General features: G+C 44.0%; 53 protein-coding genes and 1 riboswitch (1 of these 54 cut by a window edge). Of the genes, 40 read left to right on the top strand and 13 right to left on the bottom strand.

Going from position 1 to position 57,671, the window contains the following annotated elements; all coding sequences use genetic code 11:
* Positions 1–126 precede the first annotated feature (126 nt).
* Both luxO and luxU read left to right on the top strand, forming a co-directional pair.
* The gene (gene luxO, locus AC3CIA_RS10955; RefSeq protein ID WP_488518119.1) at positions 127–1,515 is read left to right on the top strand and encodes a quorum-sensing sigma-54 dependent transcriptional regulator LuxO; all 1,389 of its coding nucleotides are present in this window, start codon (positions 127–129) and stop codon (positions 1,513–1,515) included.
* 24 nt (positions 1,516–1,539) lie between these two features.
* On the top strand, positions 1,540–1,884 hold the full coding sequence (gene luxU, locus AC3CIA_RS10950) for a quorum-sensing phosphorelay protein LuxU (protein WP_017063462.1): 345 nt from the start codon (positions 1,540–1,542) through the stop codon (positions 1,882–1,884).
* Between the two features lie 90 nt (positions 1,885–1,974).
* Here luxU and AC3CIA_RS10945 read toward each other — a convergent pair whose 3' ends face one another.
* The gene (locus AC3CIA_RS10945; RefSeq protein ID WP_017063463.1) at positions 1,975–2,862 is read right to left on the bottom strand and encodes a YvcK family protein; all 888 of its coding nucleotides are present in this window, start codon (positions 2,860–2,862) and stop codon (positions 1,975–1,977) included.
* A 194-nt stretch (positions 2,863–3,056) separates the two neighbouring features.
* Positions 3,057–3,209, top strand: a riboswitch (molybdenum cofactor riboswitch).
* Here AC3CIA_RS10945 and moaA point away from each other — a divergent pair.
* The 11 genes from moaA to AC3CIA_RS10890 all read left to right on the top strand — a co-directional run bounded on the left by moaA (position 3,198) and on the right by AC3CIA_RS10890 (position 13,644).
* Entirely contained in the window at positions 3,198–4,187 is a 990-nt protein-coding gene (moaA, locus tag AC3CIA_RS10940) for a GTP 3',8-cyclase MoaA (RefSeq protein ID WP_280612490.1), read from the top strand. (Overlaps the previous riboswitch by 12 nt.)
* A 357-nt stretch (positions 4,188–4,544) precedes the next feature.
* Entirely contained in the window at positions 4,545–5,057 is a 513-nt protein-coding gene (gene moaB / locus AC3CIA_RS10935) for a molybdenum cofactor biosynthesis protein B (RefSeq protein ID WP_010437177.1), read from the top strand.
* 12 nt (positions 5,058–5,069) lie between these two features.
* Entirely contained in the window at positions 5,070–5,549 is a 480-nt protein-coding gene (moaC, locus tag AC3CIA_RS10930) for a cyclic pyranopterin monophosphate synthase MoaC (protein ID WP_004734026.1), read from the top strand.
* Positions 5,546–5,791, top strand: coding sequence for a molybdopterin synthase sulfur carrier subunit (gene moaD / locus AC3CIA_RS10925; RefSeq protein ID WP_488518118.1), 246 nt, complete (start codon positions 5,546–5,548; stop codon positions 5,789–5,791). The genes moaC and moaD overlap by 4 nt, the downstream gene beginning before the upstream one ends.
* A 2-nt stretch (positions 5,792–5,793) precedes the next feature.
* On the top strand, positions 5,794–6,267 hold the full coding sequence (gene moaE, locus AC3CIA_RS10920; RefSeq protein WP_065204944.1) for a molybdopterin synthase catalytic subunit MoaE: 474 nt from the start codon (positions 5,794–5,796) through the stop codon (positions 6,265–6,267).
* Positions 6,268–6,930: 663 nt separating this feature from the next.
* Positions 6,931–8,562, top strand: coding sequence for an ABC transporter substrate-binding protein (locus AC3CIA_RS10915; RefSeq protein ID WP_065204943.1), 1,632 nt, complete (start codon positions 6,931–6,933; stop codon positions 8,560–8,562).
* A 114-nt stretch (positions 8,563–8,676) separates the two neighbouring features.
* Entirely contained in the window at positions 8,677–9,597 is a 921-nt protein-coding gene (gene oppB / locus AC3CIA_RS10910) for an oligopeptide ABC transporter permease OppB (protein WP_004734022.1), read from the top strand.
* Between the two features lie 15 nt (positions 9,598–9,612).
* Positions 9,613–10,515, top strand: a complete 903-nt coding sequence (gene oppC / locus AC3CIA_RS10905) for an oligopeptide ABC transporter permease OppC (protein ID WP_054547243.1) — start codon at positions 9,613–9,615, stop codon at positions 10,513–10,515.
* A gap of 42 nt (positions 10,516–10,557) precedes the next feature.
* Positions 10,558–11,529, top strand: coding sequence for an ABC transporter ATP-binding protein (gene oppD / locus AC3CIA_RS10900; protein WP_017107310.1), 972 nt, complete (start codon positions 10,558–10,560; stop codon positions 11,527–11,529).
* Entirely contained in the window at positions 11,526–12,512 is a 987-nt protein-coding gene (oppF, locus tag AC3CIA_RS10895) for a murein tripeptide/oligopeptide ABC transporter ATP binding protein OppF (protein ID WP_004734019.1), read from the top strand. The genes oppD and oppF overlap by 4 nt, the downstream gene beginning before the upstream one ends.
* Before the next feature lie 193 nt (positions 12,513–12,705).
* Complete coding sequence (locus tag AC3CIA_RS10890) at positions 12,706–13,644, top strand: glutathione S-transferase family protein (protein WP_488518117.1); 939 nt, start codon at positions 12,706–12,708, stop codon at positions 13,642–13,644.
* 92 nt (positions 13,645–13,736) lie between these two features.
* On the opposite strand, the gene pta is transcribed toward AC3CIA_RS10890, so the two are convergent.
* Together pta and AC3CIA_RS10880 are read right to left on the bottom strand one after the other, a co-directional pair.
* Complete coding sequence (gene pta, locus AC3CIA_RS10885; RefSeq protein WP_171327850.1) at positions 13,737–15,902, bottom strand: phosphate acetyltransferase; 2,166 nt, start codon at positions 15,900–15,902, stop codon at positions 13,737–13,739.
* A gap of 147 nt (positions 15,903–16,049) precedes the next feature.
* Positions 16,050–17,246 carry an acetate kinase gene (locus AC3CIA_RS10880; protein ID WP_004734016.1) on the bottom strand — a complete coding sequence of 399 codons (1,197 nt, stop codon included), beginning with the start codon at positions 17,244–17,246 and terminating at the stop codon, positions 16,050–16,052.
* 344 nt (positions 17,247–17,590) lie between these two features.
* On the opposite strand from AC3CIA_RS10880, the gene yfbV reads away from it, so the two are divergent.
* The 3 genes from yfbV (at position 17,591) to AC3CIA_RS10865 (ending at position 21,071) form a co-directional block, all read left to right on the top strand.
* Positions 17,591–18,043: a terminus macrodomain insulation protein YfbV gene (gene yfbV / locus AC3CIA_RS10875; RefSeq protein ID WP_017084030.1), complete on the top strand. Its 453-nt coding sequence runs from the start codon at positions 17,591–17,593 to the stop codon at positions 18,041–18,043.
* 345 nt (positions 18,044–18,388) lie between these two features.
* On the top strand, positions 18,389–19,354 hold the full coding sequence (locus AC3CIA_RS10870; RefSeq protein ID WP_488518116.1) for an ABC transporter substrate binding protein: 966 nt from the start codon (positions 18,389–18,391) through the stop codon (positions 19,352–19,354).
* 250 nt (positions 19,355–19,604) lie between these two features.
* Positions 19,605–21,071: a GGDEF domain-containing protein gene (locus tag AC3CIA_RS10865; RefSeq protein WP_488518115.1), complete on the top strand. Its 1,467-nt coding sequence runs from the start codon at positions 19,605–19,607 to the stop codon at positions 21,069–21,071.
* Between the two features lie 41 nt (positions 21,072–21,112).
* Here AC3CIA_RS10865 and dusC read toward each other — a convergent pair whose 3' ends face one another.
* Positions 21,113–22,069 (bottom strand): tRNA dihydrouridine(16) synthase DusC, encoded by a 957-nt coding sequence (gene dusC / locus AC3CIA_RS10860; RefSeq protein ID WP_108161181.1) that lies wholly within the window; start codon positions 22,067–22,069, stop codon positions 21,113–21,115.
* Positions 22,070–22,266: 197 nt separating this feature from the next.
* Between dusC and AC3CIA_RS10855 the strand changes: the two genes are divergently transcribed.
* The gene (locus tag AC3CIA_RS10855; protein WP_017091557.1) at positions 22,267–22,887 is read left to right on the top strand and encodes a YecA family protein; all 621 of its coding nucleotides are present in this window, start codon (positions 22,267–22,269) and stop codon (positions 22,885–22,887) included.
* Positions 22,888–23,010: 123 nt separating this feature from the next.
* Here AC3CIA_RS10855 and dsbB read toward each other — a convergent pair whose 3' ends face one another.
* Positions 23,011–23,520, bottom strand: coding sequence for a disulfide bond formation protein DsbB (gene dsbB, locus AC3CIA_RS10850; RefSeq protein ID WP_488518896.1), 510 nt, complete (start codon positions 23,518–23,520; stop codon positions 23,011–23,013).
* A gap of 147 nt (positions 23,521–23,667) precedes the next feature.
* Positions 23,668–25,260: a Na(+)/H(+) antiporter NhaB gene (gene nhaB / locus AC3CIA_RS10845; RefSeq protein WP_488518114.1), complete on the bottom strand. Its 1,593-nt coding sequence runs from the start codon at positions 25,258–25,260 to the stop codon at positions 23,668–23,670.
* A gap of 639 nt (positions 25,261–25,899) precedes the next feature.
* Between nhaB and fadR the strand changes: the two genes are divergently transcribed.
* The gene (gene fadR, locus AC3CIA_RS10840; protein ID WP_017084025.1) at positions 25,900–26,739 is read left to right on the top strand and encodes a fatty acid metabolism transcriptional regulator FadR; all 840 of its coding nucleotides are present in this window, start codon (positions 25,900–25,902) and stop codon (positions 26,737–26,739) included.
* 199 nt (positions 26,740–26,938) lie between these two features.
* On the opposite strand, the gene AC3CIA_RS10835 is transcribed toward fadR, so the two are convergent.
* Together AC3CIA_RS10835 and metG are read right to left on the bottom strand one after the other, a co-directional pair.
* Positions 26,939–27,418, bottom strand: coding sequence for a YehS family protein (locus AC3CIA_RS10835; RefSeq protein WP_017084024.1), 480 nt, complete (start codon positions 27,416–27,418; stop codon positions 26,939–26,941).
* 221 nt (positions 27,419–27,639) lie between these two features.
* Entirely contained in the window at positions 27,640–29,700 is a 2,061-nt protein-coding gene (gene metG, locus AC3CIA_RS10830; RefSeq protein ID WP_237300083.1) for a methionine--tRNA ligase, read from the bottom strand.
* Positions 29,701–29,858: 158 nt separating this feature from the next.
* Here metG and apbC point away from each other — a divergent pair, with 158 nt between their 5' ends.
* The 3 genes from apbC (at position 29,859) to AC3CIA_RS10815 (ending at position 34,068) form a co-directional block, all read left to right on the top strand.
* Complete coding sequence (gene apbC / locus AC3CIA_RS10825; protein ID WP_054547250.1) at positions 29,859–30,935, top strand: iron-sulfur cluster carrier protein ApbC; 1,077 nt, start codon at positions 29,859–29,861, stop codon at positions 30,933–30,935.
* Between the two features lie 258 nt (positions 30,936–31,193).
* Entirely contained in the window at positions 31,194–31,835 is a 642-nt protein-coding gene (gene udk, locus AC3CIA_RS10820) for a uridine kinase (RefSeq protein ID WP_004734002.1), read from the top strand.
* A gap of 106 nt (positions 31,836–31,941) precedes the next feature.
* Positions 31,942–34,068 (top strand): AsmA family protein, encoded by a 2,127-nt coding sequence (locus tag AC3CIA_RS10815; RefSeq protein ID WP_488518113.1) that lies wholly within the window; start codon positions 31,942–31,944, stop codon positions 34,066–34,068.
* A 234-nt stretch (positions 34,069–34,302) separates the two neighbouring features.
* Here AC3CIA_RS10815 and cobO read toward each other — a convergent pair whose 3' ends face one another.
* Complete coding sequence (gene cobO, locus AC3CIA_RS10810) at positions 34,303–34,908, bottom strand: cob(I)yrinic acid a,c-diamide adenosyltransferase (RefSeq protein ID WP_428783288.1); 606 nt, start codon at positions 34,906–34,908, stop codon at positions 34,303–34,305.
* 84 nt (positions 34,909–34,992) lie between these two features.
* On the opposite strand from cobO, the gene AC3CIA_RS10805 reads away from it, so the two are divergent.
* On the top strand, positions 34,993–35,442 hold the full coding sequence (locus AC3CIA_RS10805; protein ID WP_428783287.1) for a low molecular weight protein-tyrosine-phosphatase: 450 nt from the start codon (positions 34,993–34,995) through the stop codon (positions 35,440–35,442).
* Between the two features lie 111 nt (positions 35,443–35,553).
* On the opposite strand, the gene AC3CIA_RS10800 is transcribed toward AC3CIA_RS10805, so the two are convergent.
* Positions 35,554–37,101, bottom strand: a complete 1,548-nt coding sequence (locus tag AC3CIA_RS10800) for a SulP family inorganic anion transporter (RefSeq protein ID WP_004733998.1) — start codon at positions 37,099–37,101, stop codon at positions 35,554–35,556.
* 258 nt (positions 37,102–37,359) lie between these two features.
* Positions 37,360–40,542 (bottom strand): ribonuclease E, encoded by a 3,183-nt coding sequence (rne, locus tag AC3CIA_RS10795; RefSeq protein ID WP_488518112.1) that lies wholly within the window; start codon positions 40,540–40,542, stop codon positions 37,360–37,362.
* 618 nt (positions 40,543–41,160) lie between these two features.
* On the opposite strand from rne, the gene rluC reads away from it, so the two are divergent.
* Positions 41,161–42,105, top strand: coding sequence for a 23S rRNA pseudouridine(955/2504/2580) synthase RluC (rluC, locus tag AC3CIA_RS10790; protein WP_017078123.1), 945 nt, complete (start codon positions 41,161–41,163; stop codon positions 42,103–42,105).
* Positions 42,106–42,357: 252 nt separating this feature from the next.
* Here the strand turns inward: rluC and AC3CIA_RS10785 are convergent, their stop codons facing one another.
* Entirely contained in the window at positions 42,358–42,939 is a 582-nt protein-coding gene (locus AC3CIA_RS10785) for a Maf family protein (protein ID WP_488518111.1), read from the bottom strand.
* A 149-nt stretch (positions 42,940–43,088) separates the two neighbouring features.
* Here AC3CIA_RS10785 and yceD point away from each other — a divergent pair, with 149 nt between their 5' ends.
* The 15 genes from yceD (at position 43,089) to AC3CIA_RS10710 (ending at position 56,206) form a co-directional block, all read left to right on the top strand.
* Entirely contained in the window at positions 43,089–43,616 is a 528-nt protein-coding gene (gene yceD / locus AC3CIA_RS10780) for a 23S rRNA accumulation protein YceD (protein WP_004733994.1), read from the top strand.
* 44 nt (positions 43,617–43,660) lie between these two features.
* Positions 43,661–43,831 carry a 50S ribosomal protein L32 gene (gene rpmF / locus AC3CIA_RS10775; protein WP_004737376.1) on the top strand — a complete coding sequence of 57 codons (171 nt, stop codon included), beginning with the start codon at positions 43,661–43,663 and terminating at the stop codon, positions 43,829–43,831.
* 9 nt (positions 43,832–43,840) lie between these two features.
* The gene (plsX, locus tag AC3CIA_RS10770; RefSeq protein WP_017062152.1) at positions 43,841–44,866 is read left to right on the top strand and encodes a phosphate acyltransferase PlsX; all 1,026 of its coding nucleotides are present in this window, start codon (positions 43,841–43,843) and stop codon (positions 44,864–44,866) included.
* A gap of 5 nt (positions 44,867–44,871) precedes the next feature.
* Positions 44,872–45,822, top strand: coding sequence for a beta-ketoacyl-ACP synthase III (locus AC3CIA_RS10765; protein WP_010437276.1), 951 nt, complete (start codon positions 44,872–44,874; stop codon positions 45,820–45,822).
* Positions 45,823–45,902: 80 nt separating this feature from the next.
* Positions 45,903–46,826 (top strand): ACP S-malonyltransferase, encoded by a 924-nt coding sequence (fabD, locus tag AC3CIA_RS10760; protein ID WP_017078125.1) that lies wholly within the window; start codon positions 45,903–45,905, stop codon positions 46,824–46,826.
* 25 nt (positions 46,827–46,851) lie between these two features.
* Entirely contained in the window at positions 46,852–47,586 is a 735-nt protein-coding gene (fabG, locus tag AC3CIA_RS10755; protein ID WP_010437280.1) for a 3-oxoacyl-ACP reductase FabG, read from the top strand.
* Between the two features lie 166 nt (positions 47,587–47,752).
* Entirely contained in the window at positions 47,753–47,986 is a 234-nt protein-coding gene (acpP, locus tag AC3CIA_RS10750) for an acyl carrier protein (RefSeq protein ID WP_012603569.1), read from the top strand.
* A gap of 93 nt (positions 47,987–48,079) precedes the next feature.
* Positions 48,080–49,324 carry a beta-ketoacyl-ACP synthase II gene (gene fabF / locus AC3CIA_RS10745; RefSeq protein ID WP_004736554.1) on the top strand — a complete coding sequence of 415 codons (1,245 nt, stop codon included), beginning with the start codon at positions 48,080–48,082 and terminating at the stop codon, positions 49,322–49,324.
* Between the two features lie 104 nt (positions 49,325–49,428).
* Positions 49,429–50,307 (top strand): aminodeoxychorismate lyase, encoded by an 879-nt coding sequence (gene pabC, locus AC3CIA_RS10740; protein WP_488518110.1) that lies wholly within the window; start codon positions 49,429–49,431, stop codon positions 50,305–50,307.
* Positions 50,304–51,332, top strand: coding sequence for an endolytic transglycosylase MltG (mltG, locus tag AC3CIA_RS10735; protein WP_488518109.1), 1,029 nt, complete (start codon positions 50,304–50,306; stop codon positions 51,330–51,332). The genes pabC and mltG overlap by 4 nt, the downstream gene beginning before the upstream one ends.
* Positions 51,333–51,334: 2 nt before the next feature.
* The gene (gene tmk / locus AC3CIA_RS10730; protein ID WP_054547257.1) at positions 51,335–51,967 is read left to right on the top strand and encodes a dTMP kinase; all 633 of its coding nucleotides are present in this window, start codon (positions 51,335–51,337) and stop codon (positions 51,965–51,967) included.
* Between the two features lie 6 nt (positions 51,968–51,973).
* A complete protein-coding gene (locus AC3CIA_RS10725; protein WP_146455947.1) occupies positions 51,974–52,939 on the top strand; it encodes a DNA polymerase III subunit delta' in 966 nt (321 codons plus the stop codon).
* On the top strand, positions 52,930–53,697 hold the full coding sequence (locus tag AC3CIA_RS10720; protein WP_017093784.1) for a TatD family hydrolase: 768 nt from the start codon (positions 52,930–52,932) through the stop codon (positions 53,695–53,697). The genes AC3CIA_RS10725 and AC3CIA_RS10720 overlap by 10 nt, the downstream gene beginning before the upstream one ends.
* Positions 53,698–54,141: 444 nt before the next feature.
* Positions 54,142–55,572 (top strand): PTS glucose transporter subunit IIBC, encoded by a 1,431-nt coding sequence (gene ptsG / locus AC3CIA_RS10715; RefSeq protein ID WP_004736562.1) that lies wholly within the window; start codon positions 54,142–54,144, stop codon positions 55,570–55,572.
* 229 nt (positions 55,573–55,801) lie between these two features.
* Entirely contained in the window at positions 55,802–56,206 is a 405-nt protein-coding gene (locus tag AC3CIA_RS10710) for a hypothetical protein (protein ID WP_488518108.1), read from the top strand.
* A 111-nt stretch (positions 56,207–56,317) separates the two neighbouring features.
* On the opposite strand, the gene AC3CIA_RS10705 is transcribed toward AC3CIA_RS10710, so the two are convergent.
* On the bottom strand, positions 56,318–56,911 hold the full coding sequence (locus tag AC3CIA_RS10705) for a porin family protein (protein ID WP_488518107.1): 594 nt from the start codon (positions 56,909–56,911) through the stop codon (positions 56,318–56,320).
* Between the two features lie 145 nt (positions 56,912–57,056).
* On the opposite strand from AC3CIA_RS10705, the gene cydH reads away from it, so the two are divergent.
* Both cydH and AC3CIA_RS10695 read left to right on the top strand, forming a co-directional pair.
* Entirely contained in the window at positions 57,057–57,146 is a 90-nt protein-coding gene (gene cydH, locus AC3CIA_RS10700) for a cytochrome bd-I oxidase subunit CydH (RefSeq protein ID WP_114633799.1), read from the top strand.
* 41 nt (positions 57,147–57,187) lie between these two features.
* Positions 57,188–57,671, top strand: the 5' portion of a protein-coding gene (locus AC3CIA_RS10695; protein WP_488518106.1) for a patatin-like phospholipase family protein. Its footprint extends 713 nt past the window's final position; the window shows 484 of its 1,197 coding nt (coding positions 1–484); the start codon lies at positions 57,188–57,190; its stop codon lies off the right edge, out of view.

Below are 57,671 nucleotides of genomic sequence, written 5' to 3'. Positions count from 1 at the left end.
CTGATAGATAAAACATTGATTGTTTGAAGTAAGTAAAAAAACACACTACAAATGTTGTGGCTAATTTGCATAATGCAAAGCGGAATGCGACTATAATAAGAAATGCAAATTATAAATGGCTAGGATATGCAATCAAAAACGCTAGATAACAAATCGAAGTATTTGTTGATGGTAGAGGATACCGCTTCGGTAGCAGCTTTATATCGCTCGTATCTTACACCGCTCGAAATTGATATCAACATTGTCGGCACTGGCCGCGATGCAATCGAGAGTTTGAATCATCGAATCCCAGACCTTATTTTATTAGATCTACGTCTGCCTGATATGACGGGTATGGACGTGCTATTTGCTGTAAAACAAAAGTACCCTGAAGTTCCGGTTATCTTCATGACGGCTCACGGCTCTATCGATACCGCCGTAGAAGCGATGCGTCATGGTTCTCAAGATTTCCTTATCAAACCGTGTGAAGCCGACCGACTCCGTATTACGGTGAACAACGCGATCCGCAAAGCCACCAAGCTTAAAAACAGCTCGGAACACCCGGGAAACCAAAATTACCAAGGCTTTATCGGCAGCAGCCAAACCATGCAGCAGGTTTACCGAACTATCGACTCTGCCGCATCGAGCAAAGCCAGTATTTTCATCACGGGTGAGAGTGGTACGGGTAAAGAGGTATGTGCAGAAGCTATTCATGCGGCGAGTAAACGTGGCGATAAGCCTTTCATCGCAATCAACTGTGCGGCTATCCCTAAAGATCTGATTGAAAGTGAGCTGTTTGGTCACGTTAAAGGCGCCTTTACCGGTGCCGCAACTGATCGTCAAGGTGCCGCTGAACTCGCTGATGGCGGAACACTATTCCTTGATGAATTGTGCGAGATGGACTTAGAGCTGCAAACTAAGCTGCTGCGCTTTATCCAAACCGGTACTTTTCAAAAAGTTGGCTCTTCGAAGATGAAGAGTGTCGATGTTCGTTTCGTATGTGCAACCAACCGTGCCCCTTGGAAAGAAGTACAAGAAGGTCGCTTTAGAGAAGATTTATACTATCGTTTATACGTGATTCCATTGCACCTGCCGCCATTGCGCGAGCGCGGTGAAGATGTCATCGAGATTGCGTACTCGTTACTAGGCTACATGTCGGTTGAGGAAGGTAAGGCGTTTGTGCGTTTTGCTCAGGAAGTGCTTGATCGCTTTAATCAATATGAGTGGCCGGGTAACGTTCGTCAGTTACAAAACGTATTACGGAACGTGGTGGTATTGAATAACGGCAAAGAGATTACTCTCAACATGCTTCCACCACCATTGAACCAACCGATTGAAAACAGCCTGCGCTTGAAAGAGAAGCAGAACGAAGACATCACGGTAAAAGATATTTTCCCATTGTGGATCACTGAGAAGACGGCTATCGAACAGGCCATAAAAGCGTGTGACGGCAACATTCCCCGCGCGGCCGGTTTCTTAGATGTCAGTCCATCTACGATATACCGTAAGTTGCAAACGTGGAATGCGAAGCAGTAATCACCAAACAATAAGAAAATCATAATGACGAAAGTATTAAATCAGCAAAAAGTTGATGAACTTGCCGGTGAAATCGGGCAAGAAAATGTACCAGTTTTGCTGGAAATCTTCTTAGGTGAGTTGAAAGGCTACTACGAACATCTAGAGATAAATAAAGCATCGGATACATCTAAGTACTTGGCTGATATAAGCCATGCACTTAAGAGTAGCGCTGCGAGCTTTGGCGCAGATTCTTTGTGTAGTTTTGCGATTAGCTTAGACGCAAAAGTGAAGCAAGCATTGCCTGTAACCGAGATTGATTTCCAAGATATGCAAGAGCTACTGTTATCAACGTACACTGAATATCAGCAGTTGATGACGGATCTCTAAAGCGGCTAGTTATTAAAGAGACTAAAAAAGGAGCATGATGCTCCTTTTTTGTTTTTACTGGTCTCTGTCGTCTAGCCTAAGCTACAAGCATTAAGCTAGTTGATCCCTAATCGCTTGTTGGAGTTTTAAACGGTCGTGTCGCCAATCTCGGTTAGGAGAGGCAAGATCAGTGGTCACACAATTCCATTGCCCTTCTAATTCAGGGTGTGGTTCATTGCCTAGTACAATGTCTATCTTTCTTGCCTTACAGGTACGTTCACACCACTCCAATTGTTCTTGAAGCGTCATTTTTCCTGCAGGGCCGTGTTCTGGCGAAAGGTTTTCAACAAAGATAACTTTTGCCTTGGTATTTTCCGCGATTGCTTTGCCAATTTCTGGCAGTAGCAGCGGGGGCATCACACTGGTTAAAAAGCTTCCTGGTCCAAGGACAATGCAGTCTGCTTGCTCAACGGCAGCAACAGCTTCTTTGGTTGCCGGTACTTCTGGAGATAAGTCCATCATGCGCAGCTTTTCTGTCATGTCGTCAACGTTAGTTTCGCCAGTTACCCAACGACCGTCCATTGATAGAGCCGTTAGATCAGAAGGGTGCTCGGTCATTGGGACGATATTGACATCGACCTTGAGCATATTTCGAATTAGGTTAATTGCTTCCAATGGGCGAACGGAAAGGTTGTCTAACGCCGTTAGCATTAGGTTACCTAAGTTGTGACCATCGAGTTCACCTTGACCGCGAAAGCGATATTCAAACATCATCGAACTGATCGAAGGTTCTGTGATTAATTGGTTGATACAGTTACGAGTATCTCCCCAAGCAATACCACCTTGGCAGTCTCGAATTCTTCCGGTGGAACCACCATTATCTGTCGTCGCAACAATGCCAGTTGCGTTGTTACCAAAGTCTTTTAATGCAGCTAGCATGCGACCTAAGCCATGGCCCCCACCGATTGCTACGACTTTCTTTGAAGAGTAAATATTCATTTTTTGTTCTTGTTAGATTATTACCAACTATAATTTAGGTTAAATGCTTCTCGTCAGATACTCAACAAGAGTTATTTTGAGGGTTTGATACGTTTTTTTTGCCGATGTGACCCGTTTTTTGTCATCAGAGCTAGATTCACGTACAAATATTAAGTATTTTATTACTCAGCTACTGCGCGTGTGAATATAACGTGCAGTTGCCATAACTCCGAGCTCTCGCATGCTAAGTCGCACAGTGGTATTTGCTGTACCGATACGCATCAAGAGCCAGTGACATGTTGTCACAAGGGCTTAATTGGAAATGATTATGCCTCCCGTGTTTGGAAAGGTGTTCCGTGGCGCAACAATTCGAAGATAGATTCCATCGCAAGTTTTATTACTTGCGCTTGTCGGTTACAGACGTCTGTAACTTTAAATGTACTTACTGCTTGCCAGATGGTTATAAACCGTCAGGGCAAAAAAACTCGTCTTTTTTAAGTGTTCCCGAGATCAAACGTATTGTTAAAGCGTTTGCAGATTGTGGTACCTCTAAGATCCGCATTACTGGCGGAGAGCCGAGCCTGCGTAAAGACTTTCCTGAAATCATACATACTGTTGCTTCTACTCTAGGCATCGAAAAAGTAGCCACGACAACGAATGGCTACCGCATGGAGAAACAAGTAGGGCAATGGCGCGATGCTGGTTTAACCCATATAAACGTGAGCGTGGATAGCTTAGATTCGCGCATGTTCCATCAGATCACTGGTGAGAATAAGTTTACAGAGGTTATGCGAGGCATTGATAAAGCGTTTGAGGTTGGCTTTGAACAAGTCAAAGTCAACGTCGTATTGATGAAAGACCTCAACAGTCAGGAATTACCAGCCTTCCTTAATTGGATCAAAGACAAACCTATTCAATTACGTTTTATCGAGCTGATGAAAACCGGCGAGATGGACGAGTTGTTCGATAAACATCATGTATCTGGCGTTGCGATTCGCAATCAGCTTATTGCTAACGGTTGGCTGTTAAAAGTCAAAGCTGTTAACGATGGCCCAGCACAAGTGTTTGTCCACCCAGACTACAAGGGTGAAATTGGTTTGATCATGCCTTACGAGAAAGACTTCTGTGAGAGTTGTAACCGACTGCGTGTTTCTGCGACCGGTAAACTTCACCTATGTCTGTTTGGCGACCACGGTGTTGAACTGAGAGATCTGATTCAAGAAGATCAACAAGAGCAAGAGCTCATTGATCGAATTCAGGCTCAGCTTCAAACCAAGTCCGTTAGCCACTTCTTGCATGATGGCAACAGCGGCATGACTCCAAACTTGGCGTCAATCGGCGGTTAACTCGCCATATACTCTAAAGCATTTTATCGCTCAGCTTCTTTAAGCTGGGCGAATAAGTCTAGGGCGTGTTGCTCTTTCGAGCTGATTTTTGCAGCGAGTTGCTGGGTATTTCTACAAGGCAGAGGCTTTGATGTGTAGCTAGCCTACATGAGAAGCCGATAACGTAGTAGAAATGACCAGCAAACGCTGCCCGAAGGGTTCGGCTAAAAGCGTTTTACTCTTTGTTGAGGGAGATTTGCTTAGAATGACTAGGCTACTTCCCCCTCGCCGCGATTAAAACGCTTTTATCTCGAACAAAATTTAATCACGAAAGGTCAACACGCCCTAATAATTGAAAAATTTTAAATAGGTGAACAAATGGGTCACGCAGAAAGCAAATTTCAAGCAGCAAACATTGCAGTACTAACCGTTTCAGATACTCGTACAGAAGAAAACGATACGTCAGGTGGTTACCTAGCGGAGCATGCTAAAGAAGCTGGCCACAATGTGGTTGATAAGCAAATCGTTATCGATGACATGTATAAGATCCGCGCTATCGTATCTCAGTGGATTGCTGATGACAGCGTACAAGCGATCATGATCACTGGCGGTACAGGCTTTACATCTCGTGACAGTACACCTGAAGCACTTAAGCCACTCTTCGACAAAGAAGTTGAAGGCTTTGGTGAGCTTTTCCGCCAAGTGTCTTACGAAGAGATTGGTACATCGACGATTCAATCTCGTGCGATTGCGGGTTTTGCTAACCACACGGTTATCTTTGCGATGCCTGGCTCTACAGGCGCATGCCGCACCGGTTGGACTAAGATCATCAAGCAACAGATGGATGCTAGCCACCGTCCTTGTAACTTCATGCCACATCTTTCTGTATAAGGTGGTTTGAGTATGAGCCAATTTACACACATTAACGCGTCTGGCGAAGCGAACATGGTCGATGTATCGGCTAAAGCTGAGACAGTACGTGAGGCGAGAGCAGAAGCTTTTGTTCAAATGTCAGCAGAGACGCTAGAGCTGATTGTTTCTGGCAGCCACCATAAAGGTGATGTTTTCGCAACGGCACGTATTGCTGGTATCCAAGCGGCGAAGAAGACGTGGGACTTGATTCCACTGTGTCACCCTTTACTACTGACTAAAGTAGAAGTACAACTTGAAGCCATTGAGTCTGAAAACAAGGTTCGTATCGAATCGGTATGTAAGCTTGCAGGTAAGACAGGTGTAGAAATGGAAGCGCTAACGGCCGCTTCTGTTGCCGCGCTAACGATTTACGATATGTGTAAAGCTGTTCAGAAAGACATTGTTATCGAGAACGTACGCCTGTTAGAGAAGACGGGTGGTAAATCAGGTCACTTCAAGGTGGAATCATGATTACGGTACTTTTCTTTGCACAAACTCGTGAACTTGTCGGTGTTGATAGCCTAGAGATCGATGTGCAATACAATACTATTGAAGCGATTCGCAGCCACCTTGTAACAAAAGAAGGCAAATGGGATATCGCATTGGAAGAGGGCAAGCTGCTGGCAGCACTCAACCAATCAATCGTACCTTTGACGACTGAAGTGAAAGACGGCGACGAAGTGGCTTTCTTCCCACCAGTTACTGGAGGTTAACCATGAATGACTCTCGAGTTATTGATCCAAGAGTATTGGTTACTGCTGAAGACTTTTCTGTGGGTGGCGAATACGATTATCTAGCTCAAGGTACGGCTGCGGGAGCGGTTGTGACGTTTGTTGGTAAAGTTCGCGACATGAACCTTGGTGACAATGTGATAGGTTTGTCTCTAGAGCATTATCCGGGTATGACAGAGAAGTCTCTGAGTGAGATCTGTGATCAAGCTGAAGCGCGCTGGCCTATCCAGAAGATGCGAGTGATTCACCGCGTTGGTGACCTAGATATCGGTGACCAGATTGTTTACGTTGGTGTATCCAGTGCACATCGTGGCGCTGCCTTCGAAGCGTGTGAGTTTGTTATGGACTTTCTGAAAACCAAAGCGCCGTTTTGGAAAAAAGAACGTACTACTGAGGCGGCTCGTTGGGTTGACTCTCGAGACTCCGACGCGAAAGCAGCGGAGCGTTGGAAGAAGTAATCCACTCCATAGCGTGTTTCGATCTTAACGTGAAAGCGTATTTCAGATTGGGACGTAGATAGTAAGAAAGCCGACGTTTGACGTCGGTTTTTTTGTGCGTGCTACAAAGTGATTTATAAATAAAAGGTTCTTTAATAAATGGTTAATCAGTCAAGTTGCATATGAATTCAACGCGTGATTTAGTCTGTCTTGGTGCATTTCCAAATCTGTTTTGGTGCAGTGCTTTATGCTGTTTTGTATAAAGTGATAATCCTCACAAATAGTGCAGTCTATTTAGGGGATATGTGATGTGCAATTAGATTTCATGTGGCATTAATGTTAATTTGCCGACAGTGTTCTAGCATAAGATGCTAAATAAAAGTATCAATTCAGATACATCAACACTAAAGGCTGTTTTTTAATTAATTCCTATGTGTAATTAACTATTCATTAGGTTTTTATTAGAGATTTACACTGTGACCTTGAGTAATTCGGAGAATTATCCGATTTTTTGCGACTTGTTTATGGCAAATTACTTCAATGGTTGATAGTGTGTGCCTCAATCTTTGTAAGGTTTTAGATTTTTATGCTTAAATTTTGAGCTAAATAAATCTAAATCACTGCCGTTCAGTGAACTTAGCAAAGAAGTCATGGATGCAATACGTAAAACTTGGAGTTTATTAAATGTACAAGAATAAAATCACTCAGGCCCTTCTTCTAGGTGCTGGTTTGGCAGTGGCTGCCACTTCTACTCTTTCTATCGCTGCTGAAGTTCCAGCAGGCACAGAACTAGCAAAAGTTCAGGAACTTGTTCGCGGTAACGGTACTGAAGTTGCGACTATCGACCCACACAAATCTCAAGGTGTACCAGAATCTCACGTAATTCGTGATCTTCTAGAAGGTCTAGTGAACCAAGATGGCGAAGGTAATACAATCCCAGGTGTAGCCGAAAGCTGGGAAACGACGGACAACAAAACATTCACTTTCCACCTACGTAAAGATGCAAAATGGTCTAACGGCGATCCTGTAACAGCTGAAGATTTCGTTTACAGCTGGCAACGTGCAGTCGATCCTGCCACTGCTTCTCCATATGCTTGGTACATGGAATATACCAAGATGGTGAATGCGAAAGACATCGTAGCGGGTAAGAAAGACAAGAGTGAGCTAGGTGTTAAAGCTGTAGATGCAAACACGCTTGTTGTTGAACTAGATACAGCGGTACCATATTTCGTAATGATGATGGGCCACACAACAATGAAGCCAGTACATCAGGCGACTGTTGAAAAATTCGGTGACCAATGGACTAAGCCTGACCACTTCGTTGGTAACGGTGCATTCTCTGTTGATAAATGGGTTGTGAACGAGCGTTTAGTTCTAAAGCGTAACGACCAATACTGGAATAACGATAAGACGGTTCTTAATAAAGTAACGTTCCTACCAATCGAAAACCAAGTTGCGGAAATGAACCGTTTCCTATCTGGTGAAATCGACTTTACAAATGAACTTCCAACTGAGCACTTCAAGCGCCTTAAGAAAGAGTATGCGGAAGATGTATCTGTAGCGGGTAACCTATGTACTTACTACTACATCTTTAACACTAAGAAAGCACCATTTGATGATGTTCGTGTACGTAAGGCTATCTCTTACGCAATTGACCGTAATATCGTAAGTGACGCAATCCTAGCACAAGGTCAAAAACCAGCTTACTTCCTAACGCCTGAAATCACAGCTGGCTTTAACCCTGAACTTCCTGCTTACGGCAAGATGTCTCAAAAAGAACGTAATGAAGAAGCTGCTCGTCTTCTTGAAGAAGCGGGTTACGGTAAAGACAATCCACTTAACTTCAACCTACTTTACAACACTTCTGAAAACCATAAGAAGATTGCTGTAGCGCTGGGTTCTATGTGGAAGAAAACTCTAGGTCTTAAAGTAACGCTTGAAAACCAAGAGTGGAAAACTTACCTATCTTCTAAAGATTCAGGTGATTTCGAAGTAGCACGTGCTGGTTGGTGTGGTGACTACAACGAAGCGTCGTCATTCCTAACGCTAATGAAGAGTAACAACACTACCGGTGGTGTTCACTACGATAGTGCTGAGTACGACCAAATCATTGATAAAGCACTTAACTCTACATCAGCAGAAGAGCGTGAAGCACTTTACCTAGAAGCTGAGGCGTTAATGGCTAAAGACATGCCTATCGCACCTATCTACCAATACGTGAAATCACGTCTACTAAATCCGCACGTTGGTGGTTTCCCTATCAACAACGCGGAAGATAAGATCTTCTCGAAAGACTTATACATCAAAGCTCAATAATAAGCTTCGATTCTAAAAAGTTAATATAACTATAACGATACAGACACTACATGCGCAGAGCGCGCATGTAGCGTCTTTCTAATTTTAATTGTCACAGACTGAAAGAGTGAGTTTATGCTTAAATTCATTATGAAAAGGATATTTGAAGCGATTCCAACCATGTTGGTGTTGATCACTATATCTTTCTTTCTCATGCGTTTCGCTCCGGGTAACCCGTTTTCAAGCGAACGTCCATTACCGCCAGAAGTTATGGCTAACATCGAAGCTAAATACGGCTTAGATAAACCTGTATTTGAACAGTACACCACGTACTTGACCAACATCCTTCAGGGTGACTTTGGTCCATCTTTTAAATACCAAGATTACACAGTAAATGAGCTGATCGCGGTTGCGCTTCCAGTATCTGCGAAGGTAGGTTTTGTTGCCTTTATCTTCACATTATTGATGGGGGTAACAGTCGGAACCATTGCCGCCTTGAAGCACAACACCTGGATCGACTACACCATAATGTCGACCGCCATGCTCGGGGTGGTGATGCCATCCTTCGTGTTGGCTCCAGCGCTTATCTACCTATTCTCTCTACACTGGCATATATTTCCAGCAGGTGGTTGGCACGGTGGTACGTACATGTACATCGTCCTACCCGTTATCGCGATGTCTCTTTTATACGTAGCAACCTTTGCTCGTATCACTCGCGGTAGCATGATTGAAACCCTAAACAGTAACTTTATCCGTACAGCTCGAGCTAAAGGTCTAAGTTACCGTTATATCGTTCTTAAACATGCGCTTAAGCCAGCAATGCTACCTGTTGTTTCATACATGGGGCCTGCGTTTGTAGGTATCATTACAGGTTCAGTTGTTGTTGAAACCATCTTCGGCCTACCGGGTATTGGTAAGCTGTTTGTTAATGCCGCGTTTAACCGTGATTATTCGTTAGTAATGGGTGTAACCATTTTGATTGGTTTCCTATTCATCTTGTTCAACGCAATCGTTGATATTTTACTAGCGCTTATTGACCCGAAAATTCGCTACTAGCAGGGACGCATGGTTATGTTGAAGAAAAAAGAAAACTTAGAAGCGATCGAAAAATTCTCTGAGAGTTTGGAAATTGAAGGTCGTAGCTTGTGGCAGGATGCGCGTATTCGTTTTATGCGCAACAAAGCCGCAATGATCAGTCTGTTCATTCTAATTGTTATGGTGCTATCGGTAATCTTCTTACCTATGTTGGCACAGCATGCTTACGATGATACTGACTGGTACGCAATGCACGTAGGCCCAAGTGCTGATCACTGGTTTGGTACCGACAGTTTAGGTCGTGACCTATATGTTCGTACGATGATTGGTGGCCGTATTTCTCTTATGGTTGGTGTGATGGGCGCATTCGTAGCCGTACTGATAGGTACGCTTTACGGTGCGGCTTCAGGTTTCATTGGCGGTCGTACTGACCGAGTGATGATGCGTATCCTTGAGATCTTATACGCGGTTCCTTTCATGTTCCTCGTGATCGTACTGGTGACATTCTTTGGTCGTAATATCGTACTTATCTTCGTTGCTATCGGTGCGATTGCTTGGCTCGATATGGCGCGTATTGTACGTGGCCAAACGTTGAGTTTACGTAGTAAAGAGTTCATTGAGGCTGCTCACGTATGTGGTGTCAGTAAATGGAAGATCATTACACGTCATATCGTACCGAACGTATTGGGTATTGTTGCGGTTTACTCAACGCTACTTATTCCAAGCATGATCCTTACTGAATCATTCTTATCTTTCCTTGGTCTTGGTGTTCAAGAGCCTATGACAAGTTGGGGCGCGCTGTTACAAGAAGGCTCGCAAACAATGGAAGTTGCTATTTGGCAACTGGCATTCCCAGCGGCATTCATGGTAGTTACGCTGTTCTGCTTTAACTACGTAGGTGATGGTCTGCGCGACGCGCTTGATCCAAAAGACAGATAAAGAAATAGCAATTAAAAGCTATAAAAGATTAAGGAAGCAATAATGAGCTTATTAGATGTCAAAGATCTGCGCGTCGAATTTACCACGCAAGATGGTACGGTAACCGCAGTAAACGACCTGAACTTCTCACTCAACCAAGGCGAAACGCTGGGTATTGTTGGTGAGTCGGGTTCGGGTAAATCTCAAACGGTATTTGCACTGATGGGACTGCTGGCTAAGAACGGTATCATCTCAGGTAGTGCAAAGTTTGAAGGTAATGAGATTCTCAATCTACCTGAGAAAGCACTGAACAAAGTTCGCGCTGAACAGATCGCGATGATCTTCCAAGATCCAATGACGTCACTGAATCCTTACATGAAAGTATGTGATCAGTTGATGGAAGTGCTTATGCTGCATAAAGGCATGGGCAAAGCGGAAGCGTTCGAAGAATCAGTACGTATGCTGGAAGCGGTGAAAATCCCTGAGGCACGTAAACGTATTACCATGTATCCACACGAATTTTCTGGCGGTATGCGTCAACGTGTGATGATTGCAATGGCTTTGCTATGTCGTCCAAAACTACTGATTGCTGATGAACCAACAACGGCGTTGGATGTAACCATTCAAGCGCAAATCATGGAATTACTGAACGAGCTTAAAGATGAGTTCAATACAGCAATCATCATGATCACCCATGATTTGGGTGTAGTTGCCGGTTCTTGTGACAAAGTTCTAGTGATGTACGCTGGCCGTACCATGGAATACGGCACAGTAGATGAAATCTTCTATGAGCCTAGCCACCCTTATGCGGAAGGCCTGCTTAAAGCAATTCCTCGTTTGGATACCGAAGGTGAAATTCTGCCGACGATTCCAGGTAACCCACCTAACTTACTTCGCCTGCCAACAGGCTGTCCTTACCAAGATCGTTGTCACCGTGTAATGGACCGTTGTAAGCAAGAAGCACCGATTTTGCAGCCATTTGCGAAAGATCGCCAGCGTGCTTGTTTTTCTGATTGGGAGACTTGGACAAAATGAGTAAAGAATTACTATTAGATATTAAAAACCTTAAGGTTCACTTTAGCATTGCGGCTAAGTCTGCTTGGCCTTGGGCGAAACCATCAAACCTTAAAGCGGTTGATGGTGTTGATGTTCACCTTTACGAAGGTGAGACTCTGGGTGTAGTAGGTGAGTCGGGCTGTGGTAAATCAACATTTGCCCGCGCAATTATTGGTTTAGTTGAGGCAACTGAAGGCGAGGTTATGTGGTTAGGTCAAGACCTGACTAAGATGCAGGAAGTGAAGCGTCGTGAGACTCGTAAAGAGATTCAGATGATCTTCCAAGACCCGCTAGCATCGCTTAACCCGCGTATGTCAGTTGGAGACATCATTGCTGAGCCTCTACAAACTTTCTATCCAGAGCTTTCTAAACAGGAAGTGAAGGACAGAGTTAAAGAGATGATGGCAAAGGTTGGTCTACTACCCAACGTAATCAACCGTTACCCACATGAATTTTCTGGTGGCCAGTGTCAACGTATCGGTATCGCACGTGCACTTATCTTGAAGCCTAAGATGATCATCTGTGATGAGCCGGTTTCTGCTCTGGATGTATCTATCCAAGCTCAAGTAGTAAACCTTCTTATGGAACTACAGAAAGAGTTAGGTTTGTCTTTGGTATTCATCGCGCACGACTTGTCGGTTGTGAAACACATTTCTGACCGTGTATTGGTGATGTACTTAGGTAATGCTGTTGAGCTAGGTGAATCAGATGCCTTGTTCTCAGATCCTAAACACCCATATACCAAAGCATTGATGTCTGCAGTTCCGATTCCAGACCCACGCTTAGAGCGCAGTAAAACCATTCAGATGCTGGAGGGTGATCTCCCATCACCAATTAATCCACCATCAGGTTGTGTGTTCCGTACTCGTTGCCCTGAAGCAACCGAGGCCTGCGCGCAAACCAAGCCAACTATTCAAGGCGATGACGTACACGCAGTATCTTGCTTGCACGTACAAGTCTAGAACCCGTTTGATACGGTTCAGCCTGTGACAGGCTTAAGCGCAACTTTTTTATGAGTTGCGCTTTTTTTGTGCCCCAAATTTCTCATGAATAACCTTCTTCAAATAATTCGAACAACTAAGCCAACTTCTTCTAGTTTTGAAAAATTAGGTTTTTCTTATACTAGAGAAAAGTTTGGATGATAGAGGTTTGGATATGGGCAAGTTAGTTGAAGGTGTTTGGCACGATGTGTGGTACGACACCAAAGAAAGCGGTGGTAAGTTCGTTCGTGAAGATGCGGGCTTTCGTAGTTGGATCGAAAACAAAGCCGGAGCGCAGTTTGAACCAGAAAGTGGTCGTTACCATCTATACGTATCGTTAGCTTGTCCTTGGGCGCACCGAACTCTTATCTTCCGAGAGCTGAAAGATTTAACCGATCATATTGACGTGACAGTGGTCTGCCCCGATATGATGAGCGAAGGTTGGCAAATGGGTTTACCTGAACCTCTGTTTGGTCATACTCGTATGCACCAAATCTATACTCAAGCCAAACCTGACTACTCAGGCCGAGTAACAGTTCCAGTGCTTTGGGATAAGAAAACCAACACCATCGTGAGTAACGAGTCCTCTGAAATTATCCGCATGTTCAACTCAGAATTTAATGAGTTAACAGGCAATACGGATGACTACTATCCGTGGGAATTGTCGAAGAAGATTGATGAGTGGAATGACTACATCTATCCAAGCATCAATAACGGTGTTTATCGCACTGGCTTTGCAACCACTCAAGAAGCTTACGAAGAAGCGTATGATGCGTTATTTGAGGCGTTAGACAAAGTGGATGCACATCTTAGTGAACATCGTTATCTCGCGGGTAATGACATCACAGAAGCAGACTGGAGGTTGTTTACCACTCTGGTTCGATTCGATGCGGTGTATGTTGGTCACTTTAAGTGTAACAAGCAGAGAATTTCAGACTACGTCCATATTCATGGCTACTTAAAAGAGCTCTACCAGATCGAAGGCATCAAAGAGACGACCGATTTTTATCACATCAAGCGCCACTACTATTATAGCCACACAGGTATCAACCCAACTCAAGTTGTGCCGAAAGGACCTGCGCTAGATTTAGAATCGGCTCATGGGCGAGGCTAGCTTAATCTTAAGAGCATCAAATAACCTTAAGCATCAGACATAAAAAAACCCTAGATAAGAATCTAGGGTTTTTGCTTTCTACAAAAGAAAAATTAGTTAATTACTTTTTCTTCAGCTTGAGCTGCTTGGTCTGCTTGGATAGCCGTTAGAGCTACTGTGTAAACGATATCGTCTACTAGAGCGCCACGAGACAAGTCATTTACTGGCTTGCGCATACCTTGAAGCATTGGACCGATAGACACTAGGTCTGCTGAACGCTGTACAGCTTTGTAAGTCGTGTTACCCGTGTTTAGGTCTGGGAATACGAATACTGTCGCTTTACCTGCAACTGGAGAGTTAGGCGCTTTAGAAGCGGCTACGTTTTCCATTATTGCTGCGTCGTACTGAAGAGGACCGTCGATCACTAGATCAGGACGTTTCGCTTGAGCAAGCTTGGTTGCTTCACGTACTTTATCTACGTCTGCACCTTTACCAGATTCACCAGTAGAGTAAGAGATCATAGCAACGCGTGGGTCGATACCGAATGCCGCAGCAGAATCTGCAGATTGGATAGCGATTTCAGCAAGCTGTTCAGCTGTTGGATCTGGGTTGATCGCACAGTCACCGTATACAAGAACTTGATCAGGCAGAAGCATGAAGAAGATTGAAGACACGATAGAAGCATCAGGTGCTGTCTTGATGATCTGGAACGGAGGAACGATTGTGTTCGCCGTTGTGTGAACAGCACCAGAAACTAGGCCGTCAACTTCACCCGCTTCAAGCATCATAGTGCCTAGGAATACTGAATCTTCTAGCTTCTCACGAGCGACAACTTCAGTCATACCTTTAGCGCCACGAAGTTCTACTAGGCGAGCTACGTAGTTTTCGCGAACGGATGCAGAATCGATGATCTCAACGCCAGCGCCTAGCTCAACACCTTGCTGTGCAGCAACGCGACGAATTTCTTCAGGGTTACCAAGAAGTACACAAGTTGCGATGCCGCGCTCAGCACAGATAGATGCTGCTTTAACGGTACGTGGCTCATCACCTTCAGGAAGAACGATGCGCTTAGCCGCTTTACGAGCAAATTCAGTTAACTGGTAACGGAATGCTGGTGGGCTTAGACGACGAATACCTTGAGTACCTTCAGATAGAGAATCAATCCAAGGGCCATCGATATGGCTAGCAACGTGATCGTTAACGAACTCGATACGCTCTTTATCATCAGCAGGTACTTCTAGGTTGAAGCTCTGTAGGTTAAGAGACGTCTGCCAAGTGTTACCTTGAGCCTTGAAGATCGGTAGACCTGAAGCGAATGCTGGAGCACAAAGGTTAGCAATGCTTTCTGGAATGTCGTAACCGCCAGTCAGTAGGATTGCGCCAATTTCAACACCATTTTTCGCAGCAAGAGCTGCAGCAACGATAACGTCAGGACGGTCTGCTGAAGTAACCAGTAGTGAACCTGGTTTGAAGTGCTCAATCATGTGAGGTAGAGAGCGTGCACAGAAAGTGATGCTCTTAATACGACGAGTTGAGATTTCACCTTCATTAACGATTTCAGCGTTAAGGTGTTTAGCCATATCAACCGCACGAGTTGCGATTAAGTCGATGCTCCATGGCACACAGCCAAGAACACGGATAGGGCTAGAGTTGAAGATTTGCATTACTTCAACGTTCGCTTGCTGAGCGCTATCTGCATCGTCAAAGATTTCAGATAGATCAGGACGAGTACGGCCAGCTTCATCAACAGGAGCATTAAGCTTGTTAATGATCACGCCTTTGATGTTCTTGTTTTTAGTGCCGCCGAAGTTAGAACATGCTACTTCGATGTGCTCTTTAAGCTGAATAGGGTTGTATGTACCAGGGGTCGCAACGAATACGATCTCCGCACCAAGTGTTTTCGCGATTTCCGCGTTTACTTGGTTTGCAAATGGGTGCTTACGAGTAGGAACTAAGCCTTCGATAAGCGTTACTTCTGCGTCTTTATTGATTTTGTTGTATTGCTCAACAACTGACTCAAGAAGTTCGTCCATTTTTTCGCTACCGATCAAAGCTTCAGCTTTAGTCATTGCGATTGGCTCACCAATCTTAATGTCGCTGTTTGTGCTAATGATAGTAGACGTTAAATCTGGTTGGTTACCACCGCTACGAGGTTGAGCGATTGGCTTGTAGAAAGAAACACTTACGCCCTTACGCTCCATAGCGCGAAGAACACCCATGCTAACACTAGTAAGACCAACACCAGCGCTTGTAGGGATAAGCATAATAGTACGGGACATTGACGGACACCTTTAACTATTGGAAATAAAAAAAGCTCAACTGCTATTCCCACCGATATTTAAATTGGGGTAGGAATAGAAGTTGAGCCCCATTTTCTTGATATGAAAAACTGACTAGCTTCGAGTGAAGCTAGTCAGGAAAATCAATTAAAGACCTGCTAGTTTCGCAGTGTCTTCAGCAATTACTAGCTCTTCATTAGTAGAGATAACCATTGCAGGGATACGGCTGTTAGCTGTAGTGATAGTACCTTCACCGCCGAAACGTGCTTTAAGGTTAGCTTCGCTGTCAACTTCGATGCCGAAGATGCCTAGGCGGTTAAGAACCATTTCACGGATTGGGCCAGAGTTCTCGCCGATGCCGCCAGTGAAAGTGATTGCGTCTAGGCGACCTTCTAGAGTTGCAGTGTAACCAGCAACGTACTTAGCTAGACGGTGACAGAACACGTCCATTGCACGAGTTGCTTCTTCTTTCTCACCGTAGTTGTCTTCAACGAAACGACAGTCAGAAGTCACTTCAGTTAGACCAGCTAGGCCAGACTCTTTAGTTAGCATGTTGTTGATTTCTTCAACAGAGTAACCAAGAGCGTCGTGCAGGTGGAAGATGATCGCAGGATCAAGGTCACCACAACGAGTACCCATTACTAGACCTTCAAGAGGAGTAAGACCCATAGAAGTATCTACAGATTGACCGTTCTTGATAGCACATACAGATGCGCCGTTACCTAGGTGACAGTTGATGATGTTAACTTCTTCAACTGGCTTGTTTAGTAGGCCTGCAACTTCACGTGTGATGAATAGGTGAGAAGTACCGTGCATGCCGTAACGACGGATGCCGTGCTCTTTGTACAGGTTGTACGGTAGAGCGTATAGGTAAGACTCAGAAGGCATTGTTTGGTGGAACGCAGTGTCAAATACAGCAACGTTTTGTAGACCAGGGAAGTTCTGTTGAGCCGCTTCGATACCGATAAGGTGAGCTGGGTTATGAAGAGGTGCGAAAGTCGCAGCGTCTTGAATACCCTTAAGAACTTCATCAGTGATAAGTGCAGAAGAAGTGAACTGCTCGCCACCGTGTACGATACGGTGACCGATAGCGCCAAGGTTAGCTTTAAGCTCAGGCTTAGAAGCAAGAATAGTTTCTACCATGAAAGATAGTGCTTCTACGTGAGCTGCGCCCGCGCCTAGTTGTGCTTCATGCTTGCCGTCAAGTTTCCACTTCATACGAGCTTCTGGAAGACCAAGACACTCAGCAAGACCAGTTAGGTGCTCAGCACCTGTTTCTGCATCAACAACAGCAAATTTAAGAGAAGAACTACCACAGTTTAAAACTAAAACTAGCTTAGACATTAATGACTACCTGTTTATTTTTCTGATCGAAATCAGTTAAGGATGAAAATTAATCTCAAGAATAGTCGAAGCACATAGGCTTGCGTACTAACCTTGGTCAAAAAAACGTTAATTTCCGTATTAAAGTGAAAGCGCACTTTTTCAGAAAAAGAGGCTTTTGCATTCCTTGCAGAAGTCGTCCCAAAGTTGCTTAAATTGTAAATAAGGGCAACAATGAGATTGAGGTCTGCAAATAATAGCGATATTGTGCAAATATAACAAAAAAATTTGAAAGAATATTATTTTTCGTCAAATTTTTGTGTTTTTAGTTGATGATTTCAACTTTTTTTTAATGGGAGACTCATATGAGTAATAGAGTTGGTTTAGCGAGCAGTTTAAAAGATGGCCAAAAGTACATGGATCTCTGGCCTGTTCGAAAAGAGTTAAACGCTATCTTCCCTGAACAGCGCATCATTAAAGCCACGCGTTTTGGTGTGAAAGTGATGCCAGCGATAGCTGCTATTAGTATTCTTACACAAATGGTCTTCAACAATTATCATGCGATGCCGCAAGCTGTGGTTATGGCGTTGTTTGCGATCAGCTTACCGCTTCAAGGCATGTGGTGGTTAGGTAACCGTTCGAACACTCAATTACCGCCAGCATTGGTTTCTTGGTATCGAGAGTTGCACGAAAAGATCAGCGAAACAGGTTTTGCATTGGAACCAATGAAACCACGCCCTCGTTACAAAGAGTTGGCGATCATTTTGAATCGCGCATTTCGTCAACTAGACAAATCTTCAATGGAACGTTGGTTCTAAAAGGTCGTCTTATCTCTCCCTCTAGTCTGAGAACAGCCATACATTATCGATAGCTCGTTCTCAGATTTGCTCCTCTCTTCTAATCGCTTCACTTGCCCTTTACTCACTTAGTCTTTATTCATTTAGCTTTGCCTTTATTTGCCGTGCTTATCTTGTATTCATTGAGTTTCTTACCTTTTAAATCAAACAAGCCCGCTTATCCCCGCATAATTCGAACCTTGTTGTATTTTTGTTAAATATCACTTCAAGTTATCAATAGTTACTGGTAATAATGTCAATAGTGATTTTTGATGTTGTTCTCTTCGATCGAGTAATAACGAGTAGAGCTTGATTTGGGGAGCGATAATGAGTTCTGTAAGAAAGGTATTGGCAGCGGTTTTAAGCTGTTTGCTGTTGCTATGGACTGGCAATGTAGTGGCGAACGTCGCCAAAGTGTCGGTTTCACAAGTTGTCGACCATCCAGATTTGAATGCGACACGCTTAGGACTCATCGAAGGGTTAAGAGTTAAAGGCTATGAAGCGGGTAAAAATTTAGAGTTCTCTTATGAAATGGCTAATGGCAGTCCGGCGCAAGCCGCAAAAATTGCCAGAGAGTTAGTCAGCGAAAACCCCCACGTATTAGTGGGTATCGCGACACCTACTTCGCAAGCTTTGGTTTCTGCAACGCGATCTATTCCTATTGTGTTTACCGCGGTTACTGACCCTATCGGTGCAAGGCTTGTTAAACAATTGGATAAACCTGGACGAAATGTCACGGGCCTTTCTGACTTATCACCTATTTCCCAGCACGTATCTCTTATTAAAGAGCTTCTCCCTAATGCAGATTCAATCGGGGTGGTTTATAACCCCGCCGAGGCAAATGCCGTCGCGTTAGTTGGGCTATTAAAGAAGTCTGCACGAGACTTTGGTTTTACTCTGCACACTGAAAAAGCGCTAACCATCGATGATGTAGAATCAAAAACCGAATCCATTGCCAAGAAGTCTGATGTTATTTACGCACTGACAGATAACACTGTTGCAAGTGGTATCGAAGGGCTTATAGAAGCTGCGAACCGGGCTGGAACGCCAGTAGTTGCGGGAGCGACGTCTTACGTGGGTAAGGGAGCGATAGCTGGCTTAGGTCTAGATTACTATGACGTTGGGGTGCAAACCGCCGATTATGTGGCTGCTATTCTGAACGGACAAAAACCGGGGAAGCTGAGTGTCAAAACTGCACAGAGTTCGCAACTGGTTGTGAATTTGGATGCTGCTCGTGAGCTTGGTGTCACATTGCCTCAGTCTGTGATTGAGCGTGCGATAGTTAGCCGTTGAACAAGATTAGGTTTCAATTGACGGACTATCTATAAGTTACTTTGTTAACAGTGCTTTAATATATTTAATGAACAAAAAAATTTAATCTAAATGCTATTTTCTCTCTACTTTCTTAATTTTTAAGCAGTTATCTAACCATTACTCATACCGTTAATATCAATTTACATTGTTTTACATCGAGAGGACTGTTGATTAATGTCATAATATTAATGGTATAAATGAAAACAGCTGATCGCTAAGAGCACATTATATGAAAGTAAACAGGCACTTTAGCCTTACCTTTGTCTTCGGGTTTCCCGCAGTGATCGCCGCGATGCTACTTGGCCTAATAGGAAAGAACCACTTTGACGCGGTAGAAAAAGACATCAGCAGCGAATTCAACCGTATTGACGACGTGTTCAAAGGAACCACTAAAGTTGTCACCGCCTTAGACTACAGTTTCTCAAATTACTACAAATCCGGTAATCCTCTTTTCCTCGACCACAACAAGCAAGTGGTTGATGGTCTTTGCCGTATTTGGCCTATCGATAGCCTGCTTCTTGCCGATGGCAAAACTACCGACATTCCTTCAGTTGATATTGATTATATGCTGGTCGGTGAAGAATCTTTGTGTACAGAAACCAGCGGTACCTATGAAAGTGCTTCCGAGAAAATAGCTCTAGCACCTATTCTTTCATTTCTCTCTCAACTTGATGAATTCCATAATGGTGTGCATTTTATTGATAAACGCGGATACGTTATTTCGTCACCGGAAGATTTTGCTAAAGGGTTAGGAAAGGAATTACTTTCGACCATCAAAAGCCGTCCATATTGGCAAAGAACCGCTAACAACCCAGATCTATTGACTTTATCTGGCCCTGCATATCGGTTTGACTCCCTTGACCGAATTATTAGTATGACGATTCCCGTGTTCCATCAAGGAGTGCACCAAGGGATGCTCTCAGTAGATATTGATGCTGACAGGTTACTCGCGAGCTCTAATGAGCACCTAGCGGGTCGGATCGATATTATTGATACGACTTTAGCTAACCCGATTGATACGGCCACGTTCTATCACGAGATTAAGCTAGAAGGGGTCGCGTCTCATCATGCGATGTACTACGAGTTGGATCTTGCTAAGGAAGTGGAGCACTTTTTCGTTTATGAAAAAGACAGCCTAATCGTCGCTATTATCGTGTACCTGTTCTCGGTTACGATTTTCTTTTATGTTAACTCCAATATTGAACGTGGTTACTTCAAAGAACTGGCAGCTAAAGACCCAATGACAGGGTTATTGAATCGACGAGGCTTAGAAGCGTTTTGGCGCAGCGTAGAGCACGATCAACTGTTTGCCTTAACGGTATTTGATATCGACAATTTTAAGTCAATTAATGATACTCATGGCCACGATAAAGGTGATGATGTGATTCGTTATATGTCACGTCAAATTAGTAACAGTGTTCGAAGTAGTGATGTGGCAGCACGGTTTGGCGGAGAAGAGTTTGTCGTTTATATGAAAGGCGATGATCGTGAGACGCTGATAAGGACATTAGAACGTGTAAAAAATGCGGTCTGCGCTAACTCGGCCGACATTGTTCCTAATGGATTTACGGTATCTGGCGGTGTTTGTATTGTTGAAACAGAGCAAAACAAGCTTAACTTTGAAGAGATATTTAAATACGCCGATGAAAAACTGTACGTGGCTAAGACGACGGGTAAAGACCGGATCGTATTTTAGCCACGCTATGAGGTTCAATATCGCGATAGGGGGGAACTAACTCAAACGGGTTGGTGGTATTCTTCTTGATAACGTTGAAGGCGCTCTACAATGGGTGGCGCTTTTTTGAAAGTACGAATTTCTTTAAATAGTTCGTTCGCTTCAGGGTAGCCTTTACTTAAATAGACAAACCATTGTTTCACTCTATTGGGGTAGTACATGCCTTTATCCCCTTTAATTTGAAACTCGGAATAGCGCAATAAAAGTGCGATTACTTTATCCCATGGCATTTTCTGGTGGTTGTGCTTAACGACATTACCAAGGTTTGGAATATTAAAAGCGCCGCGGCAGACCATCAATGAATCAACACCTGTGGTTTCTATGCAATCTTGACCATCTTGGTAGTTCCAGATTTCCCCATTAGCAATCAACGGCAGAGAGGTTTTCTCTCTTATTTGATTGATGTAATCCCATTTGATTTCACTGGCTTTATAGCCGCCAACTTTGGTTCTTGCATGCACAGTGAGTTCGTCAGCTTTTGCTTGCTCGATAGCGTCGACAATTTCAAAGCACTCTTCCGGGTGCTCCCAACCCAATCGGATTTTTGCGGACACGGGAATGTGCGCAGGGACTGCTTCTCGACAGGCGTTCACTACTTGATAGATGAGCTCTGGCTCTTTTAGCAGTGAAGCCCCACCATTACTTTTGTTTACCGCTTTTGCTGGGCACCCAAAATTAAGATCAATGCCTTTAGCGCCTAAGTTTGCCGCTTGAAAAGCATTTTCGGCCATCCAGTTCGGGTGTTGCCCTAGAAGTTGCAGATGGATTGGCACACCAGCCATGGTTTGAGAGCCTTGATGCAGCTCTGGGCAAATACGGTGGAACACATGCGGAGGAAGAAGTTGATCAACGACGCGCACAAACTCTGTCACACAGAGATCGTAATCATTGATCTCTGTAAGAATCTCACGCATTAGGTGGTCTAGTACGCCCTCCATAGGGCCAAGTATTACTCGCATGCTGCTTTACCGAAATTGAGTGGACCGAAAAATTCGAGGCGTGATTGTACGGTTTGCTTACAGGATTGTCACTATGAGTATGGTTTACCTGTCTTGAGTGTACGCTACCCGGCTTGATGATGGTTTATCGCTTAATAGCGACATCTTGGGGAGTATGGCGTTATAATATCGAAAATGCCCCAATATTCAGAGCTTTCATGACATATCAATTATTAAGCCTACCGGAATCAATCACTGACATTACTCCACAGTTCATTGAAGGTTCAATCCTTGCTTCCAACTTAGCGACCAAACCACTCGATCCAGAAGAATGGTTAGCTATCGTTGCACCTGAAACAGGTAAAGAGCTTGTAACAATAGTGACGGAACAGATTAATCGCCAGCACAACCTGATTCAGCGTAGTGAATACTTACTGACAGACGTACTTGTTGATGGTGACTTTAACGAGCAATTCGCGGATTTCGCTGAAGGCTTTATGATGGTTTGGCCAACCGTGGAAGAGCAGTGGCAAAGCGTGACAGTCGCGGATGGTACTCTGCGTATGCTGCAAGCACTCCTAACAACCTTGATGCTTGGGATTGATGAAGAGCAAACTCAGCAACAAATGGTTGCGGCCGGGCTCGAGAATCCACCAGCGCTTGCCGATTTAATCGATCAAATAGATCTGATGATTTCAGAGGTTGCAATGGCGGCTGATGAGGCGATGCTGGGTAATAAGTCACAGAGTGTGAACCCATTTAAAGATATCGGTCGAAACGACCCTTGCCCATGTGAAAGCGGCAAAAAGTTTAAACAATGCTGTGGCAAAAACAGCTAATCACGGCTTGTTGAGTAACTCAGCTTGAGTAACAGACTTTCTTTAAGTGATAAAAATCTTTAGCGATAAAAAAGTCGACCTTGTGGTCGACTTTTTTGTTGTTCTAATTTAGATGATCTAGTGTTAATCGTTTTTCGATTTTACAAATTGAGATATAACCACAAAACCGAAAGCAACCAAGTTACCCGCAAAGACAATCACTAGCCATTGAGGCATTGAAAGCTCTAAGAACTGCCATACCACCTTGCTACAGTCACCGTAAGCTTCAAACATCCACGGAGCCCATTGGTTTAAAGGTGCCCAGCTAGGGAAAGTAACGAATAAATCACAGGTTGCGAAAGGAGACGGATTAAACTGGTAATCGACGTGCTCTAAAGCCAACGTCAAACCTTTGTAGGCGCCAAATCCCCAACCAGCAAGGCCTAACCAACGTGATATCGGGTTATTCGGAGCAATAGCACCAATCATTGCAGCGACACCGATAGCAAGCATAGCAACGCGCTCATAGATGCACATCACACAAGGGCCAAGCATCATCACGTGTTGAAAGAAGAGAGCGCATGCCTCAAAAAAGACAATAAAAGCCAGCAGTAAAAGCCAAGATAAACGTCCCTTAGAGAAGTCTTTGAGCATTGCAAAAAAGTTCACGAATTTAATCCCGTCTATAAAATAAAAAAGCTCTGAATACTCAGAGCTTTTTATCTTGGATAAGTTTCCTAATCAACTAATATTTTTGATTAGTTAGTTATACTTGTTGTGGTTTGTGACACAGTGTTTAGCTTAGTGACCACCAGAGATAACTGGAGCGACAACCTCACCAGTACGCTGAATGATCCAACCTGCATCATAGAACCATGCTGTCATCGGCTCGACGAGGAACATGATACCTGCAAGACCAACAAGCGCTAATACGATGGTGTATGGCAGGGCCATGATAACCATGCGGCCATAAGATAGTCGAATTAGCGGAGCAAGTGCTGATGTTAATAGGAATAGGAATGCAGCTTGGCCGTTTGGCGTAGCAACTGAAGGTAGGTTCGTACCTGTGTTGATCGCAACAGCAAGTAGGTCGAACTGATCACGAGTAATGATGCCTTCAACCAGTGCTGTTTTCACTTCGTTGATGTATACCGTACCTACGAACACGTTATCTGACACCATCGATAAGATACCGTTGGCCACATAGAACAATGCAAGCTGTGCGCCTTTATCTTCAACGTGAAGTACTGCATCGATCACTGGCTTAAAAAGTGATTGGTCGATGATTACAGCAACAACAGCGAAAAAGACGGCAAGAAGTGCAGTAAATGGCAGTGCTTCTTCAAAGGCTTTACCCATTGAGTGTTCTTCGATAACGCCAGTAAACGCCGTTGCTAGGATGATAACTGAAAGACCAATCAAACCAACTTCAGCGACGTGAAGTGCAAGGCCGACAATAAGCCAAACTGCGATTGCACTTTGAACCCATAGTTTTGCTACGTCTTGTTTTGTACGGTTTGCGCGTTCTTTGTTGTCAAATTCAACTAAGATTTGGCGAACATTATTTGGTAACTCCGCACCGTAGCCAAATACTTTGAATTTCTCTACAAGTGCACAAGTTAGAATGCCACAGAAGAAAACAGGCAGTGTTACAGGTAGCATACGGATGATAAATTCACCGAATTCCCAGCCTGCTTGTTTAGCAATCACTAAGTTTTGTGGCTCGCCTACCATGGTCATTACACCACCGAGTGCAGTACCCACACCAGCGTGCATAAGTAGTGAACGTAGGAAAGCACGGTAGTTTTCTAAATCATCACGTGTAAGCTCAGAGATCTCTTCATCATGTGTATGATCGTGCGCTGACGTTGTGCCCTTACCTGATGCAACCTTGTGATAGATAGAGTAGAAGCCAACCGCAACGCTAATAACAACGGCGATTACTGTTAGAGCATCTAAGAATGCTGACAAGAAAGCAGCTGCGATACAGAAAGCGACAGAGAGTAGGATTTTGGATTGAATGCCAAGCAGGATCTTCGTGAAAATGAACAAAAGAAGTTCTTTCATGAAATAGATGCCAGCAACCATGAATACTAATAAGAGTAAAACTGGAAGGTTTGCTTGTAGCTCATGATAAACCATTTCGGGTTTGGTCATGCCAATGGCGACCGCTTGAATTGCCAATAAACCACCCGGTTGAAGAGGGTAGCATTTTAGAGCCATAGCTAGAGTGAAAATAAACTCAACCACTAATAGCCAGCCCGCAACAAATGGGTCAACTAGGAAGAAAACAAACGGGTTGATGATTAAAAAGGAAATGATGGCAAGTTTATACCAATCAGGAGCCTTACCAAGGAAGTTCTTGATAAAAGCGTTTCCGAGAGACATCGGCATGTTAATACTCTTTTATGTTGATTATGAATAGATAAGCAATACAACATTTGAGAATCGAGCTATAGAGGTTGTTAAAAACTATAACTAACAGTGACTTAGAAAAACTACATTCCATGTAATGTTCTGTGGTCTTGCCAAGTCACTCCCTTAGAAACTCAAGCACTGCTAATTTTTGAGCGCAACTCTACTCTTAGATAACATTTAGTCAACAGGAAAACCCCTGTAGCCCTAAAAATACCTCTTTTTTGTTGAGAAACGCGATCAAAGTAGCGCAAGCATACCACTTAAAATGTGATAAAAACCGACTAGAATCAATATTTCAGCGAAATGATTGAAATTAACAGAATAACGACGGTTTATATATGATTATTACAACTTAATATTGCAAATTAATAACTTTGAAATTATGACTAATCTCATTGATTTTAAAGAAAATTTGTTGTGTTAATGGTTTGTTGAAATGGTGGTTTATCGTTGCTTGCTTTTCAAACCTAGGGTGCAAACGTGTGCTGAACTTTAGAGTTTTAACTCTACTGGTGTTTTGGGGGAGTAAAATTTTTGAGGGTGTTTCCGCTGGGTGTGAACTAGTGGTATGATGAGTAAATTAGAACAGAATAATTAAATTGGATTGAAGTGTAGATGGTCATTAAGGCTAAAAGCCCGGCAGGATTTGCAGAAAAGTATATCATTGAAAGTATTTGGAATGGCCGTTTCGCTCCAGGTTCTATCTTGCCCGCAGAGCGTGAGCTTTCTGAGCTGATTGGTGTTACACGTACTACGCTTCGTGAAGTACTTCAGCGTCTTGCTCGTGATGGTTGGTTGACAATCCAACACGGTAAGCCAACTAAAGTTAATCAGTTTATGGAAACGTCAGGTCTTCATATTCTTGATACATTAATGACGTTGGATGTTGATAACGCAAGCAAAATGGTAGAAGACCTACTTGCTGCACGCACCAATATCAGCCCTATTTTTATGCGTTATGCATTTAAAGCAAATAAAGAAGCTTCTGAGCGTACGATTACTAATGTGATCGAATCCTGTGAAGCTTTACTTGCGGCACCGACATGGGATGAATTCCTAGAGTCTTCCCCGTACGCTGACAAGATCAAACAATCAGTGAAAGAAGACGCAGAAAAAGATGAAACGAAGCGTCAAACGATCTTAGTTGCTAAAACGTTTAACTTCTACGATTACATGCTTTTCCAACGTTTAGCATTCCATTCAGGTAACCAAATTTATGGTCTGATCTTCAACGGTGTTCGTAAATTGTACGACCGTGTTGGCAGCTACTACTTCTCTAACCCAGAAGCTCGTCGCTTAGCCATGGAGTTCTACAAAGACTTGTTTGTTATTTGTGAAAGTGGTGAGCGTGAAAACTTGCCACTTGTGATTCGTAACTACGGTATCGCAAGCGCACAGATTTGGAACGAGATGAAAACAACGTTACCAACAAACTTTACTGAAGACGACAGCTAAGTCTTTTCATTAAAGTACTGTTAGGTTGGTTTACTTATTAAGTAAACGACGTAAAGAAAACGAAAAAGCGGCGAGATAATCAAATTATCTCGCCGCTTTTTATTTATCGATAGTTGGTGAAAACTTATCAATAGGCAGTAACTTACCAGTGGCCAGCAACTATCTATAAGTAGTCATTTATCTATCTATGATGAGTAACTTACCCTGCAAACTCTTCTGAGTCTGGACGGTTAGTAAATTGCACGCCATTTAGAAAATCGCAAAGTAGTTGGTCTTCACATACTTTGTAGTTCTTGTTCTCTGGCTTACGGAAGTAAGCACCAATCTCGTACTTACTTAGGCTGATGCCTACCACTTCTAATATATCTAATACATCTTCTGCTTTCATGTTCAACGCAATACGCAGCTTCATGAAAATCATGTTGTTAGTCAGAGCAACTTCAGGTTTAGGCTGAACACCCTCTTTTTTGCCACGCTTAAGGTTGATAAAACCATTTAGAAATACCGCTAACTCTTTATCTTTCATCGTAGAGCATGACTTGTCGTTGTCTTCTTTTAGCCAGTTGATCACTTGGTCATGAGCAACGGTCACATCAGCTTGCTCGATAGCTTTAATGATCTGTGCATTTTTAAGGTTTAGCGCGTGTTGAATACGACGCAAGATTTCGTTGTTAGTCACTGGGAATTCCTAAAAAGGGTTTGGAGAGTAAAGAGGTGTTGGTTAGCCCGTTATCGTCGACAAACCAATTTCTACTCTACATAGCATAGTTGACGGCGACTCTAACAGAGAACGCTTATTTTCGGTAGATATAAAAAATCCCCAATGCTTATTAACTCATTCAAGTTAAAAGTGCATTAGGGATTTCGTTATGAGTGCTTGTTATCTGACTGAAGCCAGAATTACATTACACGCATACCAGGTTGAGCACCTTCGTGTGGCTCAAGGATCCACAGGTCGCTGCCACCAGGGCCCGCGGCTAGGATCATGCCTTCAGACATACCAAACTTCATCTTGCGAGGTTTTAGGTTTGCAACCATTACGGTTAGCTTGCCTTCTAGCTCTTCAGGTTTGTATGCTGACTTGATGCCAGAGAATACTTGGCGAGTTTCACCACCGATGTCCAGTTGGAACTTCAGTAGTTTGTTCGCTTTTGGTACTTCTTCACATGAGATAATACGAGCAATACGCATATCGACTGCTGCAAAGGCATCGAACTCAATCTCGTCTGCGATTGGCTCTTTGTCTAGCTCAGTTTGGCTTGCTTGCTCTTTTTCAGCTTCTGCTTTTTCTTTCGCAGCTGCTTCTGCGGCTGAATCTTCTTTAGAAGACTCGATCATTGCTTCCACTTTCTTCGGATCAATACGGCTAAACAGCGCTTTGAACTTAGTGATTTCGTGATCAGTTAGCGGTGTAGCAATAGCTTCCCACGTTAGTTCTTCGTTTAGGAAAGCCTCAGTGCGAGCCGCAAGCTCTGGCATAACTGGTTTCAGGTAAGCCATTAGCACGCGGAATAGGTTAATACCGACAGAAGAAACTTCTTGAAGCTCTTTCTCTTTACCTTCTTCTTTCGCAAGAACCCAAGGTGCTTTTTCGTCAATGTACTGGTTAGCTTTATCTGCTAGTGCAGTAATTTCACGGATAGCGCGGCTGAACTCACGAGTTTCGTATAGCTGACCGATACGCTCTGCAGCAGCAACGAATTCGTTGTATAGCTCAGGTTCTGCAAATTCAGCAGCAAGTTTGCCTTCAAAACGTTTCGTGATGAAGCCAGCGTTACGAGACGCTAGGTTAACAATCTTGTTTACGACGTCAGCGTTTACACGTTGAGTGAAGTCTTCAAGGTTAAGGTCAAGGTCATCGATACGGCTGTTTAGTTTCGCAGCGTAGTAGTAGCGCAGACACTCAGGGTCTAGGTGATTTAAGTACGTGCTTGCTTTGATGAATGTGCCTTTCGACTTAGACATCTTCGCACCGTTCACCGTTACGTAGCCGTGTACGAATACGTTGTTTGGCTTACGGAAACCAGCGCCTTCTAGCATTGCAGGCCAGAATAGGCTGTGGAAGTAAACGATGTCTTTACCGATGAAGTGGTAAAGCTCAGTTGTGCTGTCTTTCTTCCAGTATTCGTCAAAGTTTAGATCGTCACGCTTGTCACATAGGTTCTTGAAAGAAGCCATGTAGCCAACAGGAGCGTCTAGCCATACGTAGAAGAATTTGTTTTTCTCGCCTGGGATTTCGAAGCCGAAGTAAGGTGCATCACGTGAGATATCCCACTGTTGCAGACCAGACTCGAACCATTCCTGCATTTTGTTTGCAGTTTCATTCTGTAGAGAGCCAGAACGAGTCCACTCTTTAAGCATGCTTTCGAACTGAGGTAGGTCGAAGAAGAAGTGCTCAGAATCTTTCATTACTGGAGTTGCGCCAGAAACCGCTGATTTAGGGTTAATTAGCTCAGTTGGGCTGTATGTCTCACCACAGTTATCACAGTTATCACCATACTGGTCTTCTGACTTACACTTAGGGCAAGTACCTTTTACGAAGCGGTCTGGTAAGAACATCTCTTTCTCAGGATCGAAAAGCTGAGAAATAGTACGGCTAGAAATGAAGCCGTTCTTTTTAAGTTCTAGATAGATGTGAGAAGCCAGTTCACGGTTCTCTTCGCTATGTGTGCTGTGGTAGTTATCAAAACTGATATCAAAGCCAGCGAAGTCTTTTTGGTGCTCTTCACTAACAGCAGCGATCATCTCTTCTGGCGTGATACCCATCTGTTGAGCTTTAAGCATAATTGGCGTGCCGTGAGCATCGTCAGCACAGATGAAGTTTACAGTGTTGCCACGTAGACGCTGGTATCGAACCCAGATATCAGCTTGGATATGCTCAAGCATATGGCCAAGGTGAATAGAGCCGTTAGCGTACGGAAGCGCACAAGTTACCAAAAGTTGTCTTGGATCAGTTGCCATACTTAATAATTCGCTTTTTTGATAGGTATAAATTTTGAGAGGTAATACTACTTTATAACGTGTGATACGCCAAGGTATCAGACAAAGGATTCCCCTAGTTTTTTAGGGGTTCAGTCTTCATCTCGTGGGTGATAGCATAAATAAAAAAAGGAGCCCCAATGCGTAACTTTACTTCTAAGCAAGATTTCTGTTCATGGTTGAATGAGTTCGAGTCACCAATCCTCATCCCAGAGTGGGCGCTACACCAAAATATTGTATCGGTTGATCCTCGTGGGTCATTTGTCATTACCTTGCCTTTTGCCGCTAATCAGCTCGCGGTTGAATTGGAACAGTGGATCAACTCCCAGATTGAACAACAGCTTGTCAGCACTTTTCAGTTTGAAGTAAAAGTGAAGCCGTCTGCGCTAGAAACTACAGTCGCAACACCATTGAAAGGCGTTAAGAACATTATCGCCGTGACGTCGGCAAAGGGTGGGGTGGGTAAATCGACAACTTCGGTAAACCTCGCGCTTGCGTTATCTAAGTCAGGTTCAAAGGTGGGCTTGTTGGATGCGGATATCTATGGTCCATCTGTGCCTATGATGCTCGGTCAACTGGATGCAAAGCCAGAAGTACAGAACAACAAATGGATGATGCCAATCGAGGCGCATGGCATTTTCACTCATTCTATTGGCTATCTTGTGTCGAAAGATGATGCTGCAATCTGGCGTGGCCCAATGGCAGCGAAGGCTTTAGGTCAGCTTGTTAACGAAACCGTATGGCCTGATTTAGATTACCTTGTTATCGACATGCCACCGGGCACAGGTGATATTCAGCTCACACTTTCACAGCAAATCCCAGTAACGGGCGCGGTAGTCGTGACGACACCTCAAGACTTGGCTTTAGCCGATGCACGTAAAGGTGTGGCGATGTTCGATAAAGTGAGCGTGCCAGTTGCAGGCCTAGTGGAAAACATGAGCTACCATATTTGTAGTCACTGTGGCGAAAAAGAGCATATCTTCGGTGCTGGTGGTGCAGAAGCCATGTCTGAAGAGTTCTTTCTTGATATTTTGGCGCAAATTCCACTGCATATTGATGTACGAGAAGACATTGACGCGGGTTGCCCTACGGTTATACGTCGCCCGGACAGCGAACACACTCGTCATTACTTAGAATTGGCTGAAAATGTGGCTGCGAAAATGTTTTGGACGGGAAAAGCGAGACCGGAAGCGATCAACTTTTCTATGGTTGATTAGAGTAGATAAGTTTTAAGGCCATATAAATAATGTTTGGGTGAGATAAATAGCTTTTGTATTTGGCTAAAGAGCCGTTGGGTTTGTGCAAATAGTTGTACGCCAGTTATTCGAAAGCAAACGATTGTATTCATTTAATGTATAGATAACATCAATTTGACTGCAATTAGCTAGAATGGCGACTAGAATCTATGTTGTTTAGCCCCTATAATCAGGCGGTTTATCTCTTCCCACCACCAAACCATATCGGGTGCAAAATTAATGTCTGATAATAATCAATGTGTCATCGTAGGTATCGCTGGCGCTTCAGCATCAGGAAAAAGTCTGATTGCTAGTACAATTTATAATGAGTTGCGCGAGAAAGTAGGCGACCATCAAATTGGTGTTATCACGGAAGATTGCTACTACAGCGACCAAAGCCACTTGAGTATGGAAGAGCGTGTTAAAACTAACTACGATCACCCAAATGCACTGGATCATGATCTATTATGTGAACACCTACAGCAGCTAATGAGTGGCAATGCGGTAGAAGTTCCTGAATACAGCTACACAGAACACACACGTACTTCTGAAACGACTACACTTACACCTAAGAAAGTGATCATTTTAGAAGGTATTCTGCTTCTAACAGACCCGCGTCTTCGTAAACTAATGCACGCAAGCGTGTTTATGGATACACCGTTAGACATCTGTCTACTACGCCGTGTTAAGCGTGATGTAGAAGAGCGTGGTCGTACAATGGACACGGTACTTAAGCAATATCAAGAAACAGTACGTCCAATGTTCATGCAGTTTATCGAGCCTTCAAAACAACATGCAGACATCATCGTTCCTCGTGGTGGTAAAAACCGTATTGCGATTGACGTGCTAAAAGCGCACATTGCGAAGTTGTTGAAGTCTTAATCGAATAAAATTTTGCCTAAGTGACTCACTTAGCTTTATTTTTTACCGAATCAGTGGCACTTTTATAGTGCCACTTTCTTTTGGAATCTAAGCAAGGAATATGCGGATGAAGAAACTACTCATTTTCATAGCTGTACCAGTGTTTGTTGTCGTTGCAGCAATTCTGGCACTAGTGCTGTTAGTGAACCCTAACCAATTTAAGCCATTAATTGTCGAACAAGCCCAAAAACACACAGGCCTAGAGCTCGTGATCGAGGGCGATATCAGCTGGCAATTCTTCCCATCTATTGGCTTCGAACTTGGTCAAACTGAATTACGTAACCCTGAAGGATTCACCCAACCAAATCTGTTTAAGGTTGATACCGTTGGCGTTGATGTTTCGGTTACCCCGCTATTTAGCAACCAACTAGAGATCGGCAACATTACTCTAGATGGTGCAGAATTCTATTTAGAAACGCTTAAAGATGGTCGTAAGAATATCGACGCGCTAACGCAAGCATCAGCTCCTCAAGAGTCTGAGCCTGCAGCTGACGCAAGTTCTGAATCAACACCTGCGCCCCAAGAACAAAGTGCGACAGACGCATCTGGTTGGACAATCAACCTTGCCGGCGTCACTGTTTCAAATGCGTTGTTTGAGATGGACGACAAGCAAGCAGGTTCATTCACTAAGCTATACGATGTGTCTTTGAATCTTTCTGAGTTTGCTGTTGATACATGGACAACTGCGACATTTGCCGCTTCTGGTGAAAACAATCAACAGAAGTTCTCTGCAAACGGTAGTGCAGAATTCAAATTAGCGGAAGGCTTCGCAAGTTACGCACTGCGTAATATTGACTTAAACGCTAAGTTCAATGATCCAACGACGTCGATTGAGTCAGCAAAGATTGGTTTGAATACGTTTGAGTTCGATAAGGTAAACCAACTGACTTACGCTGTAATCGGTAATGCGGCTGGCCTTGACCTTGATCTTAAAGGTGGCGGCGAACTTACCGTCGATAGCGCGATTTCAAAAGTAACGCTGAACAAATTAACGTTAGACTCAACATTCAAAGGCGACACGCTTCCTCAGTCTCCAATGAAAGTCGACATGCTGTCTGATTTAAGCTTCGATATTAATAAGAGCCACCTGAGCTTTGTGTTAGAGAAGCTACAAGCTAACGCTATTGCTTTAGACGGTAAAGCAGACGTAACCCTATCTGAAATACCAAAGGTTCGTTTCTCTCTTCATAGCCCGAATATTGATTTAGATGAGTTCTTAGGCTTAGGCAATACAACAGAAACAGCGAGCACAGCTCCTTCTGGTTCTGCTGGTGGCTCAACGTCAAACTCTGGTAGTTCAGCTCCTGCTAAAGAAGTCGAACCTGATCTTTCTGCATTGAAAACGCTCGACGTGAAAGGTGACATCACGATTGATAAGTTCAAGGCGAGCAATGCGAAGATGCAGAATGTTAAAACGGCATTTTCGGTTAACCGTGGTATCGCAGAGCTAACCTCATTCACATCGAATCTTTACCAAGGTTCTATTTCTGCGACCGCTAAGCTAGACGCTCGTAAAACACCAGCGACCTACACTGCTAAGAAGAAAATTAGAGGTGTGAAGGTTCAACCGTTACTGGTTGATGTAGCGAACAACGACATGCTGGAAGGGACGGGTAATATCGATGTTAACGTTAAAGGTAAGAGCCTGACGCCAACAGGAATCAAGAAGAACCTAGTCGGCACGATCGTGATTAACTTTGAAGATGGTGCGGTGAATGGCATCAACGTTGCTCAATTGATTCGAGAAAATTACGCTAAGATCAAAGGCGAAAAAGTTGAAAGCACAAATGAAGCTCAAAAAACGGACTTCAGTGCAATGAAAGCGACACTGAAGGTCGACAAAGGTTGGGTTTCAACGAACGACTTATCGGCACAGTCACCACTGCTACGCGTGACAGGTCAAGGTAAAGCAAACTTCATCAATGAAACGGTCGACTTCCTTGTTCGTACATCGATTGTTGGTTCGCTTGAAGGTCAGGGCGGTAAGAACATTGATGACCTGAAAGATGTGACCATCCCAATTAAGGTAACAGGCCAATGGGCTGACCCGAAATTTGCGCTTGTTTTTGATGATGTGTTGAAGCAAAAAGCACAAAAAGAGATCGACCGTGGCGTGAATAAGCTAACGGATAAGATCAAAGACGAGAAGACCAAAGAAGCGGTTGACGGTTTGTTGAAAGGTTTCTTTAACTAACCTTTGCCTAACTCGCATATAAAAGAAGCGCCATTCCTACTGTAGGAATAGCGCTTTTTTTTGGATGCTGATTATTATCCGGGCTTAGTAAGCAAAGAGATTCCCTATGAGACTCGTTCCTCGTTCTAGGGAATGACGATCGGTGCTCGTCCTTTATTAAGGGGAGTAACACTGAGGGGTCGTCATCCTCGAGAGGGAAGAATGACCGAGTCGGGGATCTCTAGTTGAATGCGATTACCAGTCGACACCTTGTAGTGCTTTAACACCGGATTCGAAAGCGTGCTTCACGTTACGAACTTCAGATACTGTGTCCGCCATGTCTGTCAGAGTGCGGTGCGCACCACGACCGGTAATGATCACAGATTGCATTTTCGGACGGTTGTTGAGAGCCTCCACCACTTCATCCAGTTCGATATAGCCATAGCTCACCATGTAAGTCAGCTCATCAAACAGAATTACATCAATCGACTCATCGGCCAGCATGCGCTGACACTCTTTCCACACGCGCTGTGCGGCTTCGATATCTTGAGCCTTGTTTTGGGTTTCCCAAGTGAAGCCGGTTCCCATAACTTGGAATTCCACATCCAGTTTTTGAAGAACGTTCTTTTCGCCGTTATCCCAAGTCCCTTTGACAAATTGTGCAACGGAACATTTCTTACCATGACCAACTGCACGTGTAATGGTACCAAAACCGGATGTTGATTTTCCTTTACCGTTACCAGTAATAACCAGCAATAAGCCTTTCACTTCTTGTGCTGCAGCCACTCGTGCATCAACTTGTTCTTTTACTTTCTGTTGTCTTGCTTTATGGCGTTGTTCTTTGTTGTCTTCGGTCGACATAACAAATCCTTTTAAGTTGTGATTGCGCCTATCATAGCTTAACTTAACGATAGCAAAAACCATCGGAAGAACAGGTGATTACGGATGAAAAAGATACTCGTTGTTTGCATGGGGAATATTTGTCGTTCGCCAACAGGTGAAGCGGTGCTTCGAAAGAAAGCTCAGCAGATAGGGATTGATGTTGTGGTCGACTCTGCGGGGACGATTGGCTTTCATCAAGGTAATCCACCAGATTCACGTTCTAAGTCAGCCGGTGAAAAGCGTGGCTACAGCTTTAAAGGTATTACGTCTCGCAAGGTAGTGATGAATGATTTTGATGAGTTTGATTTAATACTAGCCGCAGATAAGGCGAATTTAGATGATCTAACGAATCAGTGTCCAGCCCACCTTCAATACAAACTTGCGCTATTCTTGAGCTTTGGAGAGTCACAATATCAAGAGATACCGGATCCTTATTATGGTGAGGGAAATGGCTTTGAGTTGGTGTTGGATTTAATCGAAGAGTCTAGCGAAGCGATACTGCGTTCAATTTAGTGTAGAGGCTGTGTTCTTGGTTGGGCGATAAAGTATCAAGGTTCATCGATATAAAAAAGGCCGACATCGAATGTCGGCCTTTCTAAATCTAGCTTTAAGCCATGACTAAGCTTACTTAGACATTACTTTGTAGATTGGGTCTTCTGCAACGTTCGCTTCAACTAAGCTACCGGCTTTGTGCAGCATAGCAACACAGTCTTGGCTTAGGTGGCGAAGGTGAAGTGTTTTACCTAGTGCAGCGTAACGGTCAGCAATCGTGTCGATCGCTTCAATTGCAGAGTGGTCTGTTACGCGTGAGTTGGCGAAATCAACGATAACATCTTGTGGATCGTTGTATGCGTCAAACAACTCAAGGAAGTTAGCGGTTGAACCAAAGAAGATTGGGCCGTTAACTTTGTACTCTTTAGAGCCTTCAGCGTTAACTGATTTGTCTGCGTAGATGTGTTTAGCATGTTGCCATGCGAACATTAGTGCCGAAGCAACAACACCCACACCAACAGCGACCGCAAGGTCCGTTAGTACTGTTACCACGGTAACCAGAACGATAACGAAGAAATCTTGCTTAGGAACGCGACGCGCAAGCTTGAAGGTTGCCCATTCAAACGTACCGATAACAACCATGAACATTACGCCCACAAGTGCTGCTAGAGGAATCATTTCAATCAGTGCAGAACCAAACAGGATGAACATCAGTAGTGCAACTGCCGCTACGATACCTGAAAGACGACCACGACCGCCTGAGTTTACGTTGATCATCGATTGACCGATCATCGCACACCCACCCATCGCTCCGAATACAGAACACGTTACGTTAGCCATACCTTGACCAACACATTCACGGTTAGATTGGCCACGAGTGTTTGTCATCTCGTCTAGTACCGTTAGTGTCAGTAGAGACTCGATCAGGCCGATAGCTGCAAGGATAATTGCGTATGGCAGGATGATCTGAAGTGTCTCGAAAGAAAACGGAACTGCAGGAATAGAGAACGTTGGTAGAGAGCCCGCTAGCGTAGCGGCTTCGTCACCAGACATAGTACGTAGGAAGTCAACAACAGTACGAGTTTCAAGATCAAGGCCTACAACCAAAGCCGTTACCGTTACAATAGCAACCAATGAAGATGGTACTGCTGTTGTTAGCTTAGGTAGGAAGTGGATGATACCCATAGTGAGTGCGACTAGGCCTAACATCAGTGTCATTTGGCCGCTTGGTAACCAAGTTAATGCACCCGTTACGTCTGGCGCTTTAAATTGACCAAGCTGAGCTAGGAAGATCACAATTGCCAAACCGTTCACGAAACCAATCATTACTGGGTGTGGAACGATACGGATAAATTTACCTAACTTGAATACACCCGCTGCAATTTGCAGAAGGCCAGCCAGCATAACGGCTGCGAATAGGTATTGAACGCCATGGGTTGCCACTAGGCTCACCATTACAACGGCCATTGCGCCAGTTGCACCAGAAATCATACCTGGACGACCACCGAAAACGGAAGTGATTAAACCTACGATGAATGCTGCGTAAAGACCAACCATTGGGTCAACGCCAGCAACAAAGGCGAATGCTACGGCTTCAGGTACCAGAGCTAGGGCTACTGTAAGACCTGAAAGCACGTCATTCTTTACAGAGTGCTTTGAAAATTGTGGGAATTCGAACATGTTTGCTCAGCTATGCTAAAAATGGATTTACCGACACGAGTGTATTGCGTAGCCAAACAGTGATGGAAAAGAGCGGCAATAGCGAAGTGTCGAAAAGATAAGTGCGCGAATGCTACCCAAAAATGTGACTAAGTTCAAGGTTGAACCTAACTTTGAGTAATATATCTGTTAATTTTTATTCGATTAGTAGATATGAAAAAGGCTGCTTTAATAAGCAGCCTTTGATTCTATTTACTTGTGATTATCTATCAGTAATCGCTAGTAGTTTGGCTTAGTCATACCTGCGCCAGCTTGGTTCGACGCTGCCTGACTACCTGCACCTTTCGGTACAAAACGCTCAGCGCGGAACGGAGCTGCAACAACTTCAATCTCTTTGATCTCTTGTGGACCAGGAGCTTTAGTCATTGGTGAGCCTGCTTGCTTCTTAGCAACCGTTGCTTTTGGTGCAGCTTGAGGAGCTTCTGCTTTTACAACAGGCGCTTCTTCAACTTTTGCACTTTCAGCTTTAGGTGCTTCAGCTTCAACAACTGGTGTTGTCTCTTCTACTGCAACAGCCGCTTCGACTTTCGTCGCTTCTACAATCACTGGAGCTTCAACTTTCTCAGTTTCAACGACTACAGGAGCTTCAGTTACCTGAGCTTCAGAGCGAGTTTCTTCAGCAACAACTGCGTCTTCACGAGAGATGATTACTTTACCCATAGCTAATTCAGGACAAGCAAAACCGCCAGCCATCACTACGTTGCTTTGAGGTGCATTCTCTTGAGCTGTATTTTGCTCTTGAGCTTGAACAGCAACTTGAGTTTCAGTAGCAACTTGAGCTTCAACAGCAACGTTCATTTCCGCCACTTCAGGTTTTGTCTGATTGTGGTGAGGTTTTGGAATGAAGCGAGGCATCACTTTACCCATAGCCATCTCAGGAGAAGCTACACCACCTTTACGTAGGCGGAATGGGTTAGGGCGACGATCACGACCGCGACGACGACGTTGACCACTTGCACGTAGGTGACGTGGAGAACGACGGTTACGACGTTGCTTCGGCTCTTCCTGTTCTGTTTGCTCAGCATTTACTTGAGTTGCTTCTACTTGTTCCGCAACTTTTTGCTCTTGAGCTACAGCTTGTTCGTGATTTGCTGTTTGTGCCTTTTGCTCTTTTGAAGCGTTATCGGCATTGTTGTCAGCTTCTGCTTGAGCTTGTTGGTCTTTAACTCGAACTAGTTTGTTCAGTTTACGACGTTGACGACGCTCTTTAATTTTCACAGCTTTTGCTTCAGGCTTCGCCTTTGGCGCTTCTGGTTTATCAGCTTGAGCTTCTGCCGCTAGCTGTAGACCTTCTTCTGCTAATTTAGATGGTACTTGCTCTTCTTGTTGCTTCTGCTCATCACGTGGCTTATTGCGACGATCTTGCTTAGGCTTACGAGGCTGACGAGTTTGCTGTGGAGCTGCTTCTTTTTGCTCTTCAGGTTTCTCATCACGTACAGGTTTACGACGGCGTTTGTTGTCACGGTTTTCGTTGCGATTGTCACCACGTTCATTACGTTGTTCGCTACGGTCACCACGCTCGTTACGTTGTTCGCCACGGTCACCACGTTGGTTACGACGGCGGTTGTCGTTACGATCACGGCGTTGACGGTTACCGTTGTTGCGATTGTTCTTAGGTTTTTCTTCTTTCTTCTCTTCTTCTTTCTTCTCTTCTTGAGTTGAAGAGCCAAATAAGAAGCTACCGATAGCTTTGAAGAAACGACCAATTAGGCTAGGTTCTTGCGTTGCAGCTGGTTCAACTTTCTTCTCTTCAACAGCTTTAGGTGCTGGAGCAGGAGTAGGTGCTGATTGAGCTGGAGCCGCGAAACCTTTCAGAGCAGGCTCTTCGATCTTCTTAGGACGAATAGTCTGTTCTACTGGTTCTTTGCTTTCTGCTTCTTTTAAAGCTTCTAGCTTGGTAGGCAGCAAGTAAGAGAGTAGATCGAACTCTTCACCTTCACGAACACGGATAACCTCAAAGTGTGGTGTTTCCATGTCAGAGTTAGGAACAATAGTGATCTTAACTTCTTGGTTCTTCTCGATGTGGTTTACTGAGCGACGTTTTTCGTTCAGAAGGTAAGAGGCGATTGGAACAGGCACAACAGCAAGTACTTGTGCTGTGTTGTCTTTCAGAGCTTCTTCTTCAATCAAACGTAGAACAGAAAGTGCTAGAGATTCGTTATCACGAACAACACCAGTACCTGTACAACGAGGACAAATGTGGTGGCTTGCTTCTGCTAGTGATGGGCTCAAACGTTGACGAGACATCTCTAGAAGACCAAAGCGAGAAATACGACCAATCTGAACACGTGCACGATCTAAACGAACGGCATCACGTAGACGGCTTTCAACTTCGCGTTGGTGGCGAACCGGAGTCATATCGATGAAGTCGATAACAACAAGACCACCTAGGTCACGTAGACGTAATTGACGTGCAATTTCATCGGCTGCTTCTAGGTTAGTGTTTAGCGCTGTTTCTTCAATATCGCTGCCCTTTGTTGCACGAGCAGAGTTGATATCGATAGAAGTTAGAGCTTCTGTTGGGTCGATCACGATAGAACCACCAGACGGAAGACGAACTTCACGTTGGAAAGCTGATTCGATCTGGCTTTCAATCTGGTAATGGCTAAATAGTGGCACTTCACCATCGTATTTCTTAACGCGATTCATGAAATCTGGGCGTATTAATTGAATGTGCGCTTGTGCACGTTCAAAAATAGTATTGCTGTCGATTAGAATCTCGCCAATATCACGACGTAGATAGTCACGAATCGCACGAACGATAACGTTACTTTCTTGGTGAATAAGGAAAGGAGCTGCATTTGAATCAGAAGCTTGCTTAATAGCGCCCCAGTGATTCAATAGAACGTTCAAGTCCCACTCTAGCTCTTCTGCACTTTTGCCAACACCTGCTGTACGCACGATTAAGCCCATGCCTTGAGGAAGCTCAAGAGTGCTTAATGCTGCTTTCAGTTGAGTGCGTTCATCACCTTCGATACGACGAGAAATACCGCCAGCACGAGGGTTATTAGGCATAAGAACTAAGTAACTACCCGCCAAAGAGATGAAAGTTGTCAGTGCAGCGCCTTTGCTACCACGTTCTTCTTTCTCAACTTGTACGATTACTTCTTGTCCTTCTCTTAGCACTTCTTTAATGCTAGGACGGCCTTGGTATGTATAACCTTCAGGGAAGTATTCGCGGGCAATTTCTTTAAGAGGGAGGAAACCGTGACGTTCTGCGCCGTAATCAACAAATGCCGCTTCTAGGCTTGGTTCAATACGGGTAATACGTCCTTTGTAGATATTCGCTTTCTTTGACTCGTGACCTGGACTTTCGATATCTAGATCGAACAGTCGCTGGCCATCAACCAAAGCGACACGCAACTCTTCTTTTTGAGTTGCGTTAATTAACATTCTTTTCATTTAGAAATTCTCATTGTCTTTTCTTATTTTCATCATTGGTCTTATCGCTTTATTCGTTTCTCATGGTGCCAGATCCCATGGCTTTATCGGTGCAGCCTCCCGGCTGGAGTAGGGATGCTCTGGGGCACGTCAGTCATCATAGGGAGTTAGCCTATGATCCGCGATGTGGCGGTGAATACTCAACATGAGTGTACGTGAGTAGAGCGATAAGGAACTCAGTTGACCGTGTCTTACGCCGATTGCAGCACTGTCTAATCTGAGTCATCTACTCATTTACTTGCTTATGAATGGTTAGCTGTTTAAATATTAGTCAATCCATTGATAGCAGCTGTGAACTATAGCAGTGGTCGGTAAACACAGCAATCTGCTTTGTCGTAATGCGGTAAAAAAAACAGTTTTTGTTTGGGTTTTGATAGCTCTAACTCACTGTCTATAAATAATTTATCAATTGATATTTTAATTTGCAGGAAGCTTGGTGCTTTTTTGTTCGAAGAATCAAAGAAATATAGAACTTCAATGACCTTTTAGGGATAGATCGGCAGGGATTATAGATAAATAAGTTCAGAATAGGGTTAAGAAAATCTCAATTATCAAAAGTGACAGTGATACAATGGCCCAATGAGCGAAATTAGAACCCAAGTCCAATTTGTCGACATTGACGAAGATATGGCTGGTCAGCGTATTGATAACTTCTTACGCAACCAATTAAAAAACATCCCGAAAAGCATGATTTACCGAATCGTGCGTAAAGGCGAAGTCCGCGTAAACAAAAAACGCATCAAGGCTGAATACAAACTAAAAGCAGGTGATTTAGTTCGTATCCCGCCAGTCACTATTGAAGAGAAAACAGAAGAGAACGTGCCAAGCACGAAACTCAATAAGGTTTCTGAATTAGAACAGTGCATCATTTATGAAGATGATCACATGCTGATTCTGAATAAACCATCAGGAACTGCGGTTCATGGTGGTAGCGGGCTAAAGTTTGGCGCGATTGAAGCATTGCGTGCACTTCGTCCTGATGCTCGTTTTCTTGAATTAGTGCACCGTATTGATAGAGATACGTCTGGCATTTTGCTTGTTGCCAAGAAGCGCTCGGCGCTAAGACACCTTCAAGCACAGTTCCGTGAAAAAACGGTTCAAAAATACTACTTCGCTTTAGTGATGGGCGAATGGAAGAACAGCTGTAAAGTGGTTAATGCTCCTTTATTGAAAAATGAAGTAAACAGCATTGTTCGCGTTAACCCGAATGGTAAGGCTTCTGAAACTCGTTTTAAGGTTTTGGAAAAATTCCAAGATGCGACGTTAGTTCAAGCAAGCCCAATTACCGGCCGTACGCACCAAATTCGAGTACACGCTCAGTATACTGGCCACCCAATTGCTTGGGATGACCGTTACGGTGATCGTCGTTTTGATGCTTACACGGGTAAAGTAGGATTGAATCGTTTGTTCTTACATGCCGCCAACATTAAGTTTACCCACCCAGGTAGCGAAGAGAAGATGGATATCTCGGCTCCAATGGAAAAAAGGCTAGAGAGAGCACTCACTGGTCTACGTAAGCTTTAAGAAGATACGAAAGGGTTAGCTGTTTCTAGCCTTACCTATCTACTAACAAAAAAGGTTGACGAAATCCGTCAACCTTTTTTGTTTTCATCTGTTGTAGAAAATCCCCAACTCGCTCGTTCCTCGCTCATGAGGATGACGACTTTTTAAAGACAGGTTCTACATCATGAGCTGATGGATGATGTAGCTATCTTCGTCATTCCCTAGACTGACAAAGGAAGGAGTAGGGAATCTCTAACAAAGAGAGAGTCTCCGTTATAGTACGCTCATTCCTTGCGCTTCTAACATATCAACCAGATCGATCAGAGGTAAACCGATCAAGGTATTCGGGTCTTTACCTTCCATCTGTTTAAATAGCGCGATACCTAACCCTTCACACATAAAGCTGCCCGCGCAGTAATAAGGCTGTTCTTTCTCAACATAAGAAATGATCTGCTGTTGTGTTAAATCACGGAAATGCACGATGAAGGTATCTAAGCGAGTGTCGGCTTTATTGGTTACACTGTTCCATACGGTTATCCCAGTATAAAAAGTGATGCTTTTACCGCTTTGGCGAGATAGCTGCTCAATCGCTTTTTCACGAGTGTGTGGTTTACCAATGATCTCTCCATCAATCACACACACTTGATCGGAACCAATCACTAGGCTTGGTTGTTCGACAGTACAAGACTTGGCTTTTGTCTCGGCAAGACGCATCACTAACTGTTGAGGTGTCTCTTCTGGAAGTGGTGTTTCATTGCAGTCAGGCTTCGCTGTGACAAAGTCTAACTGTAGTTTTTTGAGGATCTCTTGCCTAAATGGAGATGTAGAAGCTAAAACTAGTTGGTAATTTCTCATTTTAATTTACAATTCGTGTAAGCATTTAGTTCAGGATAACGTAACTTATTCTGCTATTCATAATGCTCTGAACAGGAAAGGTAGGAAAGTACATTTTTTTTGCCATTTCCTTTGACTAAACACGATTTGGAAGATAAGATTCGCGCCCTATGCAAAAGGAAAAAATACCGCGTACAGTTGATCCGGCAAGAACGGCTCAAAAACGACTCGATATGGATGGTATCATTCAAGTCAGTCTTTTAAAGCGTTTAACCGAAACAACTGAAGGCGTAAAACGTGACGCGCAAGTCTCAATGTCATTTGGGCTTGATGAACAACGATTAGTCGTTATCTCTGGTAAAGCTAACGTCGAAGTCGATTTAGAGTGTCAACGTTGTAATGAGGTTTTCGCACATGAGTGCGATGTCCAATTTACTTATACTCCTGTTTACAGCGAGAAAAGTGAAGAGGAAGCACCGGAAGAGTACGATTTGGTAGATCTGAACGAGTACGGTGAGTTAGACCTGATTCAATTAGTTGAAGACGAGTTCATCCTTGGATTGCCACAAATAGCAATGCACGACGATGCGAAATGTAGCGTTAACTCAAATAACTTGGTGTTTGGTGAACTTCCTGAAGAAATTGAGGAAGATAAAAAGCCGAATCCATTTGATGTTTTAAAAAACTTAAAGAAGTAACTTATTAATAAGTATCTTTAAGAATTTACATAGGAGTAGGGTCAATGGCCGTACAAAAGAGCAAGAAATCACGTTCAATGCGTGGCATGCGTCGTTCACACGATGCGCTAACTACAGCTGCACTTTCTGTAGACGCAACTTCAGGTGAAACTCACCTACGTCACAACGTGACTGCCGAAGGTTTCTACCGCGGCAAAAAGGTTATCAACAAGTAAGGTTGACCTTTGCAAAATCTAACCGTTGCGCTTGATGCAATGGGCGGGGACTTCGGTCCTCGTGTAACAGTGCCTGCCGCCGTGCAGGCACTGTCGTATTTCCCAGAGCTAAAAGTCATTCTCATAGGTGATCGAAATGCGATCACATCTCAATTATCTTCATTAGGTCGAATGCCTGATTCTCGTTTGAGTATCCAGCATTGTGATCGAGTCATTTCCAATTCTGAAAAACCTTCCCTAGCCTTACGTAATAGTCAGGGTAGTTCTATGCGTGCTGCTATCGATCTGGTTGCCGAATCACAGGCTGATGCTTGTGTGAGTGGTGGTAACACTGGCGCACTGATGGCGTTATCTCGTTTCAGACTTAAACTCCTTCCCGGTATTGATAGGCCTGCATTGGTTTCAGCTTTGCCTACTGCTTCTGGCAACCGTACATGGATGCTTGATTTAGGAGCGAACGTTTCTAGTGACGCAGATTCACTGTTTCAGTTTGCTGTAATGGGCAGTGCATTAGCGGAACAACATTTAGGTCGCGCTCCACGTGTCGCTATCTTGAATATCGGTGCAGAAGAAATCAAAGGCAATGACCTTGTGAAACGATGCGCGGAAATGTTGTCTAATACTCAGTCTGTGAACTTCATAGGCTATATTGAAGGTAATCAATTACTTCAAGATGCCGCTGATGTCGTCGTATGTGATGGTTTTGTGGGCAATGTCTGCTTAAAAACGTGCGAAGGTACAGCTCAGCTCTTTATTGATAAGCTAAAAACGCGCATGATGGCTTCAACAATAAAGGGTTGGATCGCCAGAATGTTGTTTTCTGAGCTATTTACTGAATTAAAAACCTTGAACCCCGACCAGTATAACGGCGCAAGTTTGTTAGGATTGCGCGGCATTGTCATTAAAAGTCATGGAAGTGCTGATGTGTCTGCAGTCGTCAACGCGATTGGTGAAGCAGTACACGAGGTCAAACGACAAGTCCCCAGCCGCATTAGCGATCGTTTGGAAGCGGTTTTACTCGAGAGGCATTATTAGTCTTCATGTATAGCAAAATTTTAGGTACTGGCAGCTACTTGCCATCTCAGGTGCGTACTAACGCAGACTTAGAGAAAATGGTAGAGACTAGCGATGAGTGGATCGTCGCTAGAACAGGTATTAAAGAGCGTCGTATTTCAGCGGAAAACGAAACCGTTGCGGATATGGCGTTTTACGCTGCTGAGAATGCCATTGAGATGGCAGGTATCGACAAAGAAGATATTGATTTAATCATCGTTGCGACAACCAGCAGTAGCCATACATTCCCGTCTTCGGCATGTCAGGTACAAGGTAAGCTTGGTATCAAAGGCTGCCCTGCGTTTGATTTAGCTGCGGCGTGTTCTGGCTTTGTCTATGCACTGTCTGTTGCTGATCAACATATCAAGACTGGTATGTGTAAAAACGTTTTGGTAATCGGTGCGGATGCACTGTCAAAAACCTGTGATCCGACTGACCGCTCTACTATCATCTTATTTGGTGATGCTGCAGGCGCGGTGGTTGTAGGCGCAAGCGAAGAGCCAGGTATTTTGTCTACTCACATTTACTCTGATGGTAAATATGGTGAGCTTCTAAGCTTAGAAGTTCCAGAGCGTGGCGGTGATGCAGACAAATGGCTGCACATGGCGGGCAACGAAGTATTTAAAGTGGCGGTAACTCAGCTTTCTAAGCTAGTTAAAGACACATTAGCGGCGAACAATATGGATAAGTCAGAGCTTGATTGGTTAGTTCCACACCAAGCGAATTACCGTATTATCTCGGCAACCGCTAAAAAGCTGACGATGTCGCTTGATCAAGTTGTGATTACTCTTGATAAGCACGGCAATACGTCGGCAGCTACCGTACCAACGGCCCTTGATGAGGCTGTTCGCGACGGGCGAATTAAACGTGGTCAAACGCTTCTACTCGAAGCATTTGGCGGCGGCTTCACTTGGGGTTCTGCGTTAGTTAAATTCTAACCCCAAGCGATAATCAACAAACAAGGCACATAACTTATGTGCCTTATTCAATTTTTTGCTTTGCTTAAAGGAAAATTACAATGAGCAAATTTGCTATCGTATTCCCAGGCCAAGGCTCTCAAGCTATCGGTATGCTTGCTGACCTAGGCGAACAGTATGATGTTGTTAAAAAGACATTTGCTGAAGCTTCAGAAGCACTTGGTTACGATCTATGGGCATTGGTTCAAGATGGTCCAGTAGAAAATCTAAATGAAACTTTCCGTACTCAACCGGCTCTACTCACTGCGTCTGTTGCAATCTGGCGCGTATGGCAAGAGCTTGGTCTAGAGCAACCTGCAAACCTAGCAGGCCACAGCCTAGGCGAATACTCTGCACTCGTGTGTGCGGGTGTTATCGACTTTAAAGAAGCGATCAAGCTGGTTGAGCTACGTGGTCAACTGATGCAAGAAGCGGTTCCTGCGGGTGTTGGTGCAATGTACGCAATCATCGGTCTAGATGATGAAGCGATTGCTAAAGCGTGTGAAGAAGCGGCACAAGACGAAGTTGTGTCTCCAGTTAACTTCAATTCACCAGGCCAAGTTGTTATCGCGGGTAACAAAGCAGCAGTAGAGCGTGCTGGTGCACTATGTAAAGAAGCAGGCGCTAAACGTGCTCTTCCTTTACCTGTATCTGTGCCGTCTCACTGTGCCCTTATGAAGCCTGCAGCAGACAAGCTAGCGGTTGCTCTAGAAGCTCTAGAGTTCAACACACCGGCACTGCCTGTTATCAATAACGTCGATGTTATTGCTGAAACAGACCCTGCAAAAATCAAAAGCGCACTTGTTCGTCAGCTATACAGCCCAGTTCGTTGGACTGAAGGTGTACAAGCGATGAATGAGCAAGGCGTTGAAAAGCTACTAGAATTAGGCCCAGGTAAGGTTCTTACTGGTCTAACAAAACGTATTGTTAAAACTATGACAGCTGCTGCAGTTAATGACACTGCATCACTAGACGCTGCTAAGTAAATAACCAATTAATAGAGAAGTTATGATGAATTTAGAAGGCAAAGTTGCACTAGTTACAGGCGCAAGCCGTGGCATCGGTCGTGCAATCGCTGAGCTTTTAGTTGAGCGTGGTGCTAAAGTTATCGGTACTGCTACGTCTGAAGGCGGCGCTGCTGCAATCAGCGAGTACCTTGGTGAGAACGGTAAAGGTCTTGCTCTTAATGTCACTGATGTTGACTCAATTGCTGCTACACTGAAAACCATCAACGATGAATTCGGTGCGATTGACATTCTGGTTAACAACGCAGGTATCACTCGTGATAACCTTCTCATGCGTATGAAAGACGATGAATGGAATGACATCATTGATACTAACCTAACGCCTATCTTCCGCATGTCTAAAGCTGTATTGCGTGGCATGATGAAGAAGCGTCAAGGCCGTATCGTAAACGTTGGTTCTGTAGTAGGTACTATGGGTAACGCTGGTCAAGCTAACTACGCAGCAGCAAAAGCTGGTGTGATTGGTTTCACTAAATCAATGGCTCGCGAAGTTGCGTCTCGTGGTATTACAGTGAACACTGTAGCGCCAGGTTTCATCGAAACAGACATGACTAAAGCGCTAAATGATGACCAACGTGCAGCAACTTTGGCGAATGTACCAGCAGGTCGACTAGGTGACCCTCGCGAAATCGCTGAAGCTGTGGTATTTTTGGCGTCACCTGCGGCAGCTTATATCACAGGTGAAACACTTCACGTCAATGGCGGTATGTACATGGTGTAAATTATGTGCAACATTTGTGCATGATTTAAGTCAAGATCATACGTAATTTCGGTTAAAATCGTGAAAATTGTGGTTTGACCAGAAAAGTTGACCTTGCAACTTTCAATAGATTGAATAAACTACGGAAAACATCGCATAAAGCGAACTCTGTAAAGGAAAAGAAAAAATGAGCAACCTCGAAGAACGCGTAAAGAAAATCATTGTTGAACAGCTAGGTGTAGACGAAGCTGAAGTTAAAAACGAAGCTTCTTTCGTTGATGACCTAGGTGCAGATTCTCTAGACACAGTTGAGCTAGTAATGGCTCTAGAAGAAGAATTCGACACTGAAATCCCAGATGACGAAGCTGAGAAAATTACTACTGTTCAAGCTGCTATCGATTACGTAACTAGCGCTCAGTAATAATCTCTCCCAGGCGGTCACCTTGACCGCCTGTGTTTTATCTAACTCATCTATCCTCATCTTAAATCACCTCAATCCCCGGAGTGTAATATCGTGTCCAAGCGTCGTGTAGTTGTCACTGGCATGGGTATGTTGTCGCCGGTAGGCAACACTGTAGAATCTTCTTGGAAAGCCCTGCTAGCTGGTCAAAGTGGTATCGTTAATATCGATCATTTTGATGCAACCAATTTCTCAACTCGTTTTGCAGGTCTAGTTAAAGACTTTAACTGCGAAGAGTATATGACTAAAAAAGATGCTCGTAAGATGGACTTGTTCATCCAGTACGGCGTCGCAGCAGGTATTCAAGCTTTAGATGATTCAGCCCTAACTATTACTGAAGAAAACGCTCCTCGTGTAGGCGTTGCTATCGGTTCTGGTATTGGTGGTCTTGGTTTGATCGAAGCCGGTCACAAGGCTCTAACTGAAAAAGGCCCTCGTAAAATCAGCCCGTTCTTCGTACCGTCGACGATCGTGAATATGATTGCGGGTCACATGTCTATCATGCGTGGCCTACGCGGTCCAAATATCGCGATCTCTACAGCATGTACGACTGGCCTACATAACATTGGCCACGCGGCTCGTATGATTGCATACGGCGATGCTGACGCAATGCTAGCGGGTGGTGCTGAAAAAGCATCTACACCACTAGGTATGGGCGGTTTTGGTGCGGCTAAAGCACTGTCTACTCGTAACGATGAGCCTCAAAAAGCTTCTCGTCCATGGGACAAAGGCCGTGACGGCTTCGTTCTTGGTGACGGTGCAGGCATGATGGTTCTTGAAGAGTATGAACATGCTAAAGCTCGTGGCGCTAAGATTTACTGTGAGCTAGTTGGCTTCGGTATGTCGGGTGACGCTTACCACATGACATCTCCAAGTGAAGATGGCTCTGGTGGTGCACTAGCAATGGAAGCGGCTATGCGTGATGCTGGCATTACTGGTGAACAAATCGGTTATGTTAATGCACACGGTACTTCGACTCCTGCAGGTGACGTAGCGGAAGTTAAGGGCATCAAGCGTGCTCTTGGCGAAGCAGGCAGCAAGCAAGTCTTGGTTTCTTCTACGAAATCAATGACAGGCCACCTTCTAGGTGCTGCAGGTTCTGCTGAAGCGATCATCACAGCGATGTCTCTAATTGATCAAATTGTTCCACCAACAATCAATTTGGATGATCCTGAAGAAGGCTTAGATATTGACTTAGTACCCCACACTGCGCGTAAAGTTAGCGGTATGGAATATGCTGCATGTAACTCATTCGGTTTCGGTGGTACAAACGGCTGTTTGATCTTCAAAAAGATTTAATCATCTTATTAAAGATGTAAACATTCGTAGATAGTCATAATTAGACTTGTTTTTAAACGGCTTGATGCTTTAGCATTGAGCCGTTTCTTTTTATGGGGAAAAACATGTTTTGGGTTGATGGAGAAAGCCAGCAAACTGTCGATATCTTGGATCGTTCGTTTCAATACGGAGACGGCTGTTTCACGACAATGCTCGTGAGTGATGGTGAGATACAACATTTTCACGATCATCAGCACCGTGTCGACGAATGCCTTAAAGCGCTACGCATTTCTGCTCTTGATTGGGATGTGGTTCGCCTTTGGATCGACAATGCACTTCAACATATCCAAGATAACGATCTTCATGGAACAAAGAGCCTTTATGGTTCAAAGATCCTCCATGATACAAACAAGCCTCATAATCAAAAAGCTGGGATAAAGCTACACGTTAGCCGTGGGGCAGGCGGTCGCGGCTACAGTACTAAGAATATCGCCAAGCCAACGATAACCATCAGTACATTTGATTTCCCTAGTCATTATTCAGCATGGCAAGACTCTGGTGTAGAACTCGGTATCTGCCAACAAGCACTAGGTTTGAGCCCACTGCTCGCAGGCCATAAGCACAATAATCGCCTTGAGCAGATCTTGATGAAAGATGAAATGGATCAGGCCGATGAAGCTGATGGTGTAGTTCTTGATATCTCGGGCAATGTGATTGAAACCACCATGGCCAATCTGTTTTGGCGAAAAGGTCAGATGATATATACACCTCAACTCACGCAAAGTGGTGTGGCGGGGGTTATGCGTAAGCAAGTGTTAACCGCGCTGAATCAAGCTGAATTTTCCGTTACAATTAGTGACTACTGCTTATCTCAACTCATGCAAGCTGATGAGATTTTCATGACCAACTCCATCTTAGGGGTTGCCCCAGTTACCCGTATTAGTGATATCCAATTCAACATTGGAACCGTTACTCGTAGCCTTCAAGGACAACTAAACTCGTGATCAAAAAGTTATTTATTTTTATTACCTTGTGCTTAATCGCAGCCGCTGCTGCTGGTTTTTATGTTTACAACCAAGCGCAAGATAACCTGAAACAAGTTATTCAATTAGAAAAACCGCAGGTGGTTACCGTTGCTTCAGGTAGCAGCTTTAACCGTGTTCTAGCACAGTTGATTAACGAGGGGCTTTTTGAGGCTTCTCCTTACGAGAAATTAATTCGTAAGTTACATCCTGAGCTTGTAGACGTAAAAGCGGGTACATTCCTGCTTGAACCCGGTTTAACCCTAGAGCAGGCGCTACAAGTGCTTGTAGAAGGGAAGGAGCACCAATTTACCATTACCTTCGTAGAAGGCAGTCGTTTTGACGAGTGGCTTGTTCAGCTAAAAGACAACGAATTCATTCAGCAGACGTTGAATGATGTCTCTGAAAAAGAGATCGCACAAAAGCTTGGTATCGAAAATGAAAAGCTAGAAGGTCTTTTCTTAGCGGAAACATACCACTACACCTATGGCACAACGGATTTAGATTTGTTGAAACGTGCCCACCGAGATCTGATGAACGTGGTCAATGATGAGTGGGAAAATAGAGCCGATAAACTGCCTCTTAAATCGCCATATGAAGCGCTAATTCTTGCGTCTATCATTGAGAAAGAGACTGCAGTAGCGTCAGAGCGTGAACGTGTGTCTTCTGTGTTCGTTAATCGCTTGAACAAGCGTATGCGTCTGCAAACTGACCCAACGGTTATCTACGGCATGGGCGACAGTTACAAAGGCAATATACGTAAGAAAGACTTACGTACTCCAACGCCATACAACACTTATACAATGAGTGGTTTACCACCGACGCCTATTGCAATGGCGGGCAAAGCGTCTATCAATGCTGCGCTGAATCCAGAGAAGAGCAACTACCTGTATTTCGTTGCGAGTGGAACCGGCGGTCACGTATTTTCAAAGAGTTTGACTGAGCATAACCGTGCAGTACGAGCTTATTTAAAGCAATTAAGAAAAAACAAACAAATAAAGAAATAATTATGAATCAGTCGAAATTTATCGTAGTTGAAGGCCTTGAAGGTGCCGGCAAAAGTACAGCAATCAATGCCATCGTTGAGACATTAAAAGCATCGGGTGTTGAAGATATCGTCAATACTCGTGAGCCGGGTGGCACTGTCTTAGCTGAAAAGATGCGTTCATTGGTTAAAGAAGAGCACGAAGGTGAGAAGCTTCAAGATATGACGGAACTATTGCTGATGTACGCGGCACGTGTTCAATTAGTAGAAAACGTCATCAAGCCCGCATTAGACAGCGGTAAATGGGTGTTGGGTGATCGTCATGATATGTCATCTCAAGCTTATCAAGGTGGTGGTCGTCAGATCGCACGCACTACGATGGAATCACTGAAAGAAACCACGCTAGGCGGTTTTAAGCCAGATCTAACCCTATACTTGGATCTTGATCCTAGAGTAGGGCTTGAACGCGCTAGAGGCCGTGGTGAGCTCGATAGAATCGAAAAGATGGATATCTCATTCTTCGATCGTACACGTGAACGTTACCTTGAGATTGCAGAACAAGACGAAACGGTTCTTGTGGTTAATGCACAGCAAGAAATTGAGCAAGTAGCCGCTGATATTAAAGTCGCGCTCAGTGCTTGGCTCAATAAACAGTAGGTAGTCATGGCTGAAGTGTATTCTTGGCTCACACCGGTATGGAGTGAGTGGAAAAAAAGTCTCGATGCAGAGCGTTTTCCTAACTCTGTGATTGTTAATGCCCCGGAAGGGCTCGGCGTTGATGCGTTGATTAGCCAACTTACCGATGCATTGATGTGTACTAATTACGAAAGCGAGTCGTGTGGATTTTGCCATAGTTGTGAATTGATGAAGTCGGGGAGTCATCCGGATTTCCATGTGATTGAACCTGAGAAAGAAGGTAAATCGATTACCGTTGACCAAGTACGTGCGAGTAACCGCTGGGCTCAACAATCATCCCAGTTAGGTGGTTTGCGCGTTATCTTGCTTAACCCTGCAGAGGCGATGAACGAATCGGCTTCCAATGCATTGCTGAAAACTCTAGAAGAGCCATCAAGTAAGTGTATCTTCATTCTTTCTACTCGTAACAGTAATCGCTTAATGCCGACTATTATTAGCCGCTGTCAGCAATTCAATGTGGTTAGCCCACAGTTGGATACTGGATCGACTTGGCTAGACGGGGAGGTAGGTAAAGCGGTTCCGCAGTATATTCTAGCGCTCAATGACAACGCGCCTTTGAAAGCGAAAGCCATGTTTGAGCAAGGCGGTGTTGAAGCCTCAACAAAAGTGCTCGATGGCTTTGTCAATGTAATCAAAGGCATTCAACCTGACATGCTGAAGTTTTCCACAGAGCTTAGTAAAGATCCTTTGGTTCAACTAGGCTGGCTATGGCACTTACTGTCTGACGTGCAAAAGCTGCATTTTGGTTTGGCGAATCAGGCGATGACTCCGAGTGCGAAAGCTTTGGTTGAGGTGATGTCTTATCAAAGTGCTTACGCAGCATCGAATAAACTGTTGATATTGATTGAGCAGTTAAAGCAACACCCCGGGCTCAATACGGAGCTACTCATAATGAACTGGCTGATTGCCACTTGCGAGGAAACATGTTCGTAGATTCCCACTGTCATTTAGACAAACTGGATTACCAAGATTTACACACCAGTGTAGAAGACGTGGTTAATAAGGCGAAGGCAGCAAACGTAGACCAACTGCTTTCTGTCGGTGTGACATTAGACTCGTTTGAAAACATGCTTGAGATGATCTCGCCGTTTGATAATGTTAAAGCTTCTTGTGGCGTTCACCCTCTCGATGTAGAGAGCGATTTCTGTCTGGAAAGAATGCGTGAGTATGCGAGTAATCCAAAGGTTGTGGCGATAGGTGAGACAGGCTTAGATTATCACTACCAGCCAGAGACGGCAGAACTGCAACAGCTTAGGTTCAAGCAGCACGTTGAGTTGGCTGTTGAGCTTAATAAACCTTTGATCATCCACACGCGTAACGCGCGTGAAGATACGTTAGCTATTTTACGCGATGGTGGAGCAGAGAAGTGCGGTGGTGTGATTCATTGCTTTACTGAAGATCAAGCGTTCGCTGAAGCGGCAATGGAATTAGGTTTTTATATCTCGATCTCAGGTATTGTGACCTTTAAACAAGCCACAGAACTTAAAGACGTTGTGAAAAACTTACCGCTAGATAGGTTGCTGATCGAGACGGATTCGCCATACTTGGCTCCGATTCCATATCGAGGTAAACAGAATCAGCCTGCATATGTGGTCGAAGTGGCGGCTTATATCGCGCAGTTGAAAGGGCTGTCAATGAAAGAGGTTGCTGAACAAACAACCAAAAATTACCGAAAACTTTTTTTGCGATAAAAAACTAACTAAACAAATAAAAGGGAGCGAAAGCTCCCTTTTTGTGTTTTTGATCACCAAAAGTACGTTTTTTTTTAATGTTTACTAATTATGTTGAACTTGAGAGCACTATTTACATCATTTGTAATTTTGTTACTAAAAATAACATTAGCTCCTATTTTATTTACCCAGTAAAATAATACACCCATCAAAAAATTCATTTATATTTCAATGGTTTAATTGCTTGTAAAGCATTGCATTTCTAGATTTGACATGTGATCCAAGACGTGTTTTGAAACTAAATTTCGTAAGTGACTAGAAAGTTAGTTCCGCATCAATATATATTTAGCGGCAGAAAATATAATGCAATACATGGTTACATTTTCACTGGGTGCTAACATATAGGCTACGGGGGTGTGCCGTTAGAACCCATATAATTATTTTATCTTTATCAGGAGCATAAACATGTTTAAGAACCTTTTTGCTAACCTGCAGAAAGTTGGTAAGTCTCTGATGCTACCAGTATCAGTTTTACCAGTTGCGGGTATTTTGCTAGGTGTCGGTGCAGCAGACCTTCCTTTCATTCCAGAAATTGTTTCAAACTTAATGGAACAAGCGGGTGGTTCAGTATTCGGTCAAATGGCACTACTGTTCGCAGTAGGTGTAGCACTTGGCTTTACTAATAACGACGGTGTAGCTGGTCTAGCTGCTATCGTTGGTTACGGCATCATGACTGCTACACTTGGCGTAATGGCTGGTGTAATGGGCGTTGATAAAATCGATACTGGTGTACTAGGTGGTATCCTAGTCGGTGGTGTTGCTGCTTGGGCATTCAACCGTTTCTTCCGTATTCAACTACCAGAGTACCTAGGCTTCTTCGCTGGTAAGCGTGCCGTGCCAATCATCACAGGTTTCTCTGCGATTGGTCTAGCAATCCTACTATCTGTAGTATGGCCACCAGTTGGCGGCGCTATCTCTGCGTTCTCTGATTGGGCTGCTCACCAAAACCCACAAGTGGCGTTTGGTATCTACGGTATCGTTGAGCGTTCTCTAATTCCATTTGGTCTTCACCACGTTTGGAACGTACCTTTCTTCTTTGAAGCTGGTACTTGTGTAAACGCTGCTGGCGAAACTCAAAACGGTGTTCTTACTTGTTACCTAGTTGCTGATGACGCATCTCGTGCAGCGGGCAATGGCTTCGGTCAGCTAGCTGGTGGTTACATGTTCAAGATGTTCGGTCTACCTGCTGCTGCAATCGCAATTGCACACTCAGCTAAGCCTGAAAACCGCGCTAAAGTAATGGGCATCATGGCTTCTGCTGCGTTGACTTCATTCCTAACGGGTATCACTGAACCAATCGAATTCTCATTCCTATTCGTTGCTCCAGTACTGTACGCAATCCACGCTCTACTAGCTGGTTCTGCATACGTTCTTGCGAACACTCTAGGTTTTGTACACGGTACATCTTTCTCACACGGTCTAATCGACTTCCTAGTTCTATCTGGCAACGCGTCTAAGATGGGCCTAATGGTTGTATGTGGTATTGGTTACGCTGCAATTTACTACATTGTATTCCGCACTGTGATTAAAGCACTTGACCTTAAAACTCCAGGTCGCGAAGACGAGTCAGAAGACGACATCGTTGCAACTGGTACTGAGCTTGCTGGTGAGTTAGTTGCTGCATTCGGTGGCAAAGCGAACATCACTGGTCTTGACGCTTGTATTACTCGTCTACGTGTTGCAGTAGCTGATACAGAAGCTGTTGACCAAGACAAACTGAAGAAACTAGGTGCTGCAGGTGTTGTTGTAGTTGCTGGTGGCGTACAAGCTATCTTCGGTACTAAGTCTGACAACCTTAAGACAGACATGGATGAGTGGATCCGTAACAACGGTTAATTCACTGATTCAATAAATTGAAAGGAGGCCGAGAGGCCTCCTTTTTTGTTTTCTGCTCTATGAAAGACCTTTCTGCGTTTAATCCCCATCAACTCAGAGAGTTACCGCTTAACTCGATCAATTGATGGTCGTTCCCAAATTTTTCGTGTCTTTTATCTTTTACCTAGCGATGACACCTTTCGCTGAGATTCTAGTAAACTCCCTTTTTTAAACACAGTCTGAGAATATTATGAAACATCGTTACTTGATCGGCCTTATGTGCTGCAGCGGAGCCTCGTTTGCTCAAGCTTCTGAAGCTCCAGCTTTGGAAGTTGGACTCGCCATCGACCAAGACCTGAGTGTCGTTGTGGAATTTGATCAGAAATACCGTGCTACGATTGGCAATGATGGCGCTGCATTTGACTATATTTTTAAGCGTGGTCAGTTTGAAACTGAAGCGCCTTTAAGTTGGTATGTTGGTGCAGGTGCTTGGGCTGAATGGAATGATGATTTTGGTTTGCGTGTGCCGTTAGGCGTGAAAGTGAATTTCTACGAAGGTTGGAATGCTTACGCACAAGTTCACCCTGAGCTCGACATGTACAAAGGTGTTGAGTTACAAGTAGGCGGCGCACTAGGTGTGACCTACAAGTTCTAAGTTGAACTGAAAACCGTTTTTATAATGAAAAAGCCAGCATCAAGCTGGTTTTTTCATTTCGTTAGAATACTTCTAATCTAAAGATTTATTGATCCAATATGGGGACTCAACCTAGAAGGTAAAACTCAATCCAACATTGGCTTGGAATTGGTTCATCCAGTCAGTATCAAAGCGGATGATGCAGTCTTGGCCATTGCTCGGTACGTTACAAACACCGGAGGTGTCGTTGTCGACCACAGTACCTAGCCAACGTACTTGTGTATTTAACGCTAAGCGGTCACTAAATTTGTACTCTAAACCACCAAAGATAGAAGTTGAGAATCCATACTTATCCTTTGCCCAGTCTACATCAACGTAAGAAGCCCCAAGACCGAGCCCTAGATAGCCAGACAACACAGAGGAAGCAGGGTAGTAGATGCTGCTTTGAAAGTGAAGGTATTGGATGGAAGAGCTTAGGTTGAGCGTTTCTAATTCAGAGCTTTGATTAGAATAGAAAAATCCGATGCGTCCTTTTTCAAGTGGCGTTTCAATCGCAAAGGTATAGTTTTCCGAACCTTTCATATCATACGTTTTACCATCCTGGTCTTCGACACCACCGCCTCCGGTATAACCCACCATCGGGGTAATGATGATCTCCGGCGAAGCACACACGCTCGAAACGGAGAAAAGTGCAATCAGTGCCATCATATTTGCTTTGTTATTCATGAGTATATCCTTATCCATACACTTACTAATTGTGATGGTTACATCAATATTGTGCGACTAATTTCGACGATTCTTGAAGATACTTCACACACCTGATAGAACTTATATAGAGACTAGACAAATTAATAATAAGCCAGAGGTGTCTATGGACCATAATCTGAAAAATGCTCTACAAATAACAGCGATCATCTATACCATCATTCTTTCATTTGGTTTTATTGCGATTGGTAGCTAATACCATCTATTGCGAGGCTGAGTTTTTATACTCAGGGAATCATGAATAGTGGGATTATAACCAATATTGATGCAGCAATAGACTTGGATTACTACGCTAAGTTTATTGCTGGAAAAACAGCCCTGGTCGCTCAAGGTGGCGGACAGAGAAGTATTTTTACTTCTGGAGTGCTGGATGCCTTTCTTCTTTCTAATTTTGACCCCTTCGATGAATTTTTTGGTACTTCAGCGGGCGCTCTCAACTTATGCGCTTATCTGTGCCGCGATAAAGGCCTTGGCCGCTCTTTCGTTCTCGACCTCACGACTTCACCAGAGTTCTTTAATCTCTTTTCTTATATACGACACAGAAAGAACCTAGGATTAGAATGGGCGTTAGAACAAATCATGGCGTACCCATATAAGCTTGATCTTGACCTCGGTAGGCAAACGCTGGGTGACAGACATTTTTTTGCAGCGGTCACCGCTTCGAAAGATCTTCGAGATCATTATTTCCCTTTGCTTGGTGAAGACTGGTACAAGGTGATGA

The organism is Vibrio sp. QJM3NY_27 (assembly GCF_057785955.1).
Note: the sequence above shows the minus strand (reverse complement) of the source record. Positions and strands in the feature narration are given on the sequence as shown.

Bases quoted from the DNA above. Each gene is read 5' to 3' on its own strand.
- moaD (WP_488518118.1), top strand. From the start codon at position 5,546: ATGATTACGGTACTTTTCTTTGCACAAACTCGTGAACTTGTCGGTGTT.
- ptsG (WP_004736562.1), top strand. From the start codon at position 54,142: ATGTTTAAGAACCTTTTTGCTAACCTGCAGAAAGTTGGTAAGTCTCTG.
- rpmF (WP_004737376.1), top strand. From the start codon at position 43,661: ATGGCCGTACAAAAGAGCAAGAAATCACGTTCAATGCGTGGCATGCGT.
- fadR (WP_017084025.1), top strand. From the start codon at position 25,900: ATGGTCATTAAGGCTAAAAGCCCGGCAGGATTTGCAGAAAAGTATATC.
- rluC (WP_017078123.1), top strand. From the start codon at position 41,161: ATGAGCGAAATTAGAACCCAAGTCCAATTTGTCGACATTGACGAAGAT.
- cydH (WP_114633799.1), top strand. From the start codon at position 57,057: ATGGACCATAATCTGAAAAATGCTCTACAAATAACAGCGATCATCTAT.
- pabC (WP_488518110.1), top strand. From the start codon at position 49,429: ATGTTTTGGGTTGATGGAGAAAGCCAGCAAACTGTCGATATCTTGGAT.
- AC3CIA_RS10815 (WP_488518113.1), top strand. From the start codon at position 31,942: ATGAAGAAACTACTCATTTTCATAGCTGTACCAGTGTTTGTTGTCGTT.
- oppF (WP_004734019.1), top strand. From the start codon at position 11,526: ATGAGTAAAGAATTACTATTAGATATTAAAAACCTTAAGGTTCACTTT.
- AC3CIA_RS10705 (WP_488518107.1), bottom strand. From the start codon at position 56,911: ATGAATAACAAAGCAAATATGATGGCACTGATTGCACTTTTCTCCGTT.
- tmk (WP_054547257.1), top strand. From the start codon at position 51,335: ATGAATCAGTCGAAATTTATCGTAGTTGAAGGCCTTGAAGGTGCCGGC.
- rne (WP_488518112.1), bottom strand. From the start codon at position 40,542: ATGAAAAGAATGTTAATTAACGCAACTCAAAAAGAAGAGTTGCGTGTC.
- moaC (WP_004734026.1), top strand. From the start codon at position 5,070: ATGAGCCAATTTACACACATTAACGCGTCTGGCGAAGCGAACATGGTC.
- AC3CIA_RS10890 (WP_488518117.1), top strand. From the start codon at position 12,706: ATGGGCAAGTTAGTTGAAGGTGTTTGGCACGATGTGTGGTACGACACC.
- oppB (WP_004734022.1), top strand. From the start codon at position 8,677: ATGCTTAAATTCATTATGAAAAGGATATTTGAAGCGATTCCAACCATG.
- AC3CIA_RS10720 (WP_017093784.1), top strand. From the start codon at position 52,930: ATGTTCGTAGATTCCCACTGTCATTTAGACAAACTGGATTACCAAGAT.
- AC3CIA_RS10855 (WP_017091557.1), top strand. From the start codon at position 22,267: ATGACATATCAATTATTAAGCCTACCGGAATCAATCACTGACATTACT.
- fabG (WP_010437280.1), top strand. From the start codon at position 46,852: ATGAATTTAGAAGGCAAAGTTGCACTAGTTACAGGCGCAAGCCGTGGC.
- yfbV (WP_017084030.1), top strand. From the start codon at position 17,591: ATGAGTAATAGAGTTGGTTTAGCGAGCAGTTTAAAAGATGGCCAAAAG.
- udk (WP_004734002.1), top strand. From the start codon at position 31,194: ATGTCTGATAATAATCAATGTGTCATCGTAGGTATCGCTGGCGCTTCA.
- AC3CIA_RS10800 (WP_004733998.1), bottom strand. From the start codon at position 37,101: ATGTTCGAATTCCCACAATTTTCAAAGCACTCTGTAAAGAATGACGTG.
- AC3CIA_RS10765 (WP_010437276.1), top strand. From the start codon at position 44,872: ATGTATAGCAAAATTTTAGGTACTGGCAGCTACTTGCCATCTCAGGTG.
- acpP (WP_012603569.1), top strand. From the start codon at position 47,753: ATGAGCAACCTCGAAGAACGCGTAAAGAAAATCATTGTTGAACAGCTA.
- AC3CIA_RS10880 (WP_004734016.1), bottom strand. From the start codon at position 17,246: ATGTCTAAGCTAGTTTTAGTTTTAAACTGTGGTAGTTCTTCTCTTAAA.
- luxO (WP_488518119.1), top strand. From the start codon at position 127: ATGCAATCAAAAACGCTAGATAACAAATCGAAGTATTTGTTGATGGTA.
- AC3CIA_RS10945 (WP_017063463.1), bottom strand. From the start codon at position 2,862: ATGAATATTTACTCTTCAAAGAAAGTCGTAGCAATCGGTGGGGGCCAT.
- nhaB (WP_488518114.1), bottom strand. From the start codon at position 25,260: ATGCCGATGTCTCTCGGAAACGCTTTTATCAAGAACTTCCTTGGTAAG.
- fabD (WP_017078125.1), top strand. From the start codon at position 45,903: ATGAGCAAATTTGCTATCGTATTCCCAGGCCAAGGCTCTCAAGCTATC.
- AC3CIA_RS10870 (WP_488518116.1), top strand. From the start codon at position 18,389: ATGAGTTCTGTAAGAAAGGTATTGGCAGCGGTTTTAAGCTGTTTGCTG.
- pta (WP_171327850.1), bottom strand. From the start codon at position 15,902: ATGTCCCGTACTATTATGCTTATCCCTACAAGCGCTGGTGTTGGTCTT.
- oppC (WP_054547243.1), top strand. From the start codon at position 9,613: ATGTTGAAGAAAAAAGAAAACTTAGAAGCGATCGAAAAATTCTCTGAG.
- moaE (WP_065204944.1), top strand. From the start codon at position 5,794: ATGAATGACTCTCGAGTTATTGATCCAAGAGTATTGGTTACTGCTGAA.
- AC3CIA_RS10785 (WP_488518111.1), bottom strand. From the start codon at position 42,939: ATGAGAAATTACCAACTAGTTTTAGCTTCTACATCTCCATTTAGGCAA.
- oppD (WP_017107310.1), top strand. From the start codon at position 10,558: ATGAGCTTATTAGATGTCAAAGATCTGCGCGTCGAATTTACCACGCAA.
- luxU (WP_017063462.1), top strand. From the start codon at position 1,540: ATGACGAAAGTATTAAATCAGCAAAAAGTTGATGAACTTGCCGGTGAA.
- dsbB (WP_488518896.1), bottom strand. From the start codon at position 23,520: ATGCTCAAAGACTTCTCTAAGGGACGTTTATCTTGGCTTTTACTGCTG.
- AC3CIA_RS10915 (WP_065204943.1), top strand. From the start codon at position 6,931: ATGTACAAGAATAAAATCACTCAGGCCCTTCTTCTAGGTGCTGGTTTG.
- moaB (WP_010437177.1), top strand. From the start codon at position 4,545: ATGGGTCACGCAGAAAGCAAATTTCAAGCAGCAAACATTGCAGTACTA.
- metG (WP_237300083.1), bottom strand. From the start codon at position 29,700: ATGGCAACTGATCCAAGACAACTTTTGGTAACTTGTGCGCTTCCGTAC.
- AC3CIA_RS10725 (WP_146455947.1), top strand. From the start codon at position 51,974: ATGGCTGAAGTGTATTCTTGGCTCACACCGGTATGGAGTGAGTGGAAA.
- cobO (WP_428783288.1), bottom strand. From the start codon at position 34,908: ATGTCGACCGAAGACAACAAAGAACAACGCCATAAAGCAAGACAACAG.
- yceD (WP_004733994.1), top strand. From the start codon at position 43,089: ATGCAAAAGGAAAAAATACCGCGTACAGTTGATCCGGCAAGAACGGCT.
- apbC (WP_054547250.1), top strand. From the start codon at position 29,859: ATGCGTAACTTTACTTCTAAGCAAGATTTCTGTTCATGGTTGAATGAG.
- dusC (WP_108161181.1), bottom strand. From the start codon at position 22,069: ATGCGAGTAATACTTGGCCCTATGGAGGGCGTACTAGACCACCTAATG.
- AC3CIA_RS10710 (WP_488518108.1), top strand. From the start codon at position 55,802: ATGAAACATCGTTACTTGATCGGCCTTATGTGCTGCAGCGGAGCCTCG.
- AC3CIA_RS10805 (WP_428783287.1), top strand. From the start codon at position 34,993: ATGAAAAAGATACTCGTTGTTTGCATGGGGAATATTTGTCGTTCGCCA.
- AC3CIA_RS10865 (WP_488518115.1), top strand. From the start codon at position 19,605: ATGAAAGTAAACAGGCACTTTAGCCTTACCTTTGTCTTCGGGTTTCCC.